The organism is Solibacillus silvestris (genome assembly GCF_051967575.1).
GTDB lineage: Bacteria > Bacillota > Bacilli > Bacillales_A > Planococcaceae > Solibacillus > Solibacillus silvestris_B.
On sequence record NZ_JBQCJW010000009.1, the window covers coordinates 57,672 to 115,342 of the forward strand.

At 40.7% G+C, this 57,671-nt stretch carries 52 protein-coding genes (1 of these 52 only partly in view); 39 read left to right on the top strand and 13 right to left on the bottom strand.

The window, feature by feature from the left end; genetic code table 11:
- Positions 1–37 precede the first annotated feature (37 nt).
- Both ACTHOQ_RS08160 and ACTHOQ_RS08165 read right to left on the bottom strand, forming a co-directional pair.
- A complete protein-coding gene (locus ACTHOQ_RS08160) occupies positions 38–1,777 on the bottom strand; it encodes an ABC transporter ATP-binding protein (protein WP_440495370.1) in 1,740 nt (579 codons plus the stop codon).
- On the bottom strand, positions 1,774–3,516 hold the full coding sequence (locus ACTHOQ_RS08165) for an ABC transporter ATP-binding protein (RefSeq protein WP_440495372.1): 1,743 nt from the start codon (positions 3,514–3,516) through the stop codon (positions 1,774–1,776). The genes ACTHOQ_RS08160 and ACTHOQ_RS08165 overlap by 4 nt, the downstream gene beginning before the upstream one ends.
- 626 nt (positions 3,517–4,142) lie before the next feature.
- Between ACTHOQ_RS08165 and ACTHOQ_RS08170 the strand changes: the two genes are divergently transcribed.
- The 7 genes from ACTHOQ_RS08170 (at position 4,143) to ACTHOQ_RS08200 (ending at position 10,733) form a co-directional block, all read left to right on the top strand.
- On the top strand, positions 4,143–4,712 hold the full coding sequence (locus ACTHOQ_RS08170) for a nucleoside/nucleotide kinase family protein (RefSeq protein WP_440495374.1): 570 nt from the start codon (positions 4,143–4,145) through the stop codon (positions 4,710–4,712).
- 131 nt (positions 4,713–4,843) lie between these two features.
- Positions 4,844–5,356 carry a fructose-2,6-bisphosphatase gene (locus ACTHOQ_RS08175; protein WP_440495376.1) on the top strand — a complete coding sequence of 171 codons (513 nt, stop codon included), beginning with the start codon at positions 4,844–4,846 and terminating at the stop codon, positions 5,354–5,356.
- Positions 5,357–5,370: 14 nt separating this feature from the next.
- Positions 5,371–6,954 (top strand): amidohydrolase, encoded by a 1,584-nt coding sequence (locus ACTHOQ_RS08180; RefSeq protein WP_440495378.1) that lies wholly within the window; start codon positions 5,371–5,373, stop codon positions 6,952–6,954.
- A gap of 162 nt (positions 6,955–7,116) precedes the next feature.
- Entirely contained in the window at positions 7,117–8,739 is a 1,623-nt protein-coding gene (locus ACTHOQ_RS08185) for a glutathione ABC transporter substrate-binding protein (protein ID WP_440495380.1), read from the top strand.
- A gap of 175 nt (positions 8,740–8,914) precedes the next feature.
- Positions 8,915–9,418, top strand: a complete 504-nt coding sequence (locus ACTHOQ_RS08190) for a DNA-deoxyinosine glycosylase (RefSeq protein ID WP_440495381.1) — start codon at positions 8,915–8,917, stop codon at positions 9,416–9,418.
- Positions 9,419–9,523: 105 nt separating this feature from the next.
- Positions 9,524–9,994: a DinB family protein gene (locus ACTHOQ_RS08195; RefSeq protein WP_440495383.1), complete on the top strand. Its 471-nt coding sequence runs from the start codon at positions 9,524–9,526 to the stop codon at positions 9,992–9,994.
- A gap of 61 nt (positions 9,995–10,055) precedes the next feature.
- Positions 10,056–10,733, top strand: a complete 678-nt coding sequence (locus ACTHOQ_RS08200; protein WP_440495385.1) for a DUF554 domain-containing protein — start codon at positions 10,056–10,058, stop codon at positions 10,731–10,733.
- Between the two features lie 67 nt (positions 10,734–10,800).
- Here ACTHOQ_RS08200 and ACTHOQ_RS08205 read toward each other — a convergent pair whose 3' ends face one another.
- Positions 10,801–11,571: a TSUP family transporter gene (locus tag ACTHOQ_RS08205; protein WP_440495387.1), complete on the bottom strand. Its 771-nt coding sequence runs from the start codon at positions 11,569–11,571 to the stop codon at positions 10,801–10,803.
- 179 nt (positions 11,572–11,750) lie between these two features.
- Between ACTHOQ_RS08205 and ACTHOQ_RS08210 the strand changes: the two genes are divergently transcribed.
- From ACTHOQ_RS08210 to ACTHOQ_RS08250, 9 genes are all read left to right on the top strand, one after another.
- On the top strand, positions 11,751–12,449 hold the full coding sequence (locus ACTHOQ_RS08210) for a YjjG family noncanonical pyrimidine nucleotidase (RefSeq protein ID WP_440495389.1): 699 nt from the start codon (positions 11,751–11,753) through the stop codon (positions 12,447–12,449).
- A 137-nt stretch (positions 12,450–12,586) separates the two neighbouring features.
- Positions 12,587–13,255: a nuclease-related domain-containing protein gene (locus ACTHOQ_RS08215; RefSeq protein ID WP_440495391.1), complete on the top strand. Its 669-nt coding sequence runs from the start codon at positions 12,587–12,589 to the stop codon at positions 13,253–13,255.
- A 271-nt stretch (positions 13,256–13,526) separates the two neighbouring features.
- Positions 13,527–15,155 carry a glutathione ABC transporter substrate-binding protein gene (locus tag ACTHOQ_RS08220; RefSeq protein ID WP_440495392.1) on the top strand — a complete coding sequence of 543 codons (1,629 nt, stop codon included), beginning with the start codon at positions 13,527–13,529 and terminating at the stop codon, positions 15,153–15,155.
- Between the two features lie 214 nt (positions 15,156–15,369).
- On the top strand, positions 15,370–16,128 hold the full coding sequence (locus ACTHOQ_RS08225) for a glucose 1-dehydrogenase (protein ID WP_440495394.1): 759 nt from the start codon (positions 15,370–15,372) through the stop codon (positions 16,126–16,128).
- A gap of 260 nt (positions 16,129–16,388) precedes the next feature.
- On the top strand, positions 16,389–17,276 hold the full coding sequence (locus ACTHOQ_RS08230; RefSeq protein WP_440495396.1) for a polysaccharide deacetylase family protein: 888 nt from the start codon (positions 16,389–16,391) through the stop codon (positions 17,274–17,276).
- A 151-nt stretch (positions 17,277–17,427) separates the two neighbouring features.
- Positions 17,428–18,264: a putative RNA methyltransferase gene (locus ACTHOQ_RS08235; protein WP_440495398.1), complete on the top strand. Its 837-nt coding sequence runs from the start codon at positions 17,428–17,430 to the stop codon at positions 18,262–18,264.
- A gap of 6 nt (positions 18,265–18,270) precedes the next feature.
- Complete coding sequence (locus tag ACTHOQ_RS08240) at positions 18,271–19,158, top strand: NAD-dependent epimerase/dehydratase family protein (RefSeq protein WP_440495400.1); 888 nt, start codon at positions 18,271–18,273, stop codon at positions 19,156–19,158.
- A gap of 66 nt (positions 19,159–19,224) precedes the next feature.
- A complete protein-coding gene (locus tag ACTHOQ_RS08245; RefSeq protein ID WP_440495402.1) occupies positions 19,225–19,827 on the top strand; it encodes a lysophospholipid acyltransferase family protein in 603 nt (200 codons plus the stop codon).
- A 54-nt stretch (positions 19,828–19,881) separates the two neighbouring features.
- Positions 19,882–20,343: a low molecular weight protein-tyrosine-phosphatase gene (locus ACTHOQ_RS08250; RefSeq protein ID WP_440495404.1), complete on the top strand. Its 462-nt coding sequence runs from the start codon at positions 19,882–19,884 to the stop codon at positions 20,341–20,343.
- 52 nt (positions 20,344–20,395) lie between these two features.
- On the opposite strand, the gene ACTHOQ_RS08255 is transcribed toward ACTHOQ_RS08250, so the two are convergent.
- Both ACTHOQ_RS08255 and ACTHOQ_RS08260 read right to left on the bottom strand, forming a co-directional pair.
- Positions 20,396–21,766, bottom strand: coding sequence for a hypothetical protein (locus ACTHOQ_RS08255; RefSeq protein WP_440495405.1), 1,371 nt, complete (start codon positions 21,764–21,766; stop codon positions 20,396–20,398).
- Positions 21,759–22,277, bottom strand: coding sequence for a sigma-70 family RNA polymerase sigma factor (locus ACTHOQ_RS08260; protein WP_440495406.1), 519 nt, complete (start codon positions 22,275–22,277; stop codon positions 21,759–21,761). Before ACTHOQ_RS08260 ends, ACTHOQ_RS08255 begins: the two co-directional genes overlap by 8 nt.
- Positions 22,278–22,587: 310 nt before the next feature.
- Between ACTHOQ_RS08260 and ypfJ the strand changes: the two genes are divergently transcribed.
- The 7 genes from ypfJ to ACTHOQ_RS08295 all read left to right on the top strand — a co-directional run bounded on the left by ypfJ (position 22,588) and on the right by ACTHOQ_RS08295 (position 30,433).
- Positions 22,588–23,451 (top strand): KPN_02809 family neutral zinc metallopeptidase, encoded by an 864-nt coding sequence (gene ypfJ / locus ACTHOQ_RS08265; protein WP_440495407.1) that lies wholly within the window; start codon positions 22,588–22,590, stop codon positions 23,449–23,451.
- Between the two features lie 157 nt (positions 23,452–23,608).
- Positions 23,609–24,328, top strand: a complete 720-nt coding sequence (locus ACTHOQ_RS08270; RefSeq protein WP_440495408.1) for a YebC/PmpR family DNA-binding transcriptional regulator — start codon at positions 23,609–23,611, stop codon at positions 24,326–24,328.
- Between the two features lie 257 nt (positions 24,329–24,585).
- Positions 24,586–26,325, top strand: a complete 1,740-nt coding sequence (locus ACTHOQ_RS08275) for a methyl-accepting chemotaxis protein (RefSeq protein ID WP_440495410.1) — start codon at positions 24,586–24,588, stop codon at positions 26,323–26,325.
- 251 nt (positions 26,326–26,576) lie between these two features.
- Complete coding sequence (locus tag ACTHOQ_RS08280; RefSeq protein ID WP_440495412.1) at positions 26,577–28,280, top strand: M3 family oligoendopeptidase; 1,704 nt, start codon at positions 26,577–26,579, stop codon at positions 28,278–28,280.
- 147 nt (positions 28,281–28,427) lie between these two features.
- Positions 28,428–29,507: an AI-2E family transporter gene (locus ACTHOQ_RS08285; RefSeq protein WP_440495414.1), complete on the top strand. Its 1,080-nt coding sequence runs from the start codon at positions 28,428–28,430 to the stop codon at positions 29,505–29,507.
- A 213-nt stretch (positions 29,508–29,720) separates the two neighbouring features.
- Positions 29,721–30,185 (top strand): hypothetical protein, encoded by a 465-nt coding sequence (locus ACTHOQ_RS08290; protein WP_440495471.1) that lies wholly within the window; start codon positions 29,721–29,723, stop codon positions 30,183–30,185.
- A gap of 20 nt (positions 30,186–30,205) precedes the next feature.
- Positions 30,206–30,433, top strand: a complete 228-nt coding sequence (locus ACTHOQ_RS08295) for a hypothetical protein (RefSeq protein ID WP_440495415.1) — start codon at positions 30,206–30,208, stop codon at positions 30,431–30,433.
- Between the two features lie 836 nt (positions 30,434–31,269).
- Here ACTHOQ_RS08295 and ACTHOQ_RS08300 read toward each other — a convergent pair.
- From ACTHOQ_RS08300 to ACTHOQ_RS08315, 4 genes are all read right to left on the bottom strand, one after another.
- Complete coding sequence (locus tag ACTHOQ_RS08300; RefSeq protein WP_440495417.1) at positions 31,270–33,381, bottom strand: MMPL family transporter; 2,112 nt, start codon at positions 33,379–33,381, stop codon at positions 31,270–31,272.
- Between the two features lie 109 nt (positions 33,382–33,490).
- Positions 33,491–34,507, bottom strand: coding sequence for an inorganic phosphate transporter (locus tag ACTHOQ_RS08305; RefSeq protein ID WP_440495419.1), 1,017 nt, complete (start codon positions 34,505–34,507; stop codon positions 33,491–33,493).
- Between the two features lie 20 nt (positions 34,508–34,527).
- Positions 34,528–35,148 (bottom strand): DUF47 domain-containing protein, encoded by a 621-nt coding sequence (locus ACTHOQ_RS08310; protein ID WP_440495420.1) that lies wholly within the window; start codon positions 35,146–35,148, stop codon positions 34,528–34,530.
- Positions 35,149–35,348: 200 nt separating this feature from the next.
- The gene (locus tag ACTHOQ_RS08315) at positions 35,349–36,512 is read right to left on the bottom strand and encodes a class I SAM-dependent methyltransferase (protein ID WP_440495422.1); all 1,164 of its coding nucleotides are present in this window, start codon (positions 36,510–36,512) and stop codon (positions 35,349–35,351) included.
- A 116-nt stretch (positions 36,513–36,628) separates the two neighbouring features.
- Between ACTHOQ_RS08315 and hflX the strand changes: the two genes are divergently transcribed.
- From hflX to zupT, 11 genes are all read left to right on the top strand, one after another.
- Positions 36,629–37,927, top strand: coding sequence for a GTPase HflX (hflX, locus tag ACTHOQ_RS08320; RefSeq protein WP_440495424.1), 1,299 nt, complete (start codon positions 36,629–36,631; stop codon positions 37,925–37,927).
- Positions 37,928–38,255: 328 nt separating this feature from the next.
- Positions 38,256–39,740 (top strand): peptide MFS transporter, encoded by a 1,485-nt coding sequence (locus tag ACTHOQ_RS08325; RefSeq protein ID WP_440495426.1) that lies wholly within the window; start codon positions 38,256–38,258, stop codon positions 39,738–39,740.
- 318 nt (positions 39,741–40,058) lie between these two features.
- Entirely contained in the window at positions 40,059–40,892 is an 834-nt protein-coding gene (locus ACTHOQ_RS08330; protein WP_440495427.1) for a GNAT family N-acetyltransferase, read from the top strand.
- Positions 40,893–40,929: 37 nt separating this feature from the next.
- Positions 40,930–42,039 carry an o-succinylbenzoate synthase gene (gene menC / locus ACTHOQ_RS08335; RefSeq protein ID WP_440495429.1) on the top strand — a complete coding sequence of 370 codons (1,110 nt, stop codon included), beginning with the start codon at positions 40,930–40,932 and terminating at the stop codon, positions 42,037–42,039.
- Positions 42,040–42,321: 282 nt separating this feature from the next.
- Entirely contained in the window at positions 42,322–43,278 is a 957-nt protein-coding gene (locus ACTHOQ_RS08340; RefSeq protein WP_440495431.1) for an ABC transporter permease, read from the top strand.
- Positions 43,265–44,221: an iron chelate uptake ABC transporter family permease subunit gene (locus tag ACTHOQ_RS08345; protein WP_440495433.1), complete on the top strand. Its 957-nt coding sequence runs from the start codon at positions 43,265–43,267 to the stop codon at positions 44,219–44,221. The genes ACTHOQ_RS08340 and ACTHOQ_RS08345 overlap by 14 nt, the downstream gene beginning before the upstream one ends.
- Positions 44,218–44,985, top strand: coding sequence for an iron ABC transporter ATP-binding protein (locus tag ACTHOQ_RS08350; RefSeq protein WP_440495435.1), 768 nt, complete (start codon positions 44,218–44,220; stop codon positions 44,983–44,985). The genes ACTHOQ_RS08345 and ACTHOQ_RS08350 overlap by 4 nt, the downstream gene beginning before the upstream one ends.
- Before the next feature lie 179 nt (positions 44,986–45,164).
- Complete coding sequence (locus tag ACTHOQ_RS08355) at positions 45,165–46,220, top strand: siderophore ABC transporter substrate-binding protein (protein ID WP_440495437.1); 1,056 nt, start codon at positions 45,165–45,167, stop codon at positions 46,218–46,220.
- Positions 46,221–46,281: 61 nt separating this feature from the next.
- Positions 46,282–46,614 (top strand): antibiotic biosynthesis monooxygenase family protein, encoded by a 333-nt coding sequence (locus ACTHOQ_RS08360; RefSeq protein WP_440495439.1) that lies wholly within the window; start codon positions 46,282–46,284, stop codon positions 46,612–46,614.
- 121 nt (positions 46,615–46,735) lie between these two features.
- Complete coding sequence (locus ACTHOQ_RS08365; protein ID WP_440495441.1) at positions 46,736–47,347, top strand: phosphatase PAP2 family protein; 612 nt, start codon at positions 46,736–46,738, stop codon at positions 47,345–47,347.
- A gap of 130 nt (positions 47,348–47,477) precedes the next feature.
- Positions 47,478–48,299, top strand: coding sequence for a zinc transporter ZupT (gene zupT, locus ACTHOQ_RS08370; RefSeq protein WP_440495443.1), 822 nt, complete (start codon positions 47,478–47,480; stop codon positions 48,297–48,299).
- 64 nt (positions 48,300–48,363) lie between these two features.
- Here the strand turns inward: zupT and ACTHOQ_RS08375 are convergent, their stop codons facing one another.
- The 3 genes from ACTHOQ_RS08375 to thrC form a co-directional block, all read right to left on the bottom strand.
- Positions 48,364–49,011 (bottom strand): NAD(P)-dependent oxidoreductase, encoded by a 648-nt coding sequence (locus ACTHOQ_RS08375; protein ID WP_440495444.1) that lies wholly within the window; start codon positions 49,009–49,011, stop codon positions 48,364–48,366.
- A 369-nt stretch (positions 49,012–49,380) separates the two neighbouring features.
- Positions 49,381–50,286, bottom strand: a complete 906-nt coding sequence (thrB, locus tag ACTHOQ_RS08380) for a homoserine kinase (RefSeq protein ID WP_440495446.1) — start codon at positions 50,284–50,286, stop codon at positions 49,381–49,383.
- The gene (gene thrC, locus ACTHOQ_RS08385; protein WP_440495473.1) at positions 50,283–51,341 is read right to left on the bottom strand and encodes a threonine synthase; all 1,059 of its coding nucleotides are present in this window, start codon (positions 51,339–51,341) and stop codon (positions 50,283–50,285) included. The genes thrB and thrC overlap by 4 nt, the downstream gene beginning before the upstream one ends.
- A gap of 294 nt (positions 51,342–51,635) precedes the next feature.
- Between thrC and ACTHOQ_RS08390 the strand changes: the two genes are divergently transcribed.
- The 3 genes from ACTHOQ_RS08390 to ACTHOQ_RS08400 all read left to right on the top strand — a co-directional run bounded on the left by ACTHOQ_RS08390 (position 51,636) and on the right by ACTHOQ_RS08400 (position 55,155).
- Positions 51,636–52,868: an MFS transporter gene (locus ACTHOQ_RS08390; protein WP_440495447.1), complete on the top strand. Its 1,233-nt coding sequence runs from the start codon at positions 51,636–51,638 to the stop codon at positions 52,866–52,868.
- 391 nt (positions 52,869–53,259) lie between these two features.
- Positions 53,260–54,108, top strand: a complete 849-nt coding sequence (locus ACTHOQ_RS08395; RefSeq protein ID WP_440495448.1) for a MurR/RpiR family transcriptional regulator — start codon at positions 53,260–53,262, stop codon at positions 54,106–54,108.
- 120 nt (positions 54,109–54,228) lie between these two features.
- On the top strand, positions 54,229–55,155 hold the full coding sequence (locus ACTHOQ_RS08400) for a manganese-dependent inorganic pyrophosphatase (RefSeq protein WP_440495449.1): 927 nt from the start codon (positions 54,229–54,231) through the stop codon (positions 55,153–55,155).
- Between the two features lie 24 nt (positions 55,156–55,179).
- On the opposite strand, the gene ACTHOQ_RS08405 is transcribed toward ACTHOQ_RS08400, so the two are convergent.
- Positions 55,180–56,559, bottom strand: coding sequence for an FAD-dependent oxidoreductase (locus ACTHOQ_RS08405; RefSeq protein WP_440495450.1), 1,380 nt, complete (start codon positions 56,557–56,559; stop codon positions 55,180–55,182).
- Between the two features lie 122 nt (positions 56,560–56,681).
- Between ACTHOQ_RS08405 and ACTHOQ_RS08410 the strand changes: the two genes are divergently transcribed.
- Both ACTHOQ_RS08410 and ACTHOQ_RS08415 read left to right on the top strand, forming a co-directional pair.
- Positions 56,682–57,386 carry a DsbA family oxidoreductase gene (locus ACTHOQ_RS08410; protein ID WP_440495451.1) on the top strand — a complete coding sequence of 235 codons (705 nt, stop codon included), beginning with the start codon at positions 56,682–56,684 and terminating at the stop codon, positions 57,384–57,386.
- A 144-nt stretch (positions 57,387–57,530) separates the two neighbouring features.
- Positions 57,531–57,671, top strand: partial view of an FMN-dependent NADH-azoreductase gene (locus tag ACTHOQ_RS08415; RefSeq protein WP_440495452.1) — the start only. 498 nt of this gene lie beyond the right edge of the window; the window shows 141 of its 639 coding nt (coding positions 1–141); its start codon is at positions 57,531–57,533; its stop codon lies off the right edge, out of view.

Genomic DNA, 57,671 nt, shown 5'->3' on the forward strand with positions numbered 1-57,671 from the left:
ATAGCCCCTCAATATGGGAGGCTATACGCTTTCTTTTCTATGAAGATGTTAACGAACCTGATTGCAGGCGGTACATAAGCTCGTATTTCCCGCCAAGTGCAACAAGTTCATCGTGATTTCCTTGCTCAACAATTTCACCGCGGTCCAATACTAAAATTTTATCCGCATTTTTAATAGTGGAAAGTCGGTGTGCAATGATGAAGGTTGTGCGTCCTTTTTTCAATACATCCATTGCGTGCTGTATAATCTCTTCTGTTTCCGAGTCGATATTCGATGTCGCTTCATCCAAAATGAGAATAGCCGGGTCGAATGCGAGTGCACGGGCAAATGAAATTAATTGGCGTTGGCCAGATGAAAGGGTGCTCCCTTTTTCGATTACCGGTTCATCAATGCCTTTTTCGAATTTCGATAAAACACGGTCACCGCCAACAGCTTCAAGCGCCTTTTCTACAGCCTCGCGCGAAATACGCTCATCATTCAAGCTGACATTCGTTGCAATCGTTCCGGTAAATAAATACGGATCTTGCAACACGATGCCCATATGCTCACGGATCGCCTGGCGCGGAAGTTTCGTAATATCTTGGCCATCAATGATAATACGCCCTTTTTGCGGGTCATAGAAGCGGAACAGCAAATTCATAATCGAACTCTTCCCTGATCCTGTATGGCCGACAAGTGCAATTGTTTCGCCCTGCTTTGCTTCAAAGTGAATGTCTTTAAGAACATATTCGTCATTTTTATAGGCGAATGAAACATGGTCAAATACGACATTGCCTTTGTAGCGGTCGATTCTTTGCTTGCTTACTTCCTCACCTTGCTGGTCGAGCAGCTCAAATACGCGGGAACCGGCTACAAGCGACCGTTCCAGCTGAGAGAACTGGTTGACCATATTCGTAATTGGGTTGAAAAGACGAGTAATATAGTCGACAAATGCATAAAGTGTACCTGCTGACACCGCTTCAGGGAGTGTCATTGATTGTGTACCGAAGTAATAGACGAATATAGCGAACATGCCAAGCCGCAAAATATTGACTAAGTTATGCGATGTTGCGGAATCCAGTATTAACAGCTTTCGGTTGTATTTGTAATGCTCATCATTCATATCATCGAATTCATGCTTCATCTGCTCTTCGCGGCGGAATGCTTGAATAATTGTCATCCCGTTAATCGATTCGTTGATCATCGCATTGATGTCGGCGATTTTCGTCCGGATGACGTGATTGTACTGTGAAGCGAATTTTCGATATAAAATCATCCAAACATAGACGATTGGAATAAGCAATAATGCTACAAGAGCCATTTTCCAATTTAAAACGAATAATGCTATATATACCCCTGCAATGGTAATAAAGCTGTTCGCAAATTGCGAAAGTACGGTTACGTAAAGGTTCCGGAGAGCCTCTGTATCATTCGTTACACGGGCAACGACTTTTCCGGCCGGTAAATTGTCGAAGTATTCAATTGGTAGCTTTTGAATATGGCCAAACACGTCTTTGCGCAATTGCTGAATGACAAAGTTTGCTCCGCGCTGTAAAAAGATAAACATTGAATAGCGGAACACGGCTGTCAGCACCGATAGCAGGAAGAAAATCGACAGAAAAACAGCTATTGGCTTCACCTGAAGATTTCCCGGCTCCATATGATGGTCAATAATATATTTTGCGATAAATGGTCCTGCGATATCTGTTGCAACAGCGATCGTTAATAATAATAATCCGATTAGAATCGGCTTTTTGAATTTTAAGGCGTAGTCATACAGTCTTTTCGATGTACTCATTGGCCCACCTCCTCAAGCTGCTGGCGGTCAAACTGTTCTTTGTACCAACCACCTAAGCGTAGAAGCTCTTCATGTGTACCACGTTCAACGATAAAGCCGTCATCCAGCACGATGATCTCATCCGCATGCTGAATACCCGATAAGCGGTGAGTAGAAATGATCGTCGTTTTCCCTGCGCGCTCTGTTTGAATATTTTCAATGATTTTCGATTCTGTTTTCGCATCCACTGCGGATAAAGAATCATCCAAAATAAGAATTTCCGGATTTTTAATCAGTGCACGTGCAATCGATACACGCTGCTTTTGACCGCCGGATAACGATACGCCCTTTTCGCCGACAAGTGTTTCGATGCCAAGCGGTAAGTTCGCCAAATCCTTTTCAAAGTCTGCCAAGCGTATGGCTTCATCGATTTCAGCGGCTGATGCGTCTTCTTTCCCGAATAATATGTTTTCGCGAATTGTACGGGAAAATAGCACATGATCTTGCGGCACATAGCCGATCCAATCTAAAATTTGCTCCTTCGTCATATGAGCCAGATCTGTCTCGTTAATAACGATTTGTCCGTTCCCTAATGGGTACTCCCGCAATAGCTGACGGATAAATGTCGTTTTTCCCGCACCTGTTTTTCCGACAATCCCGAGCGTTTGCCCCTTTTGTAAACTCAGTGAAATTTGCTGCAAGTTTTTCGCCTGAGATAGAGGATACTGGAAAGTGAATTCGGAAAACCCGATTGAATTCGGCACATTATGCATCATCGGTGTATTCGGATTTTTGACATCTGCTTCATATTCCAATGTTTCCTGTACACGGTCGAGGGAAGCGCTCCCTTGCTGCATAACGTTGATAAGCTCGCCAATCGCAAACATCGGCCAGATCGCCAAACCTAAATACACGTTAAATGATACAAGCTGCCCTACCGTCAGTGCTTCATTCGATACAAGCACAGCACCATAGCCAAGTGCAATGACATAGCAAATTCCCGTTCCGATTTTAGTGATCGGCATAAAAAGTCCGTTAATATAAGCGACACGCATATTTTTGACGAAGATGTTTTCACTCATTTCCGCGAAGCGTTCTTCATCCTTTGCTTCTTGTACGTATGCACGGATAACGCGTGTGCCTGCAACTGATTCCAGTACATTATCATTCATTTCACCGAAAGCATCCTGTGCCTTCATATAGCGCTCATGGACAATTTTCCCTAAATATTGAATGATAAGCGCCATGAGCGGAATCGGAAGCATTGCGAAAAATGTAAGCTTCCAAGAGATGAAAAAGCCCATCGCCAAAATAATAAGCGCCATATAGACAGTCGAATCAATAAGCGTCATTATTCCAAAGCCGGCTGTTAATGTAACGGCATTTAAATCATTTGTAGCTTTGGCCATTAAGTCGCCGGTACGGTTTTTTTCATAAAAAGTTGGCGTCATTTGCAAAAACTGATGCATTAATTTTTTCCGCAAAACCCGGTCAAGCGCAATCGAGCCGCCGAATAGCTGATATTGCCAGAAGAAGCTTAATGCATAGCTTGCAACCGCCGCGACTAAAATGAATCCAACATATTTAAGTAACTGTGCCTGATCCATTTCGCCATTTGTCATGACATCGATTGCTTCACCTAAAATCCACGGCGGCAATACTTCGATGAAACTCGCTAGCATAAGCAGTGCAATTGCAATGGTATATTGCTTGCGGTACTGTTTGAAAAACCATTTTAATTTCACAAATACGTTAAACATTACGTATACCTTCTTTCATTAAAGTTTGAAGCCTTACTACCCATCATCATATCGATCCGATTTTAATAGTTTTCGTTGCATAAAGATTGACATACAAAAGCCCTCCCAAAAATGTTTTTACACTAAAAAGCATGTCGTTCCGAAAATGGCCGTGCTGCAAAAAGCCCGCAAGTCCGAGTGATAAGCGGGCTTTTTTATGTGGCTCCGTTGAAACTTGCATATCCGTTCAACTAAAAAAGACACCTATCCGATTTTTTCGAAAAGGTGTCGAAACGAAAAAGGGCACAGGGAAGTCCATACCTGTGCCTTTTATTTGCGTGTCATGCTAAATCAAAATGAAAGGACAGGTTAGGGCAGTATGATGTTGTCGTTTTTGAAATGCATAAATCTAAAATTGTTGTCATCATATCCCTAACCTCCTTCCATGTTTTAATTTATTTAGTGTTCCTTAATATTAGTGGAGTGAATTATTGTTGTCAATATTTTTTGAAAATATTTTATTTTCCGTATTGGGATTTAATGGGCGTATGGATTTTATGACGGAAAATTTACAGTGCGGGAACGTTCGTTTACGCAGGCGTGGAAGTATGGTACATTTTTTACGATTCCAAAGGAGATGAACTTTCATGGGCAAATTAATTGTTATTACAGGTTTAGATGGCAGCGGCACGAGTACTGTCGGTGATCAGCTGCATATGGAGGATTTAGGTTCCTCACTATTAAAATCGCCTCCTTACCCATTTTCGTCAAACCGTCATGATATTGACGAAAAATTATTCCATCAGTCACCAACTGCGCATTACTTGTATTATTTAGCATCGAATGTCCATTTAACAAATGTCATTCATGAGAAAATGGCGGAGCATGACGGGAATGTTTATTGCATTCGCCACTATATCGATACGGTTGTATCCCATCGCGCAAAAGGCGTGGATGTAAAATATGAGTATGAAACCGCGCTGTATTCGATACGCAAGCCGGACTATATCTTCTATTTGGATGTAGAAGAAGGTGAGCGGCAAATGCGACTGGATGTGCGCGGCCGCGGTTTTTTGGATGACCAATTAAATGACGAAGCGCTCCGCCGGCGTTTTATAGAGGAATTCAATGCATTGGAAAGTGAATTTATTCGCATTCCAACAACAAATCGTGCGCTGGAAGAGATCACCAAGGAAATTCAAAGCTATATTCGCTGAAATGAAAACCTCTTCACTGCTTATCGGTGAAGGGGCTTTTTGTGGAAGAAACGATGACTTTTTAAAAAATTTGAAAATTGTTTGCATATTCGTTATCGTGGAAGTAATACATCAAAAGGAGTTGTGCAACGATGAAGAAACTGTTTATTACTTTGTTATTTATGTTCGTACTAGCCGCTTGCGGAACAGAAGGCGCAACAGACAATACGCCAAATAGTACGCCAGGAAATACAGCAGATAATACGACACAGGGAAGCCCGGATGTGAAAGAGGAAGAGACGATTACATTATACGAATCAGATGCGAACGCGGAATATACAATCCCATTTGAAGAAAAATTCAGTGGAGATGAAGGGGATTTAGTGCCGTTTATTTTTTCGGAAGTGAATAAGCATGATGTAGAACTATTAGATTATAAATTTGAAGATAATGATACGAGTTTAATACTCAACTTAGGCGATGATGTGTATACAATCCAAGGTTCGGCAGGTGCAAGCATGTTCGTGGAAACATTGGCGCGCTCTTATTTTGGAAATTTGCCAAATATCCAACAGATTACGTTTATTCATAAAGGCTCGTATGAACCGATTTTGGATCATATGAATATAGGGGAACCTTACTTGCGGGAAAATTTCGATATGTAGATTGGGGATAGTGGATGATGAAGCAACTATGGACAAACGGCACGATTTATACGATGGAGCAGGAAGGGACGACCGTGCAGGCTGTGCTTGTAGGTAATGGAAAAATTGTGGAAACAGGAACTTTCGATGATTTGCAAGTACGAGCAGATGAAATAATTGATCTGCAAGGAGCGGTCATGTATCCGGGCTTTGTCGATAGCCATTTGCATATGATTGGCCATGGCGCTAAATTAATTCGACTTGATTTAACTGCTGCAACTAGCGGAGAAGAACTTCTGCAGCTCGTACAAAACGCTGCGGGTCATCTGGAGGAAGGGCAATGGCTAATCGGAGATGGCTGGAATGAAAATCAATTTGCGGACGGTCTCATTCCTTCGAAAGAAGCGCTGGATGAGGCGACAAAAAACCCTGTATTTCTCAACCGTGTATGCCATCATGTTGCATTGGTCAATTCTGCTGTATTGCATTTTGCCGGTTTAACGAAGGATACGGCAAATCCGGAAGGCGGCAAACTTGGCCGCCATGAAAATGGTGAACTCAACGGTCTATTATACGAGCAAGCAACCAATCTAGTCTCCTCCGTTTTCCAGCAGGAAGGAGAAAGCTATATTGAAAGCCTGCAGCAAGCATTGCAGCTGGCGATAGAGGATATGCAATCATATGGGCTGACGGGGGGGCATACAGAAGAAATGAGCTATTTTGGCCATTATACAAATCCGTTAACGGCCTATCATCGAGTAATAGGTGAACGACGGCACTTTCGTGTTAATTTATTGCGCCATCATACAGTATTTGAGGAGATGGTCAAAAACAATGCACGATATGCCGCGCCGTTTATCGAACCGGGAGCGATGAAAATATTCGCGGATGGTTCTTTTGGAGGGTCTACTGCTGCTTTGCTGGAACCATATGCAAATGATAGGAGCAATAAAGGGATGCTCATACATACAGATGAGCAAATGGAAGCGCTCATTCAATTGGCACGAAAGTATGATGAAGCAGTGGCGATCCATTTAATCGGCGATGGCGGTATGGAGCAAGTTCTTGCCTATTTGGAAAAATACCCTGTTGCAGATGGGAAGCGTGATCGCCTAATCCATTGCTGTCTCGTTTCCGAGGAACAGCTGGCGCGCATGAAAAAGCTCTCGGTCATTTTAGATCTGCAGCCTGCTTTTGTTACATCGGATTTTCCTTGGGTAGGTGAAAAGCTCGGAAAAAATCGGGCAGGCCATATTTATGCTTGGAAAACATTCCTGAATGTAGGTTTAATTTGTGCGGCAGGCACAGATGCCCCTATAGAAGCGATTAGTCCATTTGAAACGATTTATGCCGCGGTGGAACGCAAAAAAGTTCATGATGCACATGAAGGCTACGGACCCGAACAGAAGCTTTCCCGGTTTGAGGCGATAAAAATGTATACGGTCGGCAGTGCCCAAGCAATTTGCAAAGAGCATGAGCGCGGATATATCCGCCCGGGATATGATGCGGATTTTACAATACTGGATAAAGATCTATTGAACTGCAGTTCCGAGGAAATATTACAAACTACCGCTTTAAAAACCGTTGTTGCAGGCAATATCGTATACGAAAGAAAATAGATTACGCAAAGAATCACATACTGTATGTGGTTCTTTTTCCTTCTATTAAGAAATAAGACCTAGTAAACCAATAAAGTTTATATAGAAAAACATTGCAATAAATTACATATAAAGTTAATATATAAAAAACTGAAAATTCAGTTACATAAGGAGGAAGGCAAAATGAAGTTTAAAAAAGTATGGCTTTTATTAATATTTTCCCTTATTTTAGTGTTGGCTGCATGTAGCGGTGATGAGAATGCAGCGACCGATGATTCAACAAAAGCTAATACTGAAACTGATGGCGGAACAGACGCAAATACGGACAACGCGACTGCACAAGGCGGCGAGCTTGTAATCGAGGTTCTTTCAGAGGCAGTAGAGCTGGACCCGCATGGTTCAAATGATGTCCCTTCTTCGAATGTACAACGCAATATTTTTGAAACATTGGTTGTGCGCAATTTCGATACAGGTGAAATCGAGCCGTTATTGGCGGAGTCCTGGGAATATGTAGATGATCTTACATTACAATTAAAGCTGCGCCAAGGCGTAAAATTCCATGACGGCACAGATTTCAATGCCGAAGCTGTAAAGGTGAATTTGGACCGTATACTTGATCCGAACATTGCATCACCACGTCTCTCAAACTTTGAACCGATTAAAGAAGTAATTGTTGTAGATGAATTCACAGTTCAAATCAAAACAGAAGAACCGTATGGACCTTTATTATTCGCCCTGACACATCCAGGCGGCAATATAATAAGTCCGGCAGTCATTGAAGAAGATTATAAACGGATGGAAAACGGCGGGGAAGCACGGGCTTACGGCAATGAAAACCCAATCGGAACAGGTTTCTTAAAGTTGGATAAATGGACACCGGGCCAGGAAATCCGTCTAGTGAAAAATACAGAATACTGGGGTGAGCAAGTAACGTATGATTCTGCCGTATTTAAAACGGTGCCGGAAAGTGCTACACGTGCAGCAGACCTGGAAGCAGGCTATGCCCACATTATTGACCCGGTACAACCAACGGAAGTTCCGCTTGTGGAAGGATTCGCAAATGTGCTGAAGCAACCATCTGTATCAATCGCTTATTTAGGCTTCAATACAGAAAAGGCGCCATTCGATAATACGAAAGTTCGTCAAGCGATTTCAAAAGCGCTTGACCGTGAAGCGATTTTGCAAGGCGTATATGACGGCTTTGGTGTACAGGCATTTGGACCATTGTCGCCAATGGTTTGGGGCTACAATGAAGAAGTAACGAAGCAAGATACAAATATTGAAGAAGCGCAAAAGCTGTTGACGGAAGCAGGATTTCCGAATGGATTCAAAACAACAATTTGGACAAATGATAATCCGCAGCGCCAGCAAATTGCTGTTATCTTACAGGAAACATTGAAACAATTAAATGTCGAAGCGGAAATTGAGGTGATGGAATGGGGCGCATATTTGGAGAGAACATCTAAAGGCGACCATGATATGTTCATGCTTGGATGGGCTCCTTCCACAGGGGATGCGGACGGTGCGCTTTACCCGCTTTTCCATACGTCCGACATCGGCAATAACAACCGCACACGCTACAGCAATAAAGAATTGGATGAGCTATTGGAAGTAGGGCGGATTGAAACAGACGAAACGATTCGCATGGATATATATAAACAAGCGCAGGAAATCATCAATACTGAAGCACCTGCAGCGTTTATCCACCACCAAGCGTATTTGACAGGTTACGCTAATAATATTTCAGGCTTCTCGGTAGATGCTACAGGTATTTACCAAATTCAAAAAGTACAAATTACACCTTAATTCCAAAAGTGCTGCTTGCAAACGCTCAGATTGAGTTTTGCGGGCAGCGCTTTTTTGGTATGTAATAAATACAGGATTTGAAATGATTCTATAGCAAACAGAAAGCCCATGCTGTCTGTTTAGTATTATATGTTCGCTTGTACTATACTGAATCTACTAGAAAGGACGGGATATGATGGAGCCGATACAAAATATACTGCCAGCGATTGTAGACGAGAAGACGACAGTGCTCATCATAGGATCGATGCCGGGAAAGCAGTCTTTGGAAAAACAGCAATACTACGGCAATCCGCGCAATCATTTTTGGTCGATAATCGGAGAGCTTTTAGCGGTCGAAATACCCGAAAACTACAGTGAAAAAATTGCCCTTCTCCGTTCACATAAAATCGGTTTATGGGATTCTATCGAAAGCTGTGAACGCAAAGGCAGTTTGGATGCGACGATAAAAAACGAAATCCCGAATGATTTTCAAGCGCTCTTCAAAAAGTACCCGCAAATAAAGCTTGTCTTATTCAATGGCGGAAAAAGCTTTGATGTATTTAAAAAGCATGTCGGGCTTGACGTTTTAGAAAACCGTGCATATGGAAAAATGCCATCGACAAGCCCGATTCCAGGGAAAAATATAAAATCGTTCGATGAAAAAGTGGAAGCATGGCGCATTATGCTAAATTATTTATAGAGCAGCAGGGGAATACTCGGAATACTGGTCTTGGGAGCGTCAATATGGCGCAATGCTGCAATGTTCGGTATGATAAAAACAAAAACTGATAAAGGGGATTTTTGAATGTATCGTGTAGCAGAGGATTTTGTAAAAGATTGGGCAGTAGCATCAAAAGGCGCATTAAAGGTAATGCAAGCAATACCAGATGATAAAATGAAGGTCGCAATTGTCGAAGAGCATAATTCTTTAGGGTGGCTGTCTTGGCATCTAGTAAGTGTCGCGGGTGCATTCGGCCATTTTGCGGGCTTGCAAATCCCGGCACCGGGCCCAGATATGCCGCAGCCTGAAACAATGTCGGAAATTGCAGAGAAATACGAAATGGTAATAGAAGCATATAAAAAAGAAGCGGCTGCTTTAACAGATGAGCAATTATTGGAAGAAGTGCCTGCCTTTGGGGGCACGATGCAACGTGGCGCGTTATTGCGCTTAGTCATTACACACCAAACTCATCATGTCGGCCAAATGACTGTGCTGCTTCGTCAAGCAGGCTTAAAAGTTCCTCCAGTAATGGGACCGACAAAGGAAATGCAATAGGCCATAAGCTCCGAACTCGTTTCGGGGTTTTTCTCATTGAATTATGAAAGGATCGCTGCTTATGCTTGGGACAATTGTCAATACATTATTAATCGTTATAGGGACGCTTGTTGGGACAATATTGAAAAAAGGGATCAAAGAACAATACCAGGCAACTCTTTTCAATGCAATGGGATTTGCGGCCGTTGCTTTAGGTGCAAATGCAATCATTCAAAACATGCCAAAAAGCGCATATCCCGTTTTATTTATTATTAGCTTAGCGCTTGGCAGCTTCATTGGTGCAGTTTTTGATTTAGATGGAAAGTTTCATTCTGTCGTCAGCCGGTTTGGCCAGTCGAATTTAAGCAAAGGACTTTCAACAGCAATTTTATTATTCTGTGTAGGGACACTCTCTATTTTAGGTCCGATTGAAAGTGCTTTATATAATAATCATACATATTTATTTACAAATGCTACGCTCGATTTTGTCACATCAATGGCATTTGCCGCTACGTATGGAATCGGCATTATGTTTGCGGCGGTCGTGCTTTTTTTCTGGCAGGGGGGCATTTATGTGCTGGCCGGTCATTTGGAGCCTTTTTTAACAGAGACATTAATGGCCGAAGTATCAATTGTAGGAGGTATACTCATTTTGGCATCCGGATTATCGATACTCGGCATAAAGGACAGCAAAACGCTCAATATGCTTCCCGCGCTTTTCGTACCAGTAGCATGGTTTCTGATTATCGGGTTTATGTAAAAAGAAAGGGCTGTCCGAAAAAATCGTTCTCATCGATTCCTTTCGCGGCAGCCTCTTTGTTTTTTGGCTATTTAAAGAAATAATCAAATCCGTTTTTTGCGAGCAGTGTTATAGTGACAATGATGAAAAGAACGCGCACATAGCCACTTCCGCGCTTAATGGCAAAACGTGAACCGACAATGGCCCCGACAATCTGTGCGGCTCCCATGATAAGTCCGTATGTATAATTGATCTGCCCTAAGTAAACAAACATTAGCAGTGCGCCAATATTACTCCCGAAATTCAGCAATTTGGCATTGCCTGCCGCCTTTAAAAAATCATAGCCGACCATTAAAAAGGCGAAAATTAAAAATGAACCAGTACCCGGACCTAAAAAGCCATCATAAAAGCCGATAAGTGCTATGACGAAGAAAAAGATAAAATATTTTGTCTTCGATAATGATTTGACGGCAGAAACATTGCCCCAATCTTTTTTGAAAATTGTATAGATTGCCACTGCCGCCAGCATAATGAGCATCAACGGTTTTAAAAGATTAGGATCAAGCAAATGGACTATCCAAGCCCCGATCATCGAACTGATGAAAACGAACGGGAAATATTTCATAACCGATTTAATGTCCAATTTCCCGGACCGGTAAAACGTAATCGTGCTCGTTAGCGAACCCATCGTTCCGGCAAGCTTATTTGTCGCCACTGCAGCAGACGGACTAAGCCCTGCAAACATTAATGCAGGCAGGGAAATAAGACCGCCGCCCCCTACAACAGAATCGATGAATGCAGCTAAAAAACCAAAGCAAATTAAAATAATGACGAGCTGCGGGTCTAACTCAAATCCCATAAAGGAAACCTTCTTTCTTAATATAAAGCAATATAGCCATGCTACACGAAATTTGCAATCGATGTAAATACCCAACTTTTTTTGTGCGGGTGTATTTATAGCGAAGCAAAAGCGCAATTGAAAATTTCCGGGATTATGATATTGTAAATAAATTAATGAGACAGAAACGGAGTATACAGATGAAAGACTATAAATTTTTATTATTTGATTTGGATGATACATTATTAGACTTTAAAGCGGCGGAACAACTGGCACTGCCGAAATTATTCGAAGCGCATAAGTTGCCATTGACGCCTCAAATCGAAACGGTCTACCGTGAAATCAATACAGGTTTATGGCAATCTCTTGAGGAGGGGCTCATCACACGCGAGCAGTTAATGCAAACGCGCTTTGGCAAAACTTTTGAGTATTTTGGCTATGCAGTGGATGGACAGGCATTGGATGCGGAATACCGTGGTTATTTAGCGGAAAGCAAAGTGTTTGTGGAAGGTGCATTGCAATTGATTCAAACATTGGCACCTCAATATGAACTATACATTACATCAAACGGTTTGGCGGATACACAGATGAAGCGACTGCAAGTTACTGGGCTGGCTTCGTATTTCAAGCAAGTATTTGTTTCGGAAAATACAGGTCACCAAAAGCCGATGAAATCGTTTTTCGATTATGTGTTCGACCGCATACCGAATTTCGATTTGAACAAGGCGATAATTATTGGGGACTCATACAGCGCGGATATTATTGGCGGGGCACGTGCAGGCATTGATACATGCTGGCTCAATCCTTTAAAAATTGCGCCATCGACCATCCGCCCAACATATGAAATAAGCAAGCTGCATCAACTGCTGCCCATTTTAAAAAATGGGAAATCTGTATGAAAAAATGGTGATTTTTTGATGGCATTATAAAAGGGATAGGGTCAAAGGTAGTAGTAAAAGTGGTCTATAGGTGTATAGTAAACGTTTTGAATGTTTGTTAAAATGGAATTTGATGATGCACACAAGGAGTGAGCGTAATGACCCTATTTCTATTAATAGCTGCGATAGCGATTGTAGGCTATTTCGTATTTAAAATTTACAGTCATGATAATACTGCCTTTTATAAATTAACAGGTTATTCCTATTTCGATGTTTTGGCGAAAAAAAATATCCGCACATCCTATAAGCTTATGCATGAATTGGAGCAAGTTAAAGACGCGCGAAAAATACTGCTGGATTTACAAATTCCTGTCTATGAGGAATTGCAGACAATTGATGCTTTATTGCTGCATGAATCGGGAATTTATGTAGTGAACGTAAAAGATAAATCAGGCTGGATCAATGGCCGGGAGCAAAGCATCGAGTGGAAAGAGCTATTGCATAAAAACAAAACACGTGTATTCAATAACCCGATCCATGAAACGAAGCGTCTAATAAACGCCTTGCAAGATCAGCTGCCGGAAGTGGATGGAACTTTATTCGAAACAGTCGTAGTATTTACAAATGATTGTTCGTTCCAGCAAATCGAAATCCAGTCCGAAAATGTGGAAGTTCTAAAAATGTCGGAGCTGAAAGAATGGGCGAAATCGCGTAATGGTAAGCGTTTGTCAGAAACGGATATCGATACTTTGTATACCGTGTTGGAAGGCTTTATGAATGTAAAAAACACGACATTGCAATCCAAAACATTAGTATCAACGAATTAGTATAAAAAGAGCGAAGTAGGCAATTCTACTTCGCTCCTTTTTGTTTTTTGGAAATGCATAAAAAATGTATAAGGTACTATTGTAAAAATAGCGTTTCTACTATATAGCATATATTATTTGCTGTTATAAGCAATTTATTTCGAAAATAGTATGAACCTTTTATTTGATTGAATTTAATAAAAATTCAAAATATTGTTTGTTTTATTAATAATTGCTGGTAATATTTACATGTACCACTTTTAAAAGTTTAAAGCGAAGGGGGAAACAACAAATGAAAAAGAACTTTAAAAGTAGTTTTTTGCTATTTTTTGCAATGGCATTCGGGTTACTGCTTGCAGCATGCAGCGGGGGTGACTCAGCAGAGGATTCTTCCAGCAATGACAATGCTTCCAAAGATTCACCGGGCGAGCTAACAGAAGCACATGCGGCAGGCGGGGATCTAGTTTTGGCAACATTGTCAGATGCCGCAAATTTAGATCCGCATATGTCCACAGACGTTCCATCAGCTTCTGTATTATCGAACATTACAGAAGGATTAGTGAAAAAAGATAAAGAAGGCAAAATTGTTCCGAGTTTAGCAAAAAGCTGGACGTCGATTGATGAATTAACATGGGAATTTGAGCTTGAAGAGGGCATTAAATTCCATGATGGGGAAGACTTCAATGGGGCAGCAGTAAAGAAAAGTTTCGATCGCATTTTAGATCCGGAAGTTGCAGCACCACGCGCATTTTTATTTGAAGCAATCAAAGAAGTGGAAGTAGTGAGCGACTATGTGGTACGTATCCATACACATTATCCATTTGCACCGTTATTAAATCACTTAAATCATCCGGTAGGTGTCATCTTATCACCAGCGCAAATTGATGCAGATTATGAAAATATGAAAGCGGGCAATATTCCAGGGGCGATTATGAACGCTAATGGTCCAATTGGTACAGGTTTCATGAAGTTTGACTCTTGGACACCAGGTACGGAAATTAAATTGGTGAATAACGAGGGTTACTGGAATGAAAAAGCTTATATCGATACAGTAACATTTAAAGTAATTCCTGAAAGTGCAACACGTGCGGCTGAGCTTGAAACAGGCTATGCGCATATTATTGAGCCAGTTCAGCCAAATGAAGTTGAAATGATTGATGCAACATCGAGTTCGGTCAGCATTACTCCAGGTTCGTCTCTATCCTACATCGGATTTAATATTAACAAGAAACCATTTGATGATGTACGTGTTCGTCAAGCAATATCGATGCTTGTAGATCAACGGTTAATTATCGACGGCATTTATGAAGGGATTGGCGAACCGGCACGTGGTCCATTGGCGCCGAGCGTGTTTGGCTATGATGGTACAATAACACCGATTACGAAAGATATTGAAAAAGCAAAAACACTTTTAGCTGAAGCCGGCTACGCGGATGGCTTTACGACTTCTATTTGGACAAATGATAATCCTCAGCGTCAAAATATTGCCATTATGTTGCAGGAAGAATTAAAACAGCTAAATATTACGGCGAATATCGAAGTTTTAGAGTGGGGTGCATACCTTGATAAAACAGATGCTGGTGAACATGAAATGTATATTTTAGGTTTATCAAATCCGGTAGGGGATGCGGATTACTTCTTAACACAATTATTCCACTCTAAAAACCATGGCGGTTCTGGAAATACTACGTTCTACAATAATAAAGAAGTGGATGCATTATTAGATGAAGCGCGTGAAGAAATTGATACAACAAAACGATTAGCGCTATACAAACAGGTTCAAGAAATTTTAATTGAAGAAGCGCCAATGATTTACGTGCATCATCAGGCTTATATTACAGGCTTAAGCGAGAAAATCGAAGGGCACTGGATTAATGACTCAGGTCACCATAAACTTCAGGAAGTGAAATTTGTAAAATAGAATAAAGCTAAGGGAAGCGGGACTTTCAATATCCCGCTCCCTTTTTTTGTGTGAAAGAAAGTATGAATTATCCAGGGGAATCCAAATAAGAGAAGACATCATTTGGCGCTATTCGTTATAAAATGTGTTTTCCAATGAAGCGAAGGAAGGTGAAATAAAAGCAATTGTCGAAATTATGGGAGTAATAAAAATTTCTGTTTAGGAGGTTTTATGCATGAGATTGAAAGATAAGGTCGCAGTAATTACAGGTGCAGCTTCAGGGATGGGCAAGGCAACGGCAATTTTATTTGCCAATGAAGGGGCAAAAGTTGTTGTATCGGATTTGACGCTTGAAGGGGCAGGGGCGACTGTTGCGGAAATTACAGCATTAGGCGGCACGGCGACTGCGGTAGCAGCCAATGTTGCGGTGGAAGCAGATATTCATAAATTAATAAAAGCTGCTTTAAATAGTTATGGAACACTTGATATTTTAGTGAATAATGCCGGTATTATGGATGATTTTTCTCCAGTGGGCGATGTGAAAGACGAATTATGGGATCGTGTATTTGAAGTGAATGTAAAAGGCGTTATGCGTGCAAGCCGTCAAGCAATGCCAATCTTCTTGGAAAAAGGCGCAGGGACAATTATTAATATTGCCTCCATAGGCGGTTTGTACGGTTCACGTGCTGGAGCTGCCTATACTGCTGCAAAACATGCAGTTGTGGGTTTAACAAAAAATACAGCATTCCAATATGCAGGCAAAGGGATTAAATGCAATGCGATCGCTCCGGGCGGTGTAAACACGAATATCGGTGCAAGCTTCAGCAGTGCGAATGAATTCGGAATGTCTCGCGCAATGGCAGGGGCTGGCTTTAACCCTCGTTCAGGCGAGCCGGAAGATATCGCGCGTGTCGCATTGTTTTTGGCTTCGGAAGACTCCGATTTCGTGAACGGGGTAGTCATCACTGCTGATGCGGGCTGGACGGCATATTAAATAAATGGCAAATTAAAAGTCCGGTCAATTTATCCTGCTTTAACAGGCAGTGAACTTCCTGTTTTAGGGTTTCGGAAATCAAGAATCGGATGTTGTAATCGACTGCCCGTAAAAATCGGGTAGGAGAAGACTTCCATCAGAGGGGTGAAGAACCCCTCTGATGGAAGTTTCAATTTGTCGAATTTTTTCCTTAAATTTTATCAACTTTTTGCTATCCTCATACGTCTAATATATAGAATGGACGAGTGGAGGACAGCAAGATGGGCAAAAAAATAGTAATGCTCGGTATTTTATGTGGAATTTTAACATTTATAGGCTGCCATTTTTCGACAGAGACGCCGCCTACATTTGCGAATAATGAGCCGGGTTCGATGAGTACCACCTATCATGAGCAATTTGCGTACAACCAATTTGTAAAACAGGCATCAAGCAGCATCAACTTAATGATGCCCTTTTATTTAGCAGATGGAGGTTTATCACGCACTATCCAAAATTGCGAAACATACATACAGGTCGAAAATATACTTGGTAAAAAGGAGCAGCCTCTCGAGGAAAAGACCGAGGAACAGGAGCAGCCACCTGCAAAAGAAGATGGAAAGCAAAAAAGAATAGCGCTAACATTTGATGATGGCCCACATCAATACGTGACAGAGCAAATTTTAACGACGCTTCAAAAACATGAAGTGAAAGCGACATTTTTTATGCTCGGTCAAAATGTGGCGAAGTATCCTGAAATCGTGAAAAAAGCGGATGCACTCGGCCATGAAATTGCCAGCCATACGTGGAGCCATAAAAATTTAACGAAGCTTAGCGCAAAACAGATGCAAGCGGAGATCAACAGGGCAAACGAAGCCATTTATGACGCAATCGAAAAATATCCGGCATCTTACCGACCGCCATATGGAGCAATTGATGAAAAAGTCCGCGAAGCAATATTGCTGAAGCCTGTATTATGGAATATTGATACGCTCGATTGGTATCATAAGACGCCAGCAAAAACGTTGGCGAATTTGAAGGCGCAGGCAAAAAATAATGGCATCGTATTAATGCATGATATTCACCAACAATCCGCGGATGCTTTGGAAGATGTAATTCTTTATTTAAAAGAGGAAGGCTATGAATTTGTGACAACGAGTGAATTATTATAATTTGGGAGTTTATGAGGGAAGTAGTGAGAGCTATTTCCTTTTTTGTTGAATATGGAAGGATAGCTTTTCAAGGAAATCCGTATAAGAAAAGACATACTTTCCTTCAACTTATGTTACGATAACAGCGAACATAAATGAAGGAGGATCCATCATGGGTCTATTATCAAAACGAGCGTTAAGTATTCAACAATTCCAATCAAATATCCGAATTTTCTCTTGCCCCATCTGTAAACAGCAAATGAATATGAGTGATGAGGGGAAGATGGCTTGCCTATCCAACCATACATTTGATGTAGCAAAGCAAGGCTATTTATATATGTTAAACCGTCCTGTACAATCAATGTACGGCAAAGAATTATTTGAGTCGCGCCATGCAGTGATTCATGCGGGAATTTATGATGCGGTGCAAAAGGCGATTGCCGGGGAGATTACAGAGGAACGTCCGGTCATTTTGGATACAGGCTGTGGAGAAGGCTCGCATCTGCACCGTATTTGCAAGCAATTGGACGGTGCTGTCGGGATTGGGATCGATATTGCAAAAGAAGGAATTGTCGCAGCGGCGAAGTTTTATGGCGGGGAGCTCTGGTGTGTAGGCGACTTGGCGAATAGTCCATATAACGAAAAGTCCTTTCATGCAATTTTAAATATTTTATCCCCTGCGAACTATGAAGAATTTAAGCGATTATTAAAACGAGGCGGAAAAGTCATCAAAGTCGTACCACAGGAAAATTATTTGATGGAGCTGCGCAAACAGGCCTTTGCGGATTCGGAAAAGGAAAGCTATACAAATGCCGAAACTGTAGAGCGTTTCAAGGCGAGCTTTTCGCATGTGGAAGTGAAGCGTATTACGTATACGGTGCCGCTAGAGGCCCATTTAGTGCCAAAATTACTGGAAATGACGCCAATGGGATGGCATATTGACGACAAAGAAAGCATTCATTTACAGGATATTACGATTGATTTAGACATATTAATTGGAATGGAGTGATATTCGATGAAGAAAATTTTAGTATTAGGCGGAACACGCTTTTTTGGAAGCAAACTAGTGGAACTTTTACTGAAGGAAAACCATGAAGTAACAATTGTCACGCGAGGCATGTCCGAAAATCCGTTTGGCGAGGCAGTGGGGCATATTAAAGTGGACCGCAAAGACAAAGAGGCATTCGCTTCAGCTTTGGAAAATCGTACATTTGATATTGTTTATGACAATATTTGCTATTCACCAAACGAGGCGAAACAGCTATGTGACATTTTCAATGGAAAAATCGGGAAACTCGTATTCACTTCAACATTATCCACATATGAAGCAAACGGCAAACCGCATGACGAGGGAGATTTCGATCCATATTCGTATGGAATTGTGATGGGCGATACACATGAATTTACGTATGGTGAAGGAAAGCGTTTAGCAGAAGCGGTATTTTATAAATATGCGGAATTCCCGGTAGTGGCTGTCCGTTTCCCGATCGTGATGGGGGAGGATGATTATACACGCCGTCTGCATTTCCATGTTGAGCGCATTATTAACAATGAGCCGATCGGTTTTGTCAATATGGATGCGGAAATGTCATTTATTCAAGCTACGGAAGCGGCCCGATTTTTAGTATGGGCGGGCATGGAAAATGTCGAAGGTCCGATAAATGCAACGGCGAATGGGATGATTTCGCTGAAAAATCTTGTTTCCCTTATCGAGGAAAAAACAGGGGAGCGTGCAAAAATAGCGTTGCTCGGTACGGATGAGATTCGTTCGCCATATGCGGTTCCAGCTACATGGTATATGAAAAATGATAAAGCACAGCAACTAGGGTTTTCATTCAGCAGGCTGGATGATTGGCTGCCTGGCTTAGTGGGGCAAATCACAAATTCAATGACGAAACAGTAATCGTTGAATGGCGAGACTGCTTTCGTTTACAATAGAATGAGATTAAATATAAGGCAGGAATGAAACGTGTATAAATTTATCGCAGGAATTGTATATGGAATATTGGGTGTTAACGGGTCAAAGGCAAAGGTATACGGAAAAGAAAATATACCGAAAGAAGGCGGCTTTGTTGTTGCATGTACACATAATGGGTATATCGATATTTTGAATCTTGGTATATCGATGCTGCCAAAAGAGGTGCATTTTATGGCCAAAAAGCAGCTGTTTGATGTTAAAGGCTTAGGCTGGCTAATAACGAAGCTCAATGCTTTCCCGGTGGACCGCGAAAATCCGGGTCCAAGTGTTATTAAAATTCCTCGTCAGCTTATTAAAGAGGGGAAGATTGTCGGGATTTTCCCTAGTGGAACAAGAAGCTCTGAAAACTCGGAATTAAAAGCAGGGGCGGTAACAATTGCCCAGTTGGCAAAGACGGAAATTTTGCCGGCTGCTTATATCGGTCCTAAAAGTGCAAAAGGTGTGTTCAAACGCCAGAAAGGCTACCTGATTTACGGGAAGCCATTTACGGTTGGAGCAGGAAAAGAAGGGCGCGAACAATCAGTGCAGTTCCTGGAAGAAGAGCTAAACCGACTCACTGCGCATCTTAAGGAAATGCATCCGGAAGTAAAATAATGAGCGCTGCGCGGAATTGTTCGTGCAGCCTCTTTATTAAGAGAGGAAATATATATGAAGCAAGTATTATTCGTATGTTTAGGAAATATTTGCCGTTCCCCGATGGCGGAGGCTGTAATGCGTGATTTAGTGGAAAAGCGCGCATTGACGGACGAAATTAAAGTCGACTCAGCAGGGACAAGCAATTATCATATCGGCGAGCCGCCACATAAAGGGACAAAGGCGAAATTGCAGGAAGTCGGCATTGCGACAAGCGGAATGCAAGCCCGCCAATTGCGCAGCTCGGATTTGCAAAACTTCGACTATATCGTTTGCATGGATGAAAGCAATGTAAAAAATACAATTGAGATGCTGCGTGCAGAAGGAGATGCAAAAGTTTTCCGTTTCCTTGATTTGACGACACATAAAAAAGATGTGCCGGACCCTTGGTATACAGGCGATTTCCAGGAAACATACGAGCTATGCATTGAAGGCTGCGAGGCATTGTTGGAGCGTATATTGCAAGATATGAAATAATGGATAAAAAGCGGGCTTAATTATATTTTGATTAAACCCGCTTTTCTTCGCTCTATTGCGGCAATGATACTTCGATCACTTTCGTCTTTTTCCCGTGTGATTGTTGCCACTTCAAAATTGTTTCCGATTCATAGTCATCAATATCCGCGACTTCTGCTTGGATTGTCGTATCATCTATCCATTCATAATGATTAATCGGATAAAACGGATCGCTGAAGTAATGTTCAAATGAGTTTGGACTTTTCGTTTGCATCGTATTTACATTTAAAACATGCAGCATTGTCCGAGTTAGTACAGCTCCATCATAAAATTCTTCTAAGGTGATGGAAAATATGACATTTTCCAAGTTTGGCGAACGCTTGAAACTTTGCAAGGTCCCCCATACTACACTACCAAATGTAATATCCTCATAATTCCGTTTGACGAACGCCATTTCGCAAAATTGCTCGGCACAGTCATATTTGAAAACACCGATTTCGGCATCATTATACGTAAACAACGGCTCATATGTCATTTCAAATTTTTCCGCATCTGATTTGTAGAATAGGAGCGGGTCCAGAAACGTCATCTTATTTAAAGGCAACTTTTCCTCCTCATTCGTAGCGATATTTTTGAATGAGATGATTTCTTCTGTATTGGGATTAGGTTTTTCGTTTATGGATGCCAATACGGAAACTACCTCGTACTCATCGTTTGTAATGAATGTTTTGGCAATTAGACCTGAACCTTCCGCATAGTAGAATTGTTCTTTCCCGAATTCAGTGCTCTCTGTAATTTGAACGGCATTTTCATATATTTTGTAAGGTGTTTTATAAGCAATGGGATACGTAACTTTTTTCCCGTTGAATGATGCATCATTTTCAATCGGCCATTTTAAAATCGTTTGGATGGCTTCTAATCCTTCCAATTGTGCTATCGTGAATTTTTTTGTTTCCGGGTCGGCAATTTCCTGATAAATAAGCTCAATGGAATCTTCCTGAATGCGATAAATGTTTTGCATTGTGGCTCCTGTATTATCCTCCGTAACTTCTACGTACGAGTCGGATAGCCATTTCGTCTTTTCTGTAAATCCGGCATATTCATTGCCCGTCCCTAAAAAATAAGCGACATCGCCATCTTGTTTGAAATAGTTTTGCAGTGGCATGTGAAGCCCTTCGTCCAATACCTTGTCGGCAAATTCATTTTTCTGTTCGCTTGGAGGAGGGGCTGCTTGATTGAAATCATTTGCTGACCAAGGCTTCATCATAAAAATGGCGATTGCTATGAGTGCTAAAAAAGCTGTAAATGTTGCATAGTATAGACGATTGGGACGCTTTGGCTGTTTCTTTTTCTTTTTTTGCTCGTTTACCTTCGTCATAATCCGGTCCGCACTGCCAGATGTCGCGCCCATTTTCCTGTTTAGCTGACGTTTTATTTCATTCATGTGAAAGCACCTCCCACTCATCTGAAGACAATGTTTCTTTCAAGAGCTGTCTTGCCCTGCGCATCCTTGTTTTGACGGTATTGTCCGATATCCCCAATAAAGCGGCCACCTCCAGCACAGATAGCTCCTCATAGTAGTAATGGATGATGACTTCCCTTAAAGGTATCGGCAATTGTAAAACCGCCTCTGCAATATCCAATCTCTCTGTCTGCTGCAGCATTTTTTGCGGATCTTTCTTTGCCTGAAAGAAACGGTTCGTTAATTGCTGCTTACGATATGTCCAGTTTTTCAAATAATCTTTGCATTTATTAATAACGATGCGCACGAGATAAGTTTTGAGCGAGGCACGTTCTTCAAACTGCTCAAACTTTACGTAATACGACAAAAACGTATCCTGTACAATATCTTCTGCAACTTGCCAATCTTTGACGTATAAATAGGCGATGCGCAATAAATAATCGCTGTAGGCATGCATCGTCTCTTGAAATGCCCGTTCATCGGAAAGCATCATAAAAATGCACCCCTTTCTCTTTAGTTACCCATTAGACGAAGCAAGATGCCTTTGCGTTTTAGTGAACCGAAATTTATTGGATTTCACCCGATGCGTTATAGGAAACATCATTTAGGGTAATTATATGGCAAAGTATGTCATGATTCACTTCTTTCAGCGGGTGTTCAAACGCTCGCGGAAATAAATGGGCCGAGGCTAAAACCGTTGCATCGTGCGGCAACGGCTGGAGGACACGCGCCGTGTGGGGCCCAAAGCTTAATTAGGGCGGATTTGCGCCAAGGCAAGACGAATGATTATGGAGGGAAAAGCTATGGATGTTAAAGAAAGACGAAAAAGCAGCAATGTGGAAGATCGCCGCGGGATGAGCGCCGGGAAAATCGGCGGCGGACTTGGCGGCATCGGGATTATAATAGCTATCATTTTTACATTGTTAAATGGCGGGGATGCGGGCGATATTGTGTCGGAAGTAGCAAAAGGCATTACACAAAATGGCGCAGCAACCGAAAATTATGAGCCAACAGCAGAGGAAGAGGAACTGGCCGAGTTTGTCTCGGTTGTGCTTGCCGACACGGAGGATGTATGGCAAAAGCTTTTTTCGGATAATGGGTTGACGTATCAAAATCCGACACTCGTCCTGTTTACGGATAGTGTCAGCTCGGGCTGCGGTTTGCAAAGCGCTGCCGTGGGACCGTTTTATTGCCCGGCGGATTATAAGCTTTATATTGACTTAAGCTTTTATAAAGAGCTGAAAAACCGGTTTGATGCACCCGGCGACTTTGCGATGGCATATGTTGTTGCACATGAGGTAGGTCACCATGTCCAGGCTTTGCTGGGGACATCACAGGAAGTCCATACATTAAACGGGAAAGTTTCGCAGGCTAAGTACAATGAGGCGGTAAAGCGTCTGGAATTGCAGGCCGATTATTATTCCGGCGTTTGGGCACGACATGTGCAAAACAAAGGCTACTTGGAAGAGGGCGATTTTGAAGAGGCATTGACCGCGGCGAATGCAATAGGTGACGACACACTTCAAATGGAGGCACAGGGCTATGTTGTGCCGGAAAGCTTCACTCACGGTACAAGCGAACAACGCATGCGCTGGTTCAAAAAAGGCTTTAAGACAGGGACGATTCAAGGCGGGGATACATTCAGTTTAGATGCTTCACAATTATAATGAAAGCCTGCAGCATATGAAAAGGTGCTGCAGGTTTTACATTTTTTTATGCATAGTAATTTAATTTTTTTTCGACTTTATGTATAATAAATAAGTTAAATATATTTTTTCGTTTTTAAATAACGTTACTAATAGAGTATGAAAGAGAGTGAACAAAATGGGTCGTAAGTGGAATAACATTAAAGACAAAAAGGCCGGGAAAGACGCAGCAAATAGCCGTATTTACGCTAAATTCGGTCGTGAAATTTATGTGGCGGCAAAATCCGGTGAACCAAACCCGGAATCAAACCGTGCACTGAAAACAGTTTTAGAACGCGCAAAAACTTACTCTGTGCCAAAACACATCATCGAAAAAGCAATCGACAAAGCAAAAGGCGGCGGTGATGAGCAATTCGATGAGCTGCGCTATGAGGGCTTTGGGGTAGCGGGTACTATGGTGATCGTTGATGCATTAACAAACAACGTAAACCGTACAGCTTCTGAAGTGCGTGCGGCATTCGGCAAAAACGGCGGTAATATGGGCGTTTCTGGTTCAGCGGCGCATATGTTCCAAAATACGGCGGTATTCGGCATTGAAGGTAAATCAGAAGATGAGGTTCTTGAAATTTTAATGGAAGCGGATTTGGATATGCGCGACATTATGGATGAAGAAGGCACAATTATCGTTTATGTTGAGCCGGAGCAATTCCATGCAACACAAGAAGCGTTCAAAGCAGCGGGCATTGAAGAATTTACAGTAGCCGAGTTATCAATGCTGCCGATGACTGAAGTGGCATTGGAAGGCGATGATTTAGTGAAATTCGAGAAAATGATCGATGCCCTCGAAGATTTGGAAGATGTGCAACGCGTTTACCACAACGCTGATTTAGGCGAATAATAAGTTAGCCCAAAGACTGTTCTTTGGGCTTTTTTCATATAAAAGAATGTTAAAAAATTCTAGGAAATCTGTATAAGAGGACATATTTCGAGCTGTTTTGCCATAAAATGCGTTTTTCCGATGGTTTTCACTAATAGAGTAGGTTATACTAGATCGTGATTCGCGCATAATATTACTTAATATTATACATAAGAGAGAGAAAATACGTTATATAAGACTAGTTTAATGACTTACTAATGAGTTCACAGGGGGACAAAATGAAAGTTTTAAATTCAATTCGGGGGAAGTTGTTTATTTTTTCTTTTCTGCTATTTTTAATTCCAAGTGCCATTATTGGCGCTGCGAGCTATTTCCAGGCAAAAAGCGGGATGGATGAGCTCGGCGAAACAATTATAAAAAATAGTGTAGAGTCATCATTGCAATTAATCGCGGCGACAAATGAGCGTGTGAAGGCGGGCGAAATATCTCTCGAACAAGCACAAGAGGAAGTATTGACAGCATTAATCGGACAAAAGGATAGTGACGGCAAACGTGCATTATCGAATCCGAGTGATCTAGGGGAAAATGGTTATATTTATATTTTAGGACATGACGGGACATTGCTTGGACACCCGACGCGAGAAGGGGATAATTTATGGGAAAGCAAAGATGGTTCCGGAAAATATTACATACGGGAAGTAAAAGAAAAAGCTGATGCCGGCGGGGGGTTCACTTATTACGATTTTCCGCTGCCCGGCACAGATATAGAGGCACCGAAGCTTATTTATTCAGTGATTGATCCGCATTGGAATTGGATTGTTACATCAGGAAGCTATATGAAAGACTTCAACGCACCGGTTATGTCGCTGTTAATGGTACTTGTCGTAACTCTTGTTGTCTCGACAATATTAGCGACGATTGCCACAATTTTATTTGCGCGCCATTTAGCTCGGCCGCTGCACCGTTTAGCGAAGCAAGTGCATCAAGTAGCGCAAGGTGATTTGACGGTGGAGTTATCGCAAATGGAGCGAAAAGATGAAATTGGCGTTTTAAACACAGGCTTTAATGAGATGTGCATACAGCTTAAGGAATTAGTGAGCGAAATCGAAGAAACGATTGTTGAAATTCAAGACACATCAATGAATTTAACGGCTGTTGCCGAGCAAACAAATGCCTATAGCGATGATATTGTGAAGGCGGTAGGCGCGGTTGCGGAAGGTGCTTCGCAGCAAGCGACGGATACCGATGCGACAAATCGCACTATTGTCCAATTCGCCGAGGGGATTGAGCATCTGCATGAAAAAAATGATTTTATGCTTCAATCTTCAGTCCAAATGCAAAGCTCAAATGCTCAAGGCTTGCAAAATCTAGTTGATTTAAAGGCCCATTCCAATGAATCCATCGAGCTTATCGAACAAATGCAAACAGTATTTTCTTCATTGACTGCAAAAGTAAAGGAAATTGAAGGCATTGTAGGAACGATCAATGAAATTTCGGACCAAACAAATTTACTCGCGTTAAATGCATCCATTGAAGCTGCGAGAGCTGGTGAACATGGGAAAGGCTTTGCGGTTGTGGCAGAGGAAGTTAGAAAGCTGGCAGATCAGACAACGAACGCTACAGACTTAGTGCAAACAACATTGCGCGGCATCGAAAACGAAACGGATTTAGTAACGGCAGAAATGACGAAAACGTATAAAATTATTCATGAGCAAAATACTTCTGTTAGCAAGACAGAGCATTCGTTTAAAGAAATCGAGCAAGCTGTGAAGCAAATTAGCCATTCGATCGAAGAAGTTTCTGCGAGCATTTCCGAGTTGAATTCATCGAAAGCCATTATTATCGACTCGGTTGAAAGCATTTCGGAAGTAAGCGAAAAAAATGCAGCGATGGCGGAAGAAATGACAGCTTCCATCGAAGAACAGCAAAGCGCAATGTCTGTCGTAACAAATTCGGCAAGCAATTTAACGGATGAAATTACAGGGCTTCAAAATTCCATAAAACGCTTTCGTATATAAAGCCGATTGATAAGCAGCGGGGGGGTTATTCCCCGCTGTTTTTTTCCGGGTTTGCCTAATTTAATTGCCATCTTCATCAGCGAAGCACAACACTGCAAGAAAAGGAAAATATAACAGCCGCTTTTCCATCTCTATGCGGCTTCCCTTTACTGTAAAAAGGGGGTAAATATTCTGATAATATTTGCAATTCTTGAAAATATAATAAATAATAAGAGAGTGAATTTCGAATTCCGAATGATTAGATGGGGTGAATGAGTTTGGTAACATTTAAAGATTTTGAATATAAGCGTCCGGATTTAGAGCAAATGAAAGAACAGACAGCTTCATTATTGAATGAGTTTAAAGCTGCCACTACAGTAGATGAACAAAGTGAAGTTATCGAAAAATTAAATGCGATTCGCAACACATTTTCTACAATGGCTAATATCGTCTATGTACGTGCATCAATTGATACAAATGATGAATATTACCAAAAAGAACGCGACTATTTCGATGAAGTAAGCCCAATGGCCGATGAGCTTGTGTTCAATTGTTATACGGAGCTTGTAAAATCGCCTTTCCGTGCACAACTGGAAGAAAAATGGGGCACGCAGCTATTTGCATTAGCTGAAAACTTGTTAAAAGGTTTCTCGCCCGCAGTAATCGAGCTTATGCAAAAGGAAAACAGATTAACGTCTGAATACAGCAAGCTCGTTGCTTCTGCTCAGATTGAATTTGACGGCAAAACTTTGACATTGGCACAGCTTGGACCATATGCTGAATCTACAGAGCGTGATGTTCGTAAGGCTGCGCGTGAGGCAAGCGCCGATTTTTATGCTTCAAACAAAGAAAAATTCGATGCAATTTATGACGATCTTGTAAAGCTTCGCCATGAAATCGCGACAAAATTAGGATTCAAAAACTATGTGGAGCTTGGCTATGTAAACATGAACCGCATTGACTACAATGCAGAGATGGTCACAAAATTCCGTGAACAAGTGCGTGAATATATCGTGCCGCTTGCAACAAAACTGTACGAGCGCCAAGCAGAGCGCATCGGTGTGGAAGACTTTAAATTCTATGATGAAGGTTTAACATTCTTAACAGGAAATGCCGTACCTCAGGGTGACCCGCAATGGATTATCGATAACGGCAAAAAAATGTACGAAGAGCTTTCTAAAGAAACAGGCGAGTTCTTCAACTATATGATCGAACATGACCTGATGGATTTAGTTGCAAAAAAAGGGAAGGAAAGCGGCGGATACTGTACGTTTATCGAAGACTATGATTCACCGTTCATCTTCTCGAATTTCAATGGAACATCAGGGGATATCGATGTTTTGACACATGAGGCAGGGCATGCATTCCAGGTGTATTCAAGCCGAAATATCGGGATTCCGGAATACTTATGGCCGACATATGAGTCAGCTGAAATCCATTCGATGAGTATGGAATTCTTTACATGGCCCTGGATGGAGCTGTTCTTCAAGCACCAGACAGATAAGTATAAATTCTCGCATTTGAGCAGCGGGTTACTATTTTTGCCATATGGTGTGGCTGTTGATGAATTCCAGCATGTCGTGTATGAAAATCCGCAGATGACGCCTGCAGAGCGCAATGCGGCATGGAAGGACATCGAAGCGAAATATTTACCGCACCGTGATTATGACGGACATGAATATTTAGAGTCGGGTGCGATTTGGCAGCGACAAGGGCATATTTATGCAAGTCCATTCTATTATATCGATTACACATTGGCGCAAATTTGTGCGTTCCAGTTTTGGAAACGTTCACGCGAAGACTTTGATGCAGCATGGAAGGATTATGTTCACCTATGCGGTCTTGGCGGTTCATTTGCCTTCACAAAGCTTGTTGAGGAAGCGGGCCTGATTTCCCCGTTTGAAGATGGCTGTGTGGAGTCTGTCATCGGAACAATCGAAGACTATTTGAATTCAATCGACGATAAGAAGCTTTAATGAATGAAAAGGATAGTTTCGCGGCAGAAATTGCGCGAAACCATCCTTTTTTCTTTTGTATTTTATGACACTTTATGGCATGCTAAAACGTACATAGTTTTATAGTGAAAAATAAATGAAACAACACTGTGTAAAGGAAGTGGGCCAATGACGAGAAAACTGTGGTTTCAAGTGGGGATAGGCATTCTAATCTCGCTTTTAATCATCAAATATTTTATTGAAATCCATGCTATTTTTAATCCGATTGTCATTATCTTTACGACGATTCTTGTACCGCTATTACTCGGTGGTGTACTCTATTATATTTCGGAGCCGCTGCAGCGTGTATTGGAAAAGCGCGGCATGCCAAGATGGGGAAGTTTAATAACAATCGTCCTTCTTCTCGCAGGTTTAATGACAGGCTTTTTATTGCTTGTCGGAACGCCGATCGCCACCCAGGTGAACAAGCTCGTTGAAAATGCGCCGAACATTGCGAAAGAGATAGAAGACGCGTTTAATTATGTATTGGATAATCGCGAAATTTTACCGCCGCAAATTGAGGAGTTTGTAGAGTCCATAACAAATTCCATTCAAGCGATTGCAATCACAAGCAGTAAATACCTTGTTACATTTTTAAGCGGTGCGGTAACTGTGACATTCACATTAATATTAGTGCCGTTCTTCTTTATTTTCATGTTGAAGGACCATGAAAAGTTTGCCCCTCAAATTTATGATGTTTTCACGGGTAATGCACGCACATGGGTGAAAAAGACATTGGAGGATATCGACAATGTATTGAGAAGCTATGTTCAGGGACAGGTGCTTGTGAGCTTTTTATTAGCCGTTATGATGTTTATCGGTTATTTATTCATTAAATTGGACTATTCATTATTGCTCGCGCTTTTTGCGTTTTTCATGAATATGATTCCGTTTATTGGCCCATGGGTATCTCTTGTGCCGGCTGTCATTGTTGCGCTCATACAAAAACCGATTCTAGTCGTGTGGGTATGTGCCATTACATTAATTGCACAGCAGGTAGAGAGTAACTTCATTACACCGAATGTAATGGGGAAATCTTTGGATATCCACCCTCTGACGGTTATTTCGCTTGTTCTTGCAGCCGGCAATATTGCAGGGTTTATCGGAATACTCATTGCCATTCCTACGTATTGCGTCATTAAAGTAATCGTTCAAAACCTTTATCATGAACGCAAAAAGATTAAAGAAGCGGCAACAAAGACGGTATAATTGTGGAGCATATGTGACAAGCATATGCTTCTCTTTTTAATTCCGGTTGAACACGGTATACTTATTTATTAAACGGCCTCATTTTATTATTTGGGGCGAAGGCGGTGACTCTTGGGATGTTCGTGGAGGTCCAGGCCTATCGACAGCCTTGCCGCAACGGAAAAAAGCTGCATGAAGAAAGTTTATACAGAAGAAATTACAAAGGAGCAGACAATGCTAACATTTGAACAAAAACAGGGAATTATCGAATCATTTCCACAGTTGACAAAAAAGGAAATTTCGCTGAAACGCATCAATTACCATTTTGAAGAAAGTCTTTACGAAAAAACAATCGTCGTAGAAAAGCTTCATCCAAACGGCAATGGTTTTGTTTTCGTTGGAGATTTAGTGAAATACGAAAAAGAGGCAAACGATAAAGGACTTGTGAACATTCGTGATTACAGCGAAGAAGCATTAAGTGAAATTGTACGCGATGTGATCGACTATTTATCTGAAGAAGAAGAGGAAGATTTACCGATCATCGAGACATGGACATCGCGTGAAGGGGCGACGCTTGAACTGGAATTCAACGATCGTTCATGGAACATTTATCATCAGGGGAATTTAGAGGAATCATTCGGTACGCGTGAAGACGCTGTTGCTTATTTACGTGAGGAAGGTTTCCGACTTTCAAAATAGATAAGTGAGGGAAATGAAGTATGGGACAGGAGCAACACTCGAAAGAAATATCCGGAAATAAAGTGGCTAAAGTTATTATCGGTACGATTTTAGCTGCATCGATCGTAATTGTAATTGTCATTCAAGCATTTTATATGGTATGGGAGCCTAAAGAGCCCAAGCAGAATGAGCATCAGGATGAAAATGAGCAGCCGAGCTATTCAAAATCGGCGATGGCTGATTTTGAAGAGCTATTGTATTTAGGATGAATGATCAAGATGACTTCATAAAAATATTAAAATCCCTCTTTTTGAATTTCTGAACGGGAGGGATTGTTCTTATTGTCCACTAATAAGTGTAGCCAGCTTTGCGCAGAGTGATTTTCCTCTTCGGGGAATTCCTTCAAAGCCCTTTCCAAATCAAACAGCCATCCGCTCCGGTTCACTGGGCAGATGGCTGTTTTTCATTGTCCAGGCAAACCGCACCAATCCCTCGCCTCCATGCAAAAGGATGGCACTGAAAAGCCCCGGGGATTTTCAGCGAAGCGGCAAGAAAGAGGTAGATTCCAGCAATTCGAGATGAAAAGGATCTGCCACTAACAGTTGGGAGATCCGTTTAAGTGCCCACTCCAATAAATAGACGGAAAAATTCCCCTTATTTAAAAAATACAATAGAAAATGGCCTTAATAGACGGAGAATTTCCGCCTATTGACCTGAAAAACATGAAAATAGAGGGTTTTTCTTTGGATAACCGGAAAATCTCCCCTTATTTGTCCCGAAACGAGCCCTTTTGTGAAAATAAGCGTAAAATCTCCGCTTATTTTTCCCTTTCTTCTTCCCCTTAATCAAAAGCCAAAATCTCCATCGGGAAATTTGAATTCCACCTGATACGGGAAAGGGGCATTCATTAAAAATGAAATAATACCTTTTTCTATTCAAATTGAACAAAAAGGGTCTTATTTTCATCAAAAAAGTTAAATAACCGTTGTGTTGTTTTTCAGCGCCCTCCTTGCAAAAGTGGTGGAATGTTTACTTTTACATCGAGCCCTCCAATGTTTCTCTGAGTTGAACATGCGCTTTAGTGCTTTTGTTCGTTATTAAAGGTTTATCTTGTGCCTTTCTTAAACGGCAGCCACCAGTTCCAATCGCCGAATAGCTTCATGAAACTTGGTACGAGCATAAGGCGGATGATCGTTGCATCGATTGCTATTGCGATCGCAATGCCGACACCGATTTGCTTGACAGGCATTACATCGGTAAACGCAAATGCCCCGGTAATGACAATCATAATAAGCGCCGCGGATGTTATAATTTTACTTGTTGATACAAGCCCGTCTATTGTTGCCTTCGTATTTGACGCGCCTTTTAAATATTCCTCTTGGATACGGGAAATTAAAAACACTTCATAGTCCATGCTTAGCCCGAACACTAAACAGAATATAAGTACAGGAACGATCAGTACAATTGCGGTTGCTTCCAGCCCGAAATGTCCGTATTGGAAAATGTAGACGAGAATCCCGAATGTAGCTCCGAGACCTAAAATGTTCATAATAATCGCCTTTAATGGAATTAAAATCGATCGGAACGCAATCATTAAAATAAAGAATGTGGAAACAATGATGATCGCAATGGCAATAAGCACTTTATTCGCAATCTCATCAAAAATTTCCTGGTTGAATTTTGCTTGACCGGACAATGCAAAATCGACGCCGAGATCCTTATCAGTCCATTCGCGCACAAAATCCTGCGCTTCTGATGTTGAGCCGGTTGTATTTAAATACGCGACCATATACATCTTATCCTTTTTGATGAAGTTTTCAGCCACTTCATCCAGAGCTCCAGGTGCTTGCGGGTTGCTGTTTGCCATTTCCCACATTTCGGCCGATTCGATATTCGCCACAGTAAACATCGATGTTACACGGTCTACCAATGGATCGTCTAAAAGCTGCTGCTGGATATCGAATATTTTTTCGAGTCCTTCCGTCGTATCCCAGCTATCATAATTTTCGGCAAGCAGGAAGACAGGGGTATTTTCCCCGATGCCAAATTCCTCATTAAGCTTGTCGAATGTTTGGCGAGATTCATATGACACGGGCAGCGATTCAGCAGAGGGGATTGCCAACTCGATATCCTTAATCGGAATCATGGCAGCACATAGTAGTATAACCGCCACAAAGATGATAGCTACAGGGCGCTTCATCACAAAAGCGGCGAACTTTTGCCAGCGTGAGGCGGTCGGCTTAATGCGGAAAATGCGTCCTTTATTTAAACGGTCCCCGAGCAGTGTTAGTGTTGCCGGTAAAAGTGTCAGCCCTGTTAACACTGCCAGCAGCACGACAATTGTGCCGCCCAGTGCGATATTCATGAAAATTTCGACATTAATAACGACCATTGCACCAAGTCCGATCATGACACAAAGCGCGGAAAAAATAATCGAACGCCCGGCTGTTTGTATAGCTGTTTGCACAGATTGCTCGATTGAATGCATATTGCGCTCTTCGCGATATCGGTTAATTAACAGTAAGGCAAAGTCGATACTTAATGCCAGACCGAGCATCGGCACAATATTGAGCACGAAAATCGATAAGCTCACACTATCCCCTAAAAGAGCCAATAATCCAAGAGTGATGACAACCGTTGCCCCGCCTATTAAAATCGGCAGGAGTGAAGCAACAATCGAACCGAATGCAAGCAGCAGCACAATTAAGGCAATTGGAAGCCCAATTGTTTCCGCTTTAATTAAATCGTTTTGACTCGCTACATTAATATCCTTTGAAATAACAGGTTCGCCTGTAATGGAAATCCCATTATCTTCTCCAAGCCTTTCACGTAGCTCATCGATAATAGGAAAGTAATCGACAATAGTATTATCAAATTCCAAAATACCGTATGCATAGCCATCATTATTTAAATCTTCTGCACCGACAGGAGAAGTAATGGCATGTATTTCTTCGATTGCTTCTAAATTTTCAATTGCTGCAGTGATTTCCTCGTCTGTTTTATTGTCAAACAGGACAAAGATCGTTTTTGCTGGTAAATTGAATGTTTCGGATAACTCATTCGTCACATATGAGTGGTCGCCATCGTAGAAAAATCCATCGCCCTGTAATTTATTCGGTAATTGAAGTGCAAAAAATGCGAGGAAGACTAAAATCGCGCACCAAATTATAACGATTGGCTTTGCGAATTTTGTGACAAGTGCTGCGAATTGTTTCATAAAATACCGCCTTTCTTTTTCCATAAATACAGTGTAATAGATTCATGGGAAAAAAGAAAAGAGGGAGGGTTGTTCGAAGAAATATTTCGAAGCATCCCTACCCTCCATGTTAGAAGAATATATTTAATATTGTATAAATAACCGCTGCCATAACCGCTGAAATCGGCATTGTAATAATCCATGTTGTAATGATTTTACGTGCCATTCCCCAGTTTACGCCTTTTACATTTTGAGCAGCACCAACACCCATAATTGCAGAAGAAATAACATGTGTTGTTGATACAGGCAAGTGAATTAATGTCGCACCAAAAATGATTGATGCAGAAGAAAGGTCTGCAGCAGCACCGTTTACAGGACGGATTTTCATAATTTTACCGCCAACTGTTTTAATGATTTTATAGCCGCCGATTGACGTACCAAGACCCATTGCAAGGGCACAGGCAAAACGTACCCAGACTTGCACATCATCCGTCGTTTGCCAATTGGCTGCGATAAGTGCCATTGTAATAATACCCATCGCTTTTTGGGCGTCATTCGTTCCGTGTGTAAATGACTGGACTGCCGCAGTGAAAATTTGCATAATGCGGAAGCCTTTATTTGTTTTATATAGATTCATGTTTTTAAATATAAATTTCATTAATGTCATCATCAAATAGCCGGCACAAATAGCGATAACCGGTGAAGCCAATAAAGCGATAATAATTTTTGTGAAACCGCCATAGTTCAAAACCCCAATACCCGATGCTGCGATGGCTGCACCTGCAATCGAGCCGATCAGTGTGTGGGAAGAGCTTGAAGGAATTCCAAAATACCAGGTTACCAGGTTCCATGTAATCGCTGAAAGTAATGCAGCTAATATGACGACAGAACCGATTAATGGCGCTTCAGGTGTCGATAGTGAAAACGGATCGACGATATCTGACGCGATTGCTTTTGCCACTCCTACAAATGTAATGGCACCGAGAAAGTTCATGATGGCAGCCATTACGACAGCCACGCGAGGCGGCAGGGCACGTGTTGAAACAGATGTCGCGATGGCATTTGCTGTATCGTGGAAACCATTAATGAAGTCAAATGCGAGTGCAAAAAAGACTACTAAGACGGTAATGATAAGTAGTGTGTTCATTAAAAAGGACTCCTTATTAATTACGCGTTACGCATAATGATTGTTTCGATTGTGTTTGCGACAGTTTGACAGTAATCGGCTATTTCTTCCAATTGCTCATAAATATCTTTGAATTTGATTAGACGGATCGGATCTTTTTCATTTAAAAATAGCTTTTTGATTGATGACCGCAATACTTCATCACATTCACGCTCATAATCTTTAATTAAAATCGCGTGCTGACGCATCCCAACAAGATCTTTTTTGTTTAATAGCTCCATCGCTTTTACAATTTCATCCGTGGATTTTGCGATATACGCCAAAAAGTCACGCATCGAATCATCGATTTCTGTCAATGAAAACATTTCAAAATGTCCAATTGTACCTTCTGTTCCATCTAAAACATCGTCCATGCGGATCGCCAATGATAAAATATCCTCACGCTCAATCGGTGTCATAAATGATTTATTCAGCATGACGATCAATTCATGGATTAATTTATCGCCCGCTGTTTCGTATTGCTTCATACGAATGCTAATTTCCTTTAAATCCGCAACCGTTACAATGCGGGAATCATTTGCATAATGAATTCCTTCACGCATGTTTTCGGCAATTTTTAATAGTGCCGCGAAAAATGGATCTTGCTTCTTTGAACTGAACATGGAATTGCCTCCTGAATCTATATAATCAAATTGTATTTAAAATTTAACCTCAATCATCATAACAAAAACTTTAAAAAATCTACACAAAATTTACGCTTGTCGTCTTAATCTTTACAATTCTGTAATATAAGCCGCTATTGAACATTTTCCCTCTTTTAGTCAATAGTAAGCAAATTTTTGGAATGATGAGAAGAAATCCGCTATATGAGTAAATGCTTGAGCTCTTTTTCCAAAAAGGGAGCCGCATTTAAGAAGCGCACAAATTCGTCATATTTTGCTCGTTGTTCATTTGTCGGCTTTTTCCCTGTAAAGTATGCACGAATTAAAATGTTTTTCGGTGTATTTTCCATATCGATGAATTCCAGCAGCTGTGTTTCATAGCCGACAAGCGATAAAAGCTCTGCACGAATCGAATCAGTCGCCAATGCGGCGAAGCGCTCCTTCACTAGCCCGTGCTGCGTCATGATTGACAATGCAGGCGTCTGAATCTGGCGATTGAGCTCATGCTGACAGCAAGGGACACTTAAGATGACTTTAGCCCCCCATTTTACCGCACGCGCTAAAGCCATATCTGTCGCCACATCGCAAGCATGAAGGGTTACAACCATATCGACAGCTGTTTCCTCATTAAAGTCATTAATATCGCCAACTAAAAATTGGAGATCCTCATACTGCAAATCCTGTGCAATGCGATTGCATTCTTCAATTACTTCCTTTTTCAAATCAAGGCCTGTGACATGGATATCGAGTCTTTTTTCAATCTTTAAATAATGATACAACGCAAATGTTAAATACGATTTCCCGGAACCAAAATCCAAAATACGAATTGGTTTACTTTTAGGCAAATGTGCCAGTGAATCATCGATAAATTCAATAAATCGGTTAATCTGCTTAAACTTGTCGTATTTTTGCTTTTTTATTTTTCCATCTTCGGCCTGCACACCTAAACGTACTAAAAATGGGTGGATTTTCGAATCATCCAATAAATATTGCTTTTTTCGGTTATGCGTTAAATTCACTTCTTTTGCTGACGCGTTTTGGTCTGATTTCCAGAGCACTTTGTTTTTTTTCGAAAGCTGCACTTGTATCGTCTGTTCCTGAAATTCTGCATGCACTTGTCGGAACTGTTCAAAAAGCATTTCGAATTTTGCCGCCAAATCATGCAGGCCAATATTTTCGTGCCTTAAAATACGCTCATATTGATACTCAAGCTGAATCATATAATCCCCGCGTATTTCCACTGGTTTTAGCTTTATCCTTTTTAAGTCATTCGATTTTTGACGAGGCTGACTAATTGTTGCCTGAAGTAATGTTTTATTAGAAATGAGTGCAAGCAGCTGCACTTTCATTTGTTCAAATTCCATAAAAACCGCCTTTTCTTTTTTCCGTATAATCGTGTTCCTTATAGTATTATAATGCGCTTTTGTCGTGTCATTGTACAGGCTTTTGAATTGTGTGATACGATGGAAAAAAGGTTTGCATGAAGCAAGGAGGCAAAAGCTTGAAAGATGTAGAAGTATTGATTGAACGCGGTATATTAGTTGGTGTGAATTTACAGAAGGATGAGCATTTTGATTATTCAATGGAAGAATTGGCGAATTTGGCGGAAGCATTGAATGTGGAAGTTGTCGGTATGGTGACGCAAAATTTGGAGCGGGTGACACCATCGCATTATGTAGGTACGGGGAAAATTGAAGAAATCCAAGCCTTTTTTGAGGAAACGGATGCGAATATCGTCATTTTCAATGATGAGCTATCGCCATCGCAAATTCGAAATTTAGAGCGTGATTTACAGTGCAAAGTGATTGATCGCACGATGCTTATTTTAGATATTTTTAGTCGCCGGGCGAAAACACGTGAAGCGCAATTACAAGTGGAGCTCGCTCAATTACAGTATATGCTGCCGCGTCTAGTTGGGCTTCATGCGTCTTTATCGCGTCAAGGCGGAGGCACAGGAGGCGGATTTAAAAACCGTGGTGCGGGGGAAACGAAGCTAGAGCTGGATCGCCGAAAAATCGAAGACCAGATTTCAAAAATCAAAAAAGAATTGGAAGCGGTGAAGGAACAGCGCGAAACACAGCGGAAGCAACGCCGCAAAAATGCTGTACCTGTCGTTTCGATTGTAGGCTATACAAATGCAGGGAAATCCACGATTATGAATCAGCTGCTGGCAAAAGCCGGTCAAAATGATACGAAGCAGGTGTTTGAAAAAGATATGCTGTTTGCGACATTGGAAACATCCGTCCGCAATATTGATCTCGAGGACAATAAGTCATTTTTATTAACGGACACAGTAGGGTTTGTCAGTAAGCTTCCGCATCATTTAGTAAAGGCATTCCGCTCGACTTTGGAAGAAGCGCGGGAAGCAGATTTGCTATTGCATGTAGTCGATGTTTCAAATGAAGAATACCGCTTCATGATGGACGTAACGAACGAAACATTGAAAGCAATCGATGTGGAGAACATACCGACAATTTACGTTTACAACAAATCCGATTTGGCGAATGTGGAATATCCGTTAGTAAGCGGGGACAATATTTGGCTATCCGCTAAGGAAGATATCGGGCTGGATGAATTGCTGCAGCTTATCCGCAAGCAAATCTTCGCAAACTATATAACGTGCCAAATGCTTATTCCGTATGAGCAGGGCACAATCGTTTCTTATTTAAATGAGCATGCAACCATTTTGGAAACAGCGTACGAGGAAGAGGGCACGCTTTTAACAGCAGAATTAAAAGAAATTGATTATAAAAAATATGAAAAATATGTTGTGAAATAAAAGTATTTTTTATATGTCATTGCAAAAGCTAAAGTACTGCGTATTCGCAAAGTACTTTAGCTTTTTATTTTGTTTAAGGAGATTACTCCAATATAAGGAAGAGTCTAAATATTTTCTTTATATAGTTAATTCCTCTATAATACAGATCGTCTAGTTGTGATAATCTGTTCAATTTATCTGAAAATAACGAAAAAACTCAAAATTATAACATTTTGATTATTTGTTGATTTTGCTTAATTATTGCGTTAAAGTGTTGGAATATATTATTTCAAATGTCAGACAACAGACTTTATTGTCGGAATATTTATTAATCGGAGGAGATTTCGAAATGTATACAAAAGAAGAAATTGTGAAATCTGTTCCTCAAACAGGATTTGTTGGTCAACCTAAAGGGTTATTTACATTATTCTTCACAGAGTTTTGGGAACGATTTTCTTATTACGGTATGCGTGCCATCCTGCTTTTCTACATGTACTACGCGGTTAAAGATGGCGGATTAGGATTAGATCGCACACAAGCAAATATTATTATGTCGATATATGGTTCATTAATCTATATGTCAGGCATTATCGGCGGATGGATTGCCGACCGAATTACTGGTACGCGTAAAGCGGTATTCTATGGCGGTATATTAATAATGATCGGTCATATTTTACTTGCGTTGCCGCTCGGTGTTTCAGCATTATACTTATCAATGTTCTTCATTATTATTGGTACTGGTTTATTAAAACCGAACGTTTCATCAGTAGTCGGCGATTTATATGCACCAAACGATGCACGTCGTGACTCTGGTTTCTCTATTTTCTACATGGGTATCAACATGGGTGGTTTCTTAGCGCCGCTTTTAGTTGGTTTATTCCAAAAAAACTGGGGCTTCCACGCAGGATTCAGTGTAGCTGCAGTAGGTATGTTCATTGGGTTGGTCGTTTATTTAATGTCACAAAAGAGCCTTGGTTTAGCAGGTTCTGTAGCACCGAACCCACTTTCGGGTGAAGAGAAGAAAACAACAGTCCGCAATTTCACAATCGGCGGCTTGGTCATTGTTGTTTTAGGTGTCATTGCTTACATGACAGGTAACGCAAACATTAAAAACTTCTCTGTATTAATTACGATTCTTGGTGTCACGATTCCGACATTATTCATTTTTTATATGTATCGCAGTCCAAAAACAAATGCAGACGAAAAATCTCGTTTATTAGCATATATCCCATTATTCATTTGTGCGGTTATGTTCTGGGCAATCGCAGAGCAATCTTCAACAATTTTAGCGACTTTTATTGATACACGCACAAATTTAAATTTATGGGGTTTTAAAATCCCGGCAGCATGGTTCCAATCATTTAACCCGTTATTCATCATCACAATGGCTCCATTATTTGCATTATTATGGACAAAATTGGGGAATGCTGGTCCATCGACACCCCGTAAATTTGCATATTCATTATTCTTTGCAGGGGCATCATTCTTAATTATGATCGCGGCAATTGTTATAACGCCAGAAGGCACATTAGTAAATCCATTATGGGTTGTACTGTCAATCTTCTTAGTAGTATTAGGTGAGTTATTGCTGTCGCCTGTTGGTTTATCTGCAACAACAAAATTGGCGCCGGCTGCATTCGCAGGTCAAACGATGGCATTATGGTTCCTAGCATCAGCTGCTGCCCAAGCAATCAACGCACAGCTAGTTCGTGTTTATGAAATTGTATCAGAAACAATGTACTTCGGTGTATTGGGCGGTTTATCAATTGTGATTGGTATTATTATTTTATTCATCTCGCCAATCATCTCAAAAGCGATGCGCGGCATTAAATAAATTTTAAAACCTTTATTTATAGATTTTCTATAAATAAAGGTTTTTTCTTTTGGTTAGAAAGGAATAATAAAAGTTAACTACTTTAAAAGGCAACTTGTGGTATATAATGGAATTGGGGCTATGCTTATAATAATGGTCTACAACAGAATTTTGGCAAGGAAGCTTGAATGCTTCGCCTAAATTGCTGCAGGCGATTCCCGAAGGTTACACACACCTTAACAGGCCATGTAAGATGGCATGGTGGATGACAGGTGTACGAATAAAACAAGGGTAATTTGAATGACACTATAAAAAGTAACTATAGGGGAGGCAAAAATTATGTTGGAATCAGTGACGATTAAGGAATTAACGACAATTGAGCAAATTGAAGAGGCACGCAAGCTGGAGCATGGAATTTGGGCTGTCGGAAGCATCCCTGTTCACCAAACGATTGCGACGATCCGCAATGGCGGGATTGTACTTGGTGCATATTTAAATGAAGAAATAATCGGCTTTAACTATAGTTGCCCGGGATATATGGATGAGCATGTGTACTTGTATTCCCATATGCTCGGTGTTAAGCGTAATTACCGTGAGCAAGGTGTAGGAGAGTTGTTAAAAAATTATTTGAAGGATATTGCGATTGAGCGTGGTTATCGAAATTGCCGCTGGACATTTGATCCGCTTGAAGCGCGCAGCGGATTTTTAAACTTTTCCAAATTGCGCAGTCATAGCGACACATATATTGAAAACTGTTATGGCGAGATGGAAGATCCATTTAATAGAGCACTGCCTACAGATCGTCTTTGTGTGGAATGGCAGCTTGTCGATAATGATTATTTGCGCTGGGATGCAAAAGTTGAGGAGCTGCTTGATGAAGCGAAACCGATTGTAAATTGGGGCGCAAATACGGTAGGACTTCCAACATTGGATCCGGAGCAAAAATTCAGTAAAGAAGAAGCGCTCATTCATGATGCATATACATTACCGATCCCAACAAACTTCCAGAAAATAAAGGTCGAAAGTGCGGCTTTGGCGGAAGATTGGCGCTACAAAACAAGACATATTTTACAAGCGATGTTTGAACAAGAATATAAAATTATTCACTTAAAGAAAAAAGATGAACATATTAGTCATTACTTGCTTGTAAAGCGCTCTTTATTCGCTCTATAGTTATTCGCTGTTGAAATGATGAATAGGAGCAATGTACATGAAATTGACAGAAGTGACAGTGCATGAACTATTAATGCGCATGAAAACGCCATTTGCAACGAGTCTCGGAACGATGCAAAATAAACGCTTTTTAGTGCTGGAAGCAAAGGACGAAAGCGGTATAATCGGCTGGGGGGAAGGTGTCGCTTTTGAGGAGCCTTTCTATACTGAGGAGACGTTTAAAACTTCTCTCCATATGCTGGAGGACTTTTTAATTCCTGCATTACTGGGCGCAGAGCTGGAACACCCGGATGATGTGCATGAGCGTTTTCGATCCATTCGCCGCAACAATATGGCAAAAGCGGCGATTGAAGGCGCGGTATGGGATATTTATGCACAACTGATGAAAAAGCCCTTAGCGGCAGTCATCGGAGGGGCACAGGAAAAGATCGAAGTGGGTATTAGCATCGGTTTACAGCCTACAGACGAACAGCTTATCACGACGATTCAGCATTATTTGGATGAGGGCTATAAGCGAATTAAAGTAAAAATCAAGCCAGGGAAAGATATTGAACTTTTGCGTACAATTCGGGTAAATTTCCCTGCCATCCCTTTAATGGCAGATGCAAATTCCGCTTATACATTAGAGGATATCGAGCGATTAAAACAGCTTGATCAATTTAATTTAATGATGATTGAACAACCGCTTGCCCATGATGACTTAATCGACCATGCCATATTGCAAAAGCAAATCAAGACACCGATTTGCTTGGATGAAAGCATCAATTCTTTAGAGGATGCCCGAAAAGCGATACAAATCGGGAGCTGTGGTGTGATTAATATTAAAATCGCAAGGGTTGGCGGTATTAGCGAGGCGAGAAGGATTCATGACTACTGTATGAAGCATCATATTCCTGTATGGTGTGGGGGCATGCTGGAGGCAGGTATCGGCCGTGCCCAGAATGTGGCGCTTACAAGTCTTGCCAATTTTACGATGCCAGGCGATACGGCAGCTTCTGAGCGTTACTGGCATGAAGATATTATTACCCCCGAAGTAACGGTAAAAGACGGATATATTGCCGTTCCCAAACAACAAGGGCTCGGCTATGAAGTAAATCATGCATTAATAGAAAAATACAGTGTAAATAAAACAACATACCGGATATAAATGAAAGACCACAATTCGTCGAAACATTGTGGTCTTTTAAATTTGATGTTTTTCTTCCTATTATATACATACTAGAAATAGTAGGTAAAACGGGGAATTGCTCTTAAATACATATTTTTCAGTTTATTATCCAATCAAAAACGCTTTATTTAAAATTGGGTGTTTGATTTTCACTATTAGCAATTATATAATGATGTAGGGAAAGAATTGATTCTCATTTTCATTGAGAATCTTCGGAATATATAAAGATCCAAAATATATATAGAATAGTGGGAGAATGAAATGAGACTTTGGATGCTCGTTGCAGCAACCATCGTTCTGTCCTTTATATCACTATTTATTGGGGCAATCGACATTAGACCGTCCGATTTATTGGATTGGGATTCAGATAAAACACAAATTTTCTTAATGAGTCGAGTGCCGCGATTAATGGCGATTATACTTGCTGGGGCAGGGATGGGTATTTCTGGTTTAATCATGCAAAGCTTGAGCCGAAACAAGTTCGTATCACCGACAACATCGGGTACTTTAGATGCTGCCAAGCTAGGTATTGTAGTATCAATGGTATTTTTTACAAATGTCGGCTATATGGAGAAAATTATATTCAGTTTCACTTTTGCATTGATTGGTATGATGATTTTCATGCGTCTTCTTGAAAGCATAAAATTCAAGGACGTTATTTTTGTGCCCCTCATCGGTATTATGTACGGAAACATTATTGGCGCGATTTCAACATTTATCGCTTATGAGGCGGACGCATTGCAAAGCGTGGATACATTCTTCCTAGGAAGTTTTACACTTGTCGTGTCTGGCCGTTATGAATTGCTTTATGTAGCTGTGCCCGCCATTATCCTTGCGTACTTATATGCCAATAAGTTTACGGTAGCAGGAATGGGCGAGGATTTTGCCAAAAACCTTGGATTAAGCTATCGTACCGTGCTGAATCTCGGTTTAGTGCTTGTTGCGATTATTTCAACGACAGTTGTATTAACGGTTGGGATTATTCCTTTCTTAGGATTAATCGTGCCAAACTTAGTTTCATTATATTTGGGAGACAATTTACGTAAAACGATTCCGCATACGATTTTCTTAGGAGCAGCCTTCCTATTGATGTGTGACATTTTGAGTCGCCTTATTGTGTACCCATTTGAAATTCCAGTAAATACAACGGTTGCAGTAATCGGCAGTGCAATCTTCTTAGTGATGTTGTTTAGGGGGAAAGCATATGCGAAAAAATAGTACGAAGCTGATTGTTTTAGCGGTAATCGCGATTATTTGTATATTATTATTCTGTTTATATAATATCCAGGGCGGTTTTAGCTATGCCTTCCCTAAACGTGTGGAGCGAGTGCTGGCGATGATTATTACAGGTACAGCGATCGCCTATGCGACTGTAACATTCCAAACTGTCACACATAACCGCTTATTAACACCTTCCATGATGGGTGTAGACTCGATGTATGAAGTGGTACAAACACTTATTTTCTTTTTTGCGGGCTCTGCATCGATTTTTGTAGTAAGTCGTTATTTGAACTTCGGATTATCAATTGCGGCGATGGTATTATTCGCACTAATTTTATACCGTTTCCTATTCCGAGCTGATAAACATCCAATCTTCCTGCTATTGCTTGCAGGGATGATTATCGGGACATTGCTTGGAAGCTTCGTGACATTTCTGCAAGTTATTATTGACCCGGTGGAATATGAAAGCTTGCAGTCACGTTTATTTGCAAGCTTTATGAATGTGAAGACAGAGCTGTTGCTCATTGCTGTCATTATTTTGGGTGCATCGTTCATCTACGGCTATCGTTTATTGCGCGATTTGGATGTCATGTCTTTAGGGCGTGAAAATGCGATTAATTTAGGTGTTAATTATGATAAAATTGTATTGAAAGTATTAATTTTATCTTCTGTTTTAATCGCAACATCAACTGCGCTTGTTGGTCCGATCACGTTTTTAGGCCTGATCGTATCAAATTTGTCATATCAGTTTTTTGCTACGTACAAGCATTCCATTTTAATAGTGGGTGCGAGTTTAATTAGTATTATTGCACTTGTCGGTGGGCAGTTTTTAGTGCTGCATGTATTCAATTTAAGTACGACGATCAGTGTAATCATTAACTTTATCGGCGGACTGTACTTTATTTATCTAATACTGAAGGAAAGTAGGAAAGCAGGATGATAGAAATTAAAGGGATTTCCAAAAGCTTTGGAAAAAAACCAGTTGTGGAAGATGTCACATTAAATATCCAGCCGAAAGCCATCACTTCATTTATTGGACCTAACGGAGCCGGCAAGTCGACATTATTATCGATGGTAAGCCGATTGCTTGATTCAGATACAGGCGAAGTATTATTAGATCAAAATGACGTAAAAAAAATGAAGTCGAATGATTTCGCGAAACGTGTGGCCATTTTGCGTCAATCCAATCATTTAAATGTACGTTTAACTGTACGTGAACTCGTATCATTTGGGCGCTATCCATATTCAAAAGGGCGTTTAACAGCAGAGGATGAGGAACATATCGACCGTGCGATTGAATATATGACACTCGGCGATATGCAACATAAGTTTTTGGATGAATTATCAGGCGGGCAAAAGCAACGCGCATTTATTTCAATGGTTATCGCCCAGGACACTGAGTATATTTTGCTCGATGAACCATTGAATAACTTGGATATGAAGCACTCTGTCCAAATTATGAAAATTTTGCGCAAGCTTGTGGATGAGTTGGGAAAAACGGTTGTTATTGTTTTGCATGATATTAACTTCGCTTCAGTATACTCTGATCGAATTGTGGCATTAAAAGATGGACGTCTTGTAAAAGATGGTCCGACACATGAAATTATCAACTCTGAAGCATTGCGGGAAGTTTACGATATGCATATTCCAGTACAAGAACAGGATGGCTGTCGTATTTGCGTATACTTTAATTCACATAGCTAAATGGTAATAAATGTATAAGTTGCGCTCGCTTATACATTTATTTTCTGAAGTTAATTGAGAATGAATATTAATTTCAAAAAATGGATTGACAATATTATCTGCTTGATTTAGACTAACGGTAGTCAAATGAAAACGATTATCACTCTCGCTCGGGAGTATAGTAGGAGGAAATAGTAAAAATGAAAAAGTGGAAATTTTTAACGGCAGCAGCATTAACATTAATGTTAGCGGCATGTGGTGCAGACGAAGAAACATCAACAAAGGACGATAGCGATAAAGCGGCTACAGAGCAAACAGCAGGCACTGATAATAAAGAAACTGCAGCAACAGAAGCGCCTGTCTTCCCAATGACAGTATCTTCTTTATCGGCAGGCAGTGAAACTGAAGATGGTAAATCACTTACGTTTGAAGATGTGACTTTTGAAGAAATGCCAAAAAACATTGTAGTATTTGACTACGGTTTCTTAGATACACTTGATGCATTAGGTGTGGAAGGCATCGTTGGTATCGCTGCAAACGGCGGTAAAGGTAACTTCCCTGAGCATTTAAAAGAAAAATATTTAACTGATTCAGTTACTGACGTTGGTTCTTTAAAACAAATCGACTTCGAAAAAGTAGCAGCTGCTAATCCGGATGCAATCTTCATCTCAGGTCGTCAAGGTTCTTTCTATGAAGAATTGAAAGAAATTACACCAAACGTAGTATTCATCGGTTCTGATAACTCGAACTATGTAGATGGCGTATTTGAAACAGTTGACTTAGCTGCTGAAATCTTCGGCAAACAAGAAAAAGCGGAAGAATTAAAAGCTTCATTACAAGAAAAAGTTGACGCTGTTAAAGAAAAAGCAGCTGGCTATGAAAATGCATTAGTAGCAATGTACAACGACAAAAAGATCTCTGGTTTCGACAACGGTGAAGATTCTCGTTTCGCATATGTGTACAATGACTTTGGTTTCAAACCATCAACTACTGACATCAAAGCTTCATCACACGGTTCTGATTTCTCTTATGAATCAATTCTTTCTGTAGACCCGGAAGTATTATTAATCATTGACCGCACAGCTTCAGATGTAGAAACAATTAAAGCTGACATTGAAAACGATATCATCAAACAAACTCGTGCTTACAAAGAAGACAAAATCGTTTACTTGGACGGAGTGAACTGGTATTTCTCTTCTAACGGTGTTACGACTGAAGCAGAGAAATTAGATGAAATCCTAAACGAATTAAAATAATATTGTATAAGGCATGTCTCAATGCGAGACATGCCTTTTTGGAAAAAGAGGAGGGTTTTATATGTTCGTGCAAATTCGCAAATGGATCGTAACAGAAGGTAATTCCGATAAAATTATCGAGCGTTTTGGGAAAAAACCTGGTCAAGGCCCATCTTTAATAGAACAGCGTGAAGGCTTCATTAGCCGCGAGCTGCTTATAAAAAATGTTCGTCGCGGTGAAGAAGAAGTAATCATGATCATCCGTTGGGAATCGGAAGAAGCTTGGAAGGCTTGGGAAAAGAGTCCTGAACATATTGCGGGCCATAAGGCAAAAATCCAGGAGCATGGCGGTAAACCACCGAAGCCGGAATTCGTCATTTCCATGGAACACGGCAATTACACAGTTGTGGAATAATAATCCTTATATAAAAATCTATCTTGCTAAATTTTTTAGCGGGGTAGATTTTTTGTTTCCCTAAATTGCATATATTATAATAAACGTAAAAATAGCAGTACGGATGGAAGCGGGGATAAGCGTGAAAAAAGGGGCATTCCTATTTGCATTAGTTGCTTTAGCGATTTTTTCCGTTATCGCTCTTAATTATGATTCAGCGAGCTTTATGGCATTTGACGAACGAATCCAATCTTTGTTTCAAGGAAATGACATCATCATTTCATTTCATTATATAGGGGAAACAAATTTTATTTTAGTCATTGCGGTCATGCTATTGCTCTACTTATGGGTTTACGGTAAAAATTATCGTGGTATGTTATTTGTATTGCTGACATTAGCGGTCGGAAATAGCATCAACCGATTATTAAAGCATTATTTTGAGCGACCTCGCCCGGAAATTGCCGATCAGCTTGCAACATTCAGCTTTCCATCGGGGCATTCCCAAATGGGTGTATTGTATTTGCTAACATTGGCCTATTTATTTTCGAAGATGACGAATAGCAGAAAGAAGGCGGCAGCTGCTTGGGTTATCGCTATTGTCCTCGCATTTTTTATCGGATTATCACGCATTGCAGAAGGACGTCATTTCCCTACAGACGTATTAGCTGGATGGAGCATCGGTTACATTTGGTTCATCATTTGCGTAATATGGTATGAGTCAAGGAAGTATAAAAATAACGATCCGGATTCCTGATTATAGGGAATTCTTTTTTTAAATATAAAGTTGGTTTATTGCATAAGATGTTACTTCAATGAAGAAAGTTGCATTAGGGAAACATTTCGCATATAATTTAGAAAATGAATAAAAAATAAAGGAGAATAATATGGATGAAAATGTATTGCTTGCGTTAGGTTTAACATTATTTGCAGGGCTTGCTACAGGAATCGGCAGCTTAATCGCCTTTTTCACTACACGCACAAACAAAAAGTTTCTATCAATCGCCCTAGGATTTTCGGCGGGCGTAATGATTTATGTATCACTTGTCGAAATTTTTGTGAAAGCTAAAGATGCTTTAGTTAACGTCCACGGAGAAAAGACGGGGTATTGGCTTACATTGCTAGGGTTTTTTGGGGGTATGCTATTGATCGCATTAATTGACCGTTTTATTCCGAAAGGTAAAAACCCCCATGAAGTAAAATCTGTAGAAGATGTCCAAAAAGCGCAATTGGTTGGCGCTGAGGATGTAGAGGCAGATCGTTTAATGAAGATGGGATTATTTACAGCACTGGCGATTGGGATTCATAATTTTCCGGAAGGCATCGCGACGTTCATGTCGGTGCTGCAAGATCCGAATGTCGGAATAGCAATAGCAATAGCTGTAGCAATTCATAATATTCCGGAGGGGATTGCTGTAGCTATTCCTATTTTCTATGCAACAGGGAAGCGTATGAAGGCGTTTAAATGGTCGTTCGCCTCTGGTTTATCAGAACCATTGGGAGCGTTGATCGCTTATTTAGTGCTTATGCAATTTATGACGGATACGATGTTCGGTGTTATATTTGCGGGCGTCGCTGGTATTATGGTATTCATCTCCATCGACGAATTGCTTCCTGCAGCAAAAAAATATGATGAGGCACATTCCTCGATTTACGGTTTGGTGGCGGGTATGGCTGTCATGGCAGTGAGCCTAGTGCTATTAACTTAAAACGCTGTTAGAAGTATGTTATAAAAAAAGCCGGCATCATATAAAAGATGCTGGCTTTTGGCTATTAGGAAGCAGCTGTCACATTTTCGGATGCAACAGTAAATGTTGTATTTTGATATTCATTTTTTTCAATTTCGTCGAGTAGTGCCACAGCAAAGTCTGCATAGCTAATATAACTATTGAATTGCGAGTTTACTAAAATTTTTTCTTCCCCTTTAATATAGTGGCCGGTGCGAGGTCCATCTGAATCGAACATGGCAGACGGGATTGCAAACGTCCATTGAATCGATGAACTTTCCAAATCGTGAAGGTTTTGCAATTGAGCCTTTGCTGCAGGCGCAAGCTCCTCTGGATAATCTTCAAGATCCATTAAGCGGACCGTCTTTTCGCGGTTAACAAAAAGGCATCCTGAACTACCTACAACGAACAGCTTTTTTGTTGTTCCCTCCAGCAGGGAAATTAAATGCTGACCTGCCGTAATGTGTAAATGCTCTTCCCCTGGCAGCGGGGCAAAGGCGTTAATTAAAATATCAAAAGAGGCAATTTGTTCCTTCGTTAAATTAAATAAGTCGCTTTCAATGATTTGAATATTTTCCTCTTGTAATGTCGCCTTATTTTTTACAATAGCTGTGACATCGAAGTTACGCATTAAAGCCTCTCGTAAAATATGAGTACCTGCTTTACCAGCAGCACCGATTACTGCAATTTTCATTAATATTACCCCTTTCTAACAGTAGATTTATTAATATACCCAAAAATGAAAGAAATTATGCATGGAAGAAGAAAACGCAGAAATAATTAAACTAAAAAATGCTCCTTATTTTCGACTTGGAAATTAAGGTGCATTTTAAACGGGCAGATAGAAATTATAAGTTTTTCTAATTATATAGAAGATTATGGTCTCTGATGTTGTGGATCACTTTGCATAAAGGTGATGTTGGCAAAGAGTAAAATAAAGAGAAGATGTTTTTGGTGGGCCAGCACAAAAGTCATCAAGTCATGCTGCACATGGCTTTGCGACTTTTCTTCGTGCTTTTTGAAACGCCCGCCAAATAAATTGCCTTGTGTTTCATATGAGCTTTCACCATCCATAGGCTGTTACGGTCGAACCTGATGGGGAAGCTGTTGTTAAAACGATTTTGTGTGCAGGGAATCGCTTTTGCATCGAAAGAACGAATTGCTCGGATACATGAAGCGGGATCATGGATATCAATGTTGGACCTGCACCACTTAATGCTGTCCCATATGCTCCGGCGCTTTTTGCCGCTTCATGGATTTCCGCATAATTTGGTATAAGCTGAGCACGGAAAGGCTCATGGAAAAGATCTGCCTCCATATACCGGCCGATACGCACATAATCTTTCGCGATTAAAGAAGCGGCAAGCATATTCGCATTTGCACTGGCACGAACTGCATAGCCACGGTCAAATTGATCTGGTAAAACCCCGCGTGAATCAGCTGTTTTCAGCTCTACATTCGGAATAAACACAACAAATGCTGCATCAATCTCTTGAATATGCAGCGTGTCGACAATCCCTTGTTCATCCATAGAGGAAATAGTCAATCCGCCTAGTACGGAAGCTGTCGCATTATCGGGATGTCCTTCAATTTGAGAGGAAATATTCAATTTATCCTGTGTGGATAAATCTAATTCTCCTAAAATATCGGCCAATTCAATGGCTGCAACAATTGCTGCCGCACTGCTGCCGAGCCCCCGCGCAAGAGGAAGCTCACTTGCCATTTCGACTTTGCACGGTCTTAATGGCTTGTTGTGCTGCTTCGCTACTTGTTGTGCAATACTATAGACTAAATGTGTTTCAACTGTTGTATCGGAAGGCACATTGTCTCCAATATGAACAAATTCCCATTCATCCTGCAATGTTATTTCTAAAGTTAAATAAAGTGATAACCCAAGGCCAATCGAGTCAAATCCAGGTCCTAAATTTGCTGTACTGCCAGGTACTTTGATTTGCCATTTCCCCATCATAAACTGAAAACGCCCTCGATGTAGCGCCGAATTTCTTGTTCGTCATTTTTAAGGGATACTAAATCAACAGTTGAAACGCTCATTGCTGTATCCGAGTCTTTTAAGCCATTGCCCGTAAATACTGATACGACACGGCTGCCTTGTGCAATTTTACCAGCCTTCACACATTTAATAACACCTGCCAATGATGCAGCAGAACCTGGTTCAACAAAAATTCCTTCCTTGCCGGCGATTAACTTGTACGCAGCTAAAATCTCGTCATCTGTTACAGCATCAATTAGGCCGCCTGATTCGTCACGTGCTGCTTCAGCATATTTCCAGCTTGCAGGGTTACCGATGCGAATAGCAGTTGCCATGGTTTCAGGATTTGCAATTGGCTTGCCGCTTACGATGGCAGCTGCTCCTTCTGCTTCAAAACCGTACATTTTCGGGAGACCGCATTTTTTTGCTTCATCATATTCTTTAAAGCCTTTCCAATAAGCTGTAATATTCCCTGCATTGCCCACTGGGATGCATAAGTAATCAGGTGATTGCCCGAGCTGATCGACAATTTCAAAGGCCGCTGTTTTTTGTCCTTCAATACGATAAGGATTCACAGAGTTAACAAGTGCGATCGGTGTTGTTTCCCCGATTTTGCGCACAATATTTAATGCATCATCAAAGTTGCCTTCGATTTCAATGATTTTCGCGCCATATACACAAGCTTGCGCCAATTTGCCAAGTGCGACCTTTCCTTTTGGAATGACGACGATCGATTGAATGCCCGCCCGTGCTGCATAAGCAGCGGCAGCGGCAGATGTATTTCCTGTAGAAGCGCAAATAACTACTTTCGAACCTTCTTCAATCGCCTTCGCAACGGCAAAAACCATTCCGCGGTCTTTAAATGAGCCTGTTGGATTTGCGCCTTCAATTTTCCCGTACAGCTCGATGCCTAATTCCTTTGACAAATTTACTAACGGAATTAAAGGCGTATTTCCTTCATTTAAAGAGAGTGCAGGTGTATTTTCAGTAACAGGTAAATACTGTTTATATTCTTCGATAAGACCTTTCCACATAGACATTTAAGCTCCTTCTGTTCTCGCTAGGTGAACATTTGTTTTTATATACAAGACATTTTAAACCTATGTGATGGCTATTTCAATAGGAAATAATAAATTGTCCAAATAATTCAATAAAACCTATTGATCCCGGCATAATTGATTTTATTTGGCGGCAGGTGTTTCATTTCTTTCAGCAGATGTCCAAATACACGTCGGAAGAAGTCAAATAATGGTTGTCACTTTTAAGAAACAAATGTATGATATTAATGTTAAGTCAAGTGTAAAGACATATGGAAGGTGGAAAAGTAAATGTCAGTGGAAACGAACGGACAAAAACCATTATCCCGCAATAAATTGTTGCGTATTGCTGGAATTGGTTGGATGTTTGATGCGATGGATGTAGGGATTCTTTCCTTTATCATTGCTGCGCTTGCAGTAGATTGGGGATTAAATAGCAGCCAAATGGGATGGATTGGCAGTGTCAACTCTATCGGTATGGCTGTAGGCGCGCTACTTTTCGGCGTACTTGCCGATAAAGTGGGGCGCAAGCAGATTTTTATGTGGACATTAATATTGTTCTCGGTAGCAAGCGGGCTATCCGCATTCACAACTACATTAACGCTCTTTTTAATTTTGCGCTTCTTCGTTGGAATGGGGCTTGGCGGGGAATTGCCTGTCGCGTCTACATTAGTATCTGAAAGTGTCAAAGCGGAAGAACGAGGAAAAGTTGTTGTCCTTCTAGAGAGCTTTTGGGCGGGAGGCTGGCTAATAGCAGCAATTATTTCCTATTTTGTAATCCCTGCTGAGTTTTGGCCGATTGAAGGTTGGCGTGTCGCTTTATTAATAACGGCAATTCCGGCATTTTATGCTATTTATATAAGAATGAAGCTACCGGACTCCCCGCAATTCAGAGTGAAAGCAGAATCGAAAAAGCGCTCTATCTTCCAAAACATAGCAGAAGTTTGGGCGAAAAAATATGCGCGTTCCACAATTATGCTGTGGATTTTATGGTTTGCGGTCGTATTTTCCTATTACGGGATGTTTTTATGGCTGCCGAGTGTGATGGTAGGGAAAGGCTTTGATCTTATCTCGAGCTTTAAATATGTATTAATCATGACATTGGCTCAATTGCCTGGATACTTCACAGCTGCATGGTTTATCGAGAAATTTGGCCGTAAGTTTGTATTAGTTACATATTTATTAGGTACAGCGGCAAGCGCATTTGTATTTGGCGGGGCAGAAACAATCACAACGTTATTAATTTCCGGTATGCTGCTTTCATTCTTCAACTTAGGTGCATGGGGCGCTTTATATGCCTATACGCCAGAGCAATACCCGGCAATTGTACGTGGAACAGGAGCTGGAATGGCAGCAGCTGTAGGGCGTGTCGGTGGTATTTTCGGCCCGCTGTTAGTTGGCTCGCTTTTAACGAAAGGCTATGATATTAGTTATATCTTTACAATTTTCTGTGTGGCGATTGTCATTGGTGTGTTAGCTGTTATATTTTTAGGAAAAGAAACAAAACAGACAGAATTGCAATAAAACGGAAACACGGGAAAAAATATCGAAAGGGGTCTGTCCGAAAGTTAATGGGCAGGCCCCTTTAAACGCCTTTTATACAGCAGAAATATTCCCATTAAATAAATAGGGATAGTAAGTTTTTGTTAATTGTTTAATTATAAAGAATAAGTTTTACAAATTCTTGTCAATTTCCTACTCAAAGCCCTCGATTCTTTAGTCTGCTAAAGTTTTTTCAGAAAAATCATTGAATTCTATTAATATTCATGTTAATGTATTTTCTATTATTAAGAAATTACTGCACGGTAAAGTACAACATAATAGTTGCCATTCTCTATTTTAGGCGTCATTACATGTGGACTAATGGTAGAGTTTATTTTTAATGAGAAGAATACAAGAAAAGGAGATGTAGGAATTGAGTATTTGTGATGATATTAAAAGAAGGTATATTCGATTATCAAAAGGACAGCGGAAAGTAGCTCAGTTTGTCATGGATAATCCTAATGTTGTGGCGACACAAATTGCCTCTGAAGTTGGCAGACTTGCAGATGTAAGTGAATCAACTGTTATTCGATTTTGTTATGCGATGGATTTAGCAGGCTTTAGTGAGCTTCAAGACAAAGTAAAAGGATACTTAATCGAAAAAGGCGAAATAATCGAAGTGAAAAAGGCTATGCCCGCGAAAAAAATCAGAAAACATATTGGCGCAGATATCGTAAAGCAGGATATTGCCGGTATCTCTAAAACTTTTAATGAATTGAACGAGCGTGATGTCGAAGAAGTGGTGCAATTGCTGCATCACTCAAAAAGAATACACTTTTTGGGTTTTAGACAATCGGCACCTGCAGCATTTTGGATGTACAGTAATTTAAAGATGCTGCGGGAGCAAGTGTTTTTTATCCAGCATGAGGCAGATAAAATCGCCCAGCAATTGGCGCTTATGGATGAGGACTCTTTGCTCGTTGTCATTTCATTGGATGATGAATATGAAGACGTGGCGACATCTGTGGAAATCGCGAAAAGGAAAAATGTGAAAATTGCCGCGATCCGGGATAAAAAGCTCATTTCCATACCGGAGCCTGCCCATACAGTGTTGATTGTCCCATCTGCGCTAGAAGGCGGCGCTACATGTACGATTGCTATTTTCTCTTTATTGCATATTTTAGTCGAATCAATGGTGAGCCAAAATCCGCAGCAATATGAAAATTATCTCGGGAAGAGCAGAAGCATGAAAAAGTCACCTAATTTAATTGCTATTAGTTAAAAACCGTAAAGGCTGAGTAATGGCCTTTACGGTTTTTTTTAAGGAAACTTCTATTTTTCTCTCCTCTTCCGTTATGTTAAAATGGAGAGCGAAAAAGCATTTTATACAGGAGGCTCAATTATGAGTAAAACATTAGTTTTCGGACATAAAAATCCAGATACAGATACAATTACTTCGGCGATTGTTTATGCATACTTAAAACAGCAATTAGATGTGGATGCAGAAGCGGTGCGCCTTGGAGAATTGAATAACGAAACGAAATTCGCGCTGGAAAAGTTCGGTTTTGAGGCGCCGCGTTTAATTGCAAACGTAAAAGATGAAGCGGCACAAGTAATTTTAGTTGACCATAACGAATTCCAGCAATCAGCAGACGGCATTGAAGAAGTGCAAATCGCGGAAGTGATTGACCATCACCGTATTGCTAACTTCCAAACTGCAGATCCGTTATATTTCCGTGCCGAGCCGGTTGGGTGTACGGCAACAATTTTAAATAAATTATTCAAAGAAAATAATGTGGAAATTCCGGCAAATATTGCAGGTTTAATGCTATCGGCTATTATTTCAGATACATTATTATTCAAATCACCTACTTGCACAGAGCAAGATGTAAAGGCAGGCGCCGAATTGACCGTTCTTGCTGGTGTTGAAACAGGCGAGTACGGTTTGGCAATGCTGAAAGCAGGTGCAGACCTTTCAGACAAGTCATTGGAAGACCTATTGTCGCTAGATGCGAAAGGCTTTGAATTTGGCGAATACAAAGCAACGGTCGCGCAAGTAAATGCGGTTGATATCGAAGACATTCTAGGTCGCCAACAAGAGCTTGAAAACCTATTGAATAAAAATGTGGCGGATAACGGGCTGGATTTGTTCTTCTTCGTTGTAACTGACATTTTGAATAATGATTCAACAGCAGTGGCAGCTGGACAAGTTGCAGAAGCGGCTGCGGCGGCGTTCGGTGCAGAAATTATCAATGGACGCATTTCTTTGCCTGGCGTTGTATCTCGTAAAAAGCAAATCGTTCCAGTATTAACAGAACGTCTAAAATAGCGACGGGAAAATCCGGTGCTCTATTCAACTAGAGCGACCGGATTTTTTTATGTCCAATGGATAGACGGCAGGACCTTCTATTACTTCGCCTTTCGCATTATAGCGAGAGCCATGGCATGGGCAATCATATGTTTCATCTGCTTCATTCCACCTTGTTTTACAGCCTAAATGTGTACAGCGAGGCGCATCAGGACGTGCAATATACCCTTTTACGAGCTCCTTGCTAATGAAACCGCCTGTTTGCAGCATGAAGTATAATGTTTTTCCAAAGTTCGAGCGGTTTGGGGAAAACAGCGACGTGGCGGCATTTGGCTCCTTTTTTATAAGACTGGGAAGAAGTATGCCTGCGACAAGCGATGAGGATAGCCCCCATTTATTAAAGCCTGTAGCGATATATAAGCTATCATCATTCGGTGATAACTGCCCGATATAAGGGATTTGGTCAGCGGTCATTATATCTTGCGCACTCCAGCCATATTCAAATGCGGGTAGCTCAAAATATGCAGTTAGCTCATGCTGCAATGTTTCGTAAAAGTGGTCCGTATCGCCTGTTGTTCCAGCCAGATGCGATTGGCCCCCATATATAAAATAAGGCACATTATTTACAAGTGCGCTGCGTATTGTACGACTTTGGGAATCAATGCTTATATATTGCCCTTCCAATAGTTGCGGGCATTTTGTCGCCGTTAAATAAGAACGGCTAACTTGCAGCTTCATGGAATAAAGCTGACGAATGGATTCGATAGGGTAATGTGTACATAAAATAAGCTTTTTATATTGAATCGTATAGGCGTTTGATGTATGAACACAGTTTTTTAAAGGTTCGATTTTAGTGATGCGTGTATTTAAATAGAGCTGTGCCCCATGTTTTCTTGCTAAATGGACATAGAAATTGGTGAATTGGACAGGGTCAATTTGCCATTCATTTTTTATTCCGAGCGCCAGCTTTACAGGAAGATCAAGTTCGATTTCATTTGATGCGACAAAAGGAATGCCTATTTTTTTATAGTGTTCTGCTTCATTTAGCAGCTGCTCCTTTCCTTGATCCGCCGCTGTGTATAAAAACGAAGTTGCCTTTGTGAAACTGTCGCTGTTTTCGGAAACAGCCTGCTCAATCGCGGTTTTATTTGCTTCATAATAAATTTTGCCGTCTTCTTCCGTCATTTTTGAATAAATAATGTTATGCTGCACCGTTAATTTTCCTGTGGAATATGCGGTTGTTCCATGTGCAAACTGGGGGAGTGCTTCGATTAATGTAACTTGAAAACCTTCTTTAGCGAGCGAATAGGCAGTATAGATCCCGCTTATCCCCCCGCCGATAATGCATATATCGCATTTTAGCGATTTTTTAACAGCTGGAAAAGAAAAATCTTCATTAGATTGAAGCCAGAGCGATTGTTTCAAAATATCACCTTTTTATTTTTTAGCATGGGGTATTGATACATAATTTATACAATATTTCCAATTCAAAAATTGTACATTTGAATGGACGCTCGTTACAATACAGTACAAGGAGTGTGATCAGAATGAAAATAGAGGTATGGTCGGATTATGTATGCCCATTTTGCTATATTGGAAAAAAGCAGTTGGAAATCGCATTGGAGCAGTTAGGGTATGGCGACGGCATTGAAGTGGAATATAAAAGTTATTTATTAGATCCTTCTACACCGGTAGATACGTCGAGCTCTGTTTATGAAGATTTACAACAAAAATATCAAATTTCTTTGGAAGAAGTAAAAAAGATGACGGCGAATGTCGCAGCGCGTGCAAAAGAAGTTGGGCTAGAATATAATTTTGATAATATGAAAAGTGCCAATACAGTGAAAGCGCACCGTTTAGCGAAATGGGCTGAAACAGAAGGCAAAGGAAAAGAATTTACCGAAAGAGTATTAAAGGCATATTTTCTGGAAGGGGAAGCAATTGGTCAAACGGACGTCCTGCTTTCTTTAGCGAAAGAAGTAAATCTGCCGGCTGAAAAGGCTCAGCAAATTATCGATGGCAATGAATTTATGGGAGAAGTCGAGCAAGATATTGCAGTTGCCCAAAAATTGGGTGTGCGTGGTGTGCCATTCTTCGTCATTGATAATAAATACGGTATTTCAGGAGCACAGCCACAAGAAGTGTTTGAGCAGACAATCGAAAAAGCCGCACAGGAAATTGGATTGCGCAAACCTTTAAAAATGCAAGGAAGCAGCGGAGCAGCATGCACAGACGATTCTTGCGAAATTTAATCTCGGTCTAAAGTATGAGAGCAATCATATTGATTTTTTTTGATTGTTCTTTTATTATATAAAAGTACCTCGAATGTGAGATACTCAAAAACAAGATAAAAGTTCAACAATAAATAATATTCATTAAGCAGGGAGAATAAAATAATGACAAATGTATTAGTTGTAAAAGCAAATAACCGTCCAGACGGAGTATCAACAAAAATGTATGAAACATTCATGGCGGAAATAGCAAACGAACAAGGTTTAAATGTAACAACTTTTGACGTGTTTGAAGAAAATATGCCA

What these genes read in the sequence shown, in the direction of transcription:
- ACTHOQ_RS08260 (WP_440495406.1), bottom strand. Translation starts at nt 22,277, where the DNA reads ATGATGCTTTCCGATGAACGGGCATTTCAAGAGACGATGCATGCCTAC.
- ACTHOQ_RS08360 (WP_440495439.1), top strand. Translation starts at nt 46,282, where the DNA reads ATGTTCGTGCAAATTCGCAAATGGATCGTAACAGAAGGTAATTCCGAT.
- ypfJ (WP_440495407.1), top strand. Translation starts at nt 22,588, where the DNA reads ATGGATGTTAAAGAAAGACGAAAAAGCAGCAATGTGGAAGATCGCCGC.
- ACTHOQ_RS08200 (WP_440495385.1), top strand. Translation starts at nt 10,056, where the DNA reads ATGCTTGGGACAATTGTCAATACATTATTAATCGTTATAGGGACGCTT.
- ACTHOQ_RS08230 (WP_440495396.1), top strand. Translation starts at nt 16,389, where the DNA reads ATGGGCAAAAAAATAGTAATGCTCGGTATTTTATGTGGAATTTTAACA.
- thrC (WP_440495473.1), bottom strand. Translation starts at nt 51,341, where the DNA reads ATGTGGAAAGGTCTTATCGAAGAATATAAACAGTATTTACCTGTTACT.
- ACTHOQ_RS08275 (WP_440495410.1), top strand. Translation starts at nt 24,586, where the DNA reads ATGAAAGTTTTAAATTCAATTCGGGGGAAGTTGTTTATTTTTTCTTTT.
- ACTHOQ_RS08330 (WP_440495427.1), top strand. Translation starts at nt 40,059, where the DNA reads ATGTTGGAATCAGTGACGATTAAGGAATTAACGACAATTGAGCAAATT.
- ACTHOQ_RS08410 (WP_440495451.1), top strand. Translation starts at nt 56,682, where the DNA reads ATGAAAATAGAGGTATGGTCGGATTATGTATGCCCATTTTGCTATATT.
- ACTHOQ_RS08375 (WP_440495444.1), bottom strand. Translation starts at nt 49,011, where the DNA reads ATGAAAATTGCAGTAATCGGTGCTGCTGGTAAAGCAGGTACTCATATT.
- ACTHOQ_RS08355 (WP_440495437.1), top strand. Translation starts at nt 45,165, where the DNA reads ATGAAAAAGTGGAAATTTTTAACGGCAGCAGCATTAACATTAATGTTA.
- ACTHOQ_RS08280 (WP_440495412.1), top strand. Translation starts at nt 26,577, where the DNA reads ATGAGTTTGGTAACATTTAAAGATTTTGAATATAAGCGTCCGGATTTA.
- ACTHOQ_RS08250 (WP_440495404.1), top strand. Translation starts at nt 19,882, where the DNA reads ATGAAGCAAGTATTATTCGTATGTTTAGGAAATATTTGCCGTTCCCCG.
- ACTHOQ_RS08340 (WP_440495431.1), top strand. Translation starts at nt 42,322, where the DNA reads ATGAGACTTTGGATGCTCGTTGCAGCAACCATCGTTCTGTCCTTTATA.
- ACTHOQ_RS08210 (WP_440495389.1), top strand. Translation starts at nt 11,751, where the DNA reads ATGAAAGACTATAAATTTTTATTATTTGATTTGGATGATACATTATTA.
- ACTHOQ_RS08180 (WP_440495378.1), top strand. Translation starts at nt 5,371, where the DNA reads ATGATGAAGCAACTATGGACAAACGGCACGATTTATACGATGGAGCAG.
- ACTHOQ_RS08310 (WP_440495420.1), bottom strand. Translation starts at nt 35,148, where the DNA reads ATGTTCAGTTCAAAGAAGCAAGATCCATTTTTCGCGGCACTATTAAAA.
- ACTHOQ_RS08315 (WP_440495422.1), bottom strand. Translation starts at nt 36,512, where the DNA reads ATGGAATTTGAACAAATGAAAGTGCAGCTGCTTGCACTCATTTCTAAT.
- ACTHOQ_RS08240 (WP_440495400.1), top strand. Translation starts at nt 18,271, where the DNA reads ATGAAGAAAATTTTAGTATTAGGCGGAACACGCTTTTTTGGAAGCAAA.
- ACTHOQ_RS08170 (WP_440495374.1), top strand. Translation starts at nt 4,143, where the DNA reads ATGGGCAAATTAATTGTTATTACAGGTTTAGATGGCAGCGGCACGAGT.
- ACTHOQ_RS08350 (WP_440495435.1), top strand. Translation starts at nt 44,218, where the DNA reads ATGATAGAAATTAAAGGGATTTCCAAAAGCTTTGGAAAAAAACCAGTT.
- ACTHOQ_RS08190 (WP_440495381.1), top strand. Translation starts at nt 8,915, where the DNA reads ATGGAGCCGATACAAAATATACTGCCAGCGATTGTAGACGAGAAGACG.
- ACTHOQ_RS08225 (WP_440495394.1), top strand. Translation starts at nt 15,370, where the DNA reads ATGAGATTGAAAGATAAGGTCGCAGTAATTACAGGTGCAGCTTCAGGG.
- ACTHOQ_RS08345 (WP_440495433.1), top strand. Translation starts at nt 43,265, where the DNA reads ATGCGAAAAAATAGTACGAAGCTGATTGTTTTAGCGGTAATCGCGATT.
- ACTHOQ_RS08205 (WP_440495387.1), bottom strand. Translation starts at nt 11,571, where the DNA reads ATGGGATTTGAGTTAGACCCGCAGCTCGTCATTATTTTAATTTGCTTT.
- menC (WP_440495429.1), top strand. Translation starts at nt 40,930, where the DNA reads ATGAAATTGACAGAAGTGACAGTGCATGAACTATTAATGCGCATGAAA.
- ACTHOQ_RS08305 (WP_440495419.1), bottom strand. Translation starts at nt 34,507, where the DNA reads ATGAACACACTACTTATCATTACCGTCTTAGTAGTCTTTTTTGCACTC.
- ACTHOQ_RS08220 (WP_440495392.1), top strand. Translation starts at nt 13,527, where the DNA reads ATGAAAAAGAACTTTAAAAGTAGTTTTTTGCTATTTTTTGCAATGGCA.
- ACTHOQ_RS08255 (WP_440495405.1), bottom strand. Translation starts at nt 21,766, where the DNA reads ATGAATGAAATAAAACGTCAGCTAAACAGGAAAATGGGCGCGACATCT.
- ACTHOQ_RS08195 (WP_440495383.1), top strand. Translation starts at nt 9,524, where the DNA reads ATGTATCGTGTAGCAGAGGATTTTGTAAAAGATTGGGCAGTAGCATCA.
- ACTHOQ_RS08295 (WP_440495415.1), top strand. Translation starts at nt 30,206, where the DNA reads ATGGGACAGGAGCAACACTCGAAAGAAATATCCGGAAATAAAGTGGCT.
- ACTHOQ_RS08325 (WP_440495426.1), top strand. Translation starts at nt 38,256, where the DNA reads ATGTATACAAAAGAAGAAATTGTGAAATCTGTTCCTCAAACAGGATTT.
- ACTHOQ_RS08270 (WP_440495408.1), top strand. Translation starts at nt 23,609, where the DNA reads ATGGGTCGTAAGTGGAATAACATTAAAGACAAAAAGGCCGGGAAAGAC.
- ACTHOQ_RS08215 (WP_440495391.1), top strand. Translation starts at nt 12,587, where the DNA reads ATGACCCTATTTCTATTAATAGCTGCGATAGCGATTGTAGGCTATTTC.
- ACTHOQ_RS08300 (WP_440495417.1), bottom strand. Translation starts at nt 33,381, where the DNA reads ATGAAACAATTCGCAGCACTTGTCACAAAATTCGCAAAGCCAATCGTT.
- ACTHOQ_RS08160 (WP_440495370.1), bottom strand. Translation starts at nt 1,777, where the DNA reads ATGAGTACATCGAAAAGACTGTATGACTACGCCTTAAAATTCAAAAAG.
- ACTHOQ_RS08185 (WP_440495380.1), top strand. Translation starts at nt 7,117, where the DNA reads ATGAAGTTTAAAAAAGTATGGCTTTTATTAATATTTTCCCTTATTTTA.
- ACTHOQ_RS08285 (WP_440495414.1), top strand. Translation starts at nt 28,428, where the DNA reads ATGACGAGAAAACTGTGGTTTCAAGTGGGGATAGGCATTCTAATCTCG.
- ACTHOQ_RS08175 (WP_440495376.1), top strand. Translation starts at nt 4,844, where the DNA reads ATGAAGAAACTGTTTATTACTTTGTTATTTATGTTCGTACTAGCCGCT.
- ACTHOQ_RS08235 (WP_440495398.1), top strand. Translation starts at nt 17,428, where the DNA reads ATGGGTCTATTATCAAAACGAGCGTTAAGTATTCAACAATTCCAATCA.
- ACTHOQ_RS08390 (WP_440495447.1), top strand. Translation starts at nt 51,636, where the DNA reads ATGTCAGTGGAAACGAACGGACAAAAACCATTATCCCGCAATAAATTG.
- hflX (WP_440495424.1), top strand. Translation starts at nt 36,629, where the DNA reads ATGAAGCAAGGAGGCAAAAGCTTGAAAGATGTAGAAGTATTGATTGAA.
- ACTHOQ_RS08165 (WP_440495372.1), bottom strand. Translation starts at nt 3,516, where the DNA reads ATGTTTAACGTATTTGTGAAATTAAAATGGTTTTTCAAACAGTACCGC.
- thrB (WP_440495446.1), bottom strand. Translation starts at nt 50,286, where the DNA reads ATGATGGGGAAATGGCAAATCAAAGTACCTGGCAGTACAGCAAATTTA.
- ACTHOQ_RS08290 (WP_440495471.1), top strand. Translation starts at nt 29,721, where the DNA reads ATGCTAACATTTGAACAAAAACAGGGAATTATCGAATCATTTCCACAG.
- zupT (WP_440495443.1), top strand. Translation starts at nt 47,478, where the DNA reads ATGGATGAAAATGTATTGCTTGCGTTAGGTTTAACATTATTTGCAGGG.
- ACTHOQ_RS08400 (WP_440495449.1), top strand. Translation starts at nt 54,229, where the DNA reads ATGAGTAAAACATTAGTTTTCGGACATAAAAATCCAGATACAGATACA.